At 43.3% G+C, this 51,417-nt stretch carries 53 protein-coding genes; 6 read left to right on the forward strand and 47 right to left on the reverse strand.

Annotated features, from left to right (window positions below; genetic code table 11):
* The coding region (locus GJU40_RS20840) for a hypothetical protein (protein WP_212029838.1) at window positions 1–183 on the forward strand (183 nt) is incomplete at its 5' end.
* A gap of 116 nt (window positions 184–299) precedes the next feature.
* On the opposite strand, the gene GJU40_RS13480 is transcribed toward GJU40_RS20840, so the two are convergent.
* The 5 genes from GJU40_RS13480 to mce all read right to left on the reverse strand — a co-directional run bounded on the left by GJU40_RS13480 (window position 300) and on the right by mce (window position 5,749).
* Window positions 300–758, reverse strand: a complete 459-nt coding sequence (locus GJU40_RS13480) for a chemotaxis protein CheW (protein ID WP_154308489.1) — start codon at window positions 756–758, stop codon at window positions 300–302.
* A gap of 196 nt (window positions 759–954) precedes the next feature.
* Complete coding sequence (nhaC, locus tag GJU40_RS13485; RefSeq protein WP_154308491.1) at window positions 955–2,400, reverse strand: Na+/H+ antiporter NhaC; 1,446 nt, start codon at window positions 2,398–2,400, stop codon at window positions 955–957.
* A 238-nt stretch (window positions 2,401–2,638) separates the two neighbouring features.
* On the reverse strand, window positions 2,639–3,757 hold the full coding sequence (locus GJU40_RS13490) for a tripeptidase T (protein ID WP_154308574.1): 1,119 nt from the start codon (window positions 3,755–3,757) through the stop codon (window positions 2,639–2,641).
* 20 nt (window positions 3,758–3,777) lie between these two features.
* Window positions 3,778–5,325, reverse strand: a complete 1,548-nt coding sequence (locus tag GJU40_RS13495; RefSeq protein ID WP_343031556.1) for an acyl-CoA carboxylase subunit beta — start codon at window positions 5,323–5,325, stop codon at window positions 3,778–3,780.
* Window positions 5,321–5,749, reverse strand: coding sequence for a methylmalonyl-CoA epimerase (mce, locus tag GJU40_RS13500; RefSeq protein WP_154308495.1), 429 nt, complete (start codon window positions 5,747–5,749; stop codon window positions 5,321–5,323). Before mce ends, GJU40_RS13495 begins: the two co-directional genes overlap by 5 nt.
* A 166-nt stretch (window positions 5,750–5,915) precedes the next feature.
* On the opposite strand from mce, the gene prli42 reads away from it, so the two are divergent.
* Window positions 5,916–6,008 (forward strand): stressosome-associated protein Prli42, encoded by a 93-nt coding sequence (prli42, locus tag GJU40_RS13505; protein WP_154308497.1) that lies wholly within the window; start codon window positions 5,916–5,918, stop codon window positions 6,006–6,008.
* 110 nt (window positions 6,009–6,118) lie between these two features.
* Here the strand turns inward: prli42 and GJU40_RS13510 are convergent, their stop codons facing one another.
* The 9 genes from GJU40_RS13510 to GJU40_RS13550 all read right to left on the reverse strand — a co-directional run bounded on the left by GJU40_RS13510 (window position 6,119) and on the right by GJU40_RS13550 (window position 16,016).
* Window positions 6,119–6,640, reverse strand: a complete 522-nt coding sequence (locus tag GJU40_RS13510; protein WP_154308499.1) for a L,D-transpeptidase — start codon at window positions 6,638–6,640, stop codon at window positions 6,119–6,121.
* A 7-nt stretch (window positions 6,641–6,647) separates the two neighbouring features.
* Window positions 6,648–7,643: an aromatic acid exporter family protein gene (locus tag GJU40_RS13515; RefSeq protein WP_154308501.1), complete on the reverse strand. Its 996-nt coding sequence runs from the start codon at window positions 7,641–7,643 to the stop codon at window positions 6,648–6,650.
* A gap of 80 nt (window positions 7,644–7,723) precedes the next feature.
* Window positions 7,724–8,446 (reverse strand): amino acid ABC transporter ATP-binding protein, encoded by a 723-nt coding sequence (locus tag GJU40_RS13520; RefSeq protein WP_343031550.1) that lies wholly within the window; start codon window positions 8,444–8,446, stop codon window positions 7,724–7,726.
* Complete coding sequence (locus tag GJU40_RS13525) at window positions 8,439–9,098, reverse strand: amino acid ABC transporter permease (RefSeq protein WP_154308503.1); 660 nt, start codon at window positions 9,096–9,098, stop codon at window positions 8,439–8,441. The genes GJU40_RS13520 and GJU40_RS13525 overlap by 8 nt, the downstream gene beginning before the upstream one ends.
* A 93-nt stretch (window positions 9,099–9,191) precedes the next feature.
* Window positions 9,192–9,971: a transporter substrate-binding domain-containing protein gene (locus GJU40_RS13530; RefSeq protein ID WP_154308505.1), complete on the reverse strand. Its 780-nt coding sequence runs from the start codon at window positions 9,969–9,971 to the stop codon at window positions 9,192–9,194.
* A gap of 506 nt (window positions 9,972–10,477) precedes the next feature.
* Window positions 10,478–10,915: a BrxA/BrxB family bacilliredoxin gene (locus GJU40_RS13535; RefSeq protein WP_154308507.1), complete on the reverse strand. Its 438-nt coding sequence runs from the start codon at window positions 10,913–10,915 to the stop codon at window positions 10,478–10,480.
* 62 nt (window positions 10,916–10,977) lie between these two features.
* On the reverse strand, window positions 10,978–12,003 hold the full coding sequence (meaB, locus tag GJU40_RS13540; protein WP_154308509.1) for a methylmalonyl Co-A mutase-associated GTPase MeaB: 1,026 nt from the start codon (window positions 12,001–12,003) through the stop codon (window positions 10,978–10,980).
* Window positions 12,000–14,150, reverse strand: coding sequence for a methylmalonyl-CoA mutase (gene scpA, locus GJU40_RS13545; RefSeq protein ID WP_154308511.1), 2,151 nt, complete (start codon window positions 14,148–14,150; stop codon window positions 12,000–12,002). Before scpA ends, meaB begins: the two co-directional genes overlap by 4 nt.
* Window positions 14,151–16,016 carry a methylmalonyl-CoA mutase family protein gene (locus GJU40_RS13550; protein WP_154308513.1) on the reverse strand — a complete coding sequence of 622 codons (1,866 nt, stop codon included), beginning with the start codon at window positions 16,014–16,016 and terminating at the stop codon, window positions 14,151–14,153. It lies immediately after the preceding gene.
* Between the two features lie 249 nt (window positions 16,017–16,265).
* Between GJU40_RS13550 and GJU40_RS13555 the strand changes: the two genes are divergently transcribed.
* Window positions 16,266–17,171 carry a diacylglycerol/lipid kinase family protein gene (locus GJU40_RS13555; RefSeq protein WP_154308514.1) on the forward strand — a complete coding sequence of 302 codons (906 nt, stop codon included), beginning with the start codon at window positions 16,266–16,268 and terminating at the stop codon, window positions 17,169–17,171.
* Between the two features lie 138 nt (window positions 17,172–17,309).
* On the opposite strand, the gene GJU40_RS13560 is transcribed toward GJU40_RS13555, so the two are convergent.
* The 8 genes from GJU40_RS13560 to GJU40_RS13595 all read right to left on the reverse strand — a co-directional run bounded on the left by GJU40_RS13560 (window position 17,310) and on the right by GJU40_RS13595 (window position 27,541).
* Entirely contained in the window at window positions 17,310–18,620 is a 1,311-nt protein-coding gene (locus GJU40_RS13560; RefSeq protein ID WP_154308516.1) for a dihydrolipoamide acetyltransferase family protein, read from the reverse strand.
* A 33-nt stretch (window positions 18,621–18,653) separates the two neighbouring features.
* Window positions 18,654–19,637 carry an alpha-ketoacid dehydrogenase subunit beta gene (locus GJU40_RS13565; protein WP_154308518.1) on the reverse strand — a complete coding sequence of 328 codons (984 nt, stop codon included), beginning with the start codon at window positions 19,635–19,637 and terminating at the stop codon, window positions 18,654–18,656.
* Window positions 19,638–19,649: 12 nt separating this feature from the next.
* On the reverse strand, window positions 19,650–20,642 hold the full coding sequence (locus tag GJU40_RS13570; protein WP_154308520.1) for a thiamine pyrophosphate-dependent dehydrogenase E1 component subunit alpha: 993 nt from the start codon (window positions 20,640–20,642) through the stop codon (window positions 19,650–19,652).
* A 42-nt stretch (window positions 20,643–20,684) separates the two neighbouring features.
* Window positions 20,685–22,106: a dihydrolipoyl dehydrogenase gene (gene lpdA, locus GJU40_RS13575; protein WP_154308522.1), complete on the reverse strand. Its 1,422-nt coding sequence runs from the start codon at window positions 22,104–22,106 to the stop codon at window positions 20,685–20,687.
* Window positions 22,107–22,121: 15 nt separating this feature from the next.
* Window positions 22,122–23,231 carry a butyrate kinase gene (gene buk, locus GJU40_RS13580; RefSeq protein ID WP_154308524.1) on the reverse strand — a complete coding sequence of 370 codons (1,110 nt, stop codon included), beginning with the start codon at window positions 23,229–23,231 and terminating at the stop codon, window positions 22,122–22,124.
* Between the two features lie 71 nt (window positions 23,232–23,302).
* Window positions 23,303–24,400, reverse strand: coding sequence for a branched-chain amino acid dehydrogenase (gene bcd, locus GJU40_RS13585; RefSeq protein WP_154308526.1), 1,098 nt, complete (start codon window positions 24,398–24,400; stop codon window positions 23,303–23,305).
* 32 nt (window positions 24,401–24,432) lie between these two features.
* Window positions 24,433–25,329, reverse strand: a complete 897-nt coding sequence (gene yqiS / locus GJU40_RS13590; RefSeq protein ID WP_154308528.1) for a phosphate butyryltransferase — start codon at window positions 25,327–25,329, stop codon at window positions 24,433–24,435.
* Between the two features lie 151 nt (window positions 25,330–25,480).
* Window positions 25,481–27,541: a sigma 54-interacting transcriptional regulator gene (locus GJU40_RS13595; protein ID WP_154308578.1), complete on the reverse strand. Its 2,061-nt coding sequence runs from the start codon at window positions 27,539–27,541 to the stop codon at window positions 25,481–25,483.
* 148 nt (window positions 27,542–27,689) lie between these two features.
* Between GJU40_RS13595 and GJU40_RS13600 the strand changes: the two genes are divergently transcribed.
* Window positions 27,690–27,944 (forward strand): DUF2627 domain-containing protein, encoded by a 255-nt coding sequence (locus tag GJU40_RS13600; RefSeq protein ID WP_154308530.1) that lies wholly within the window; start codon window positions 27,690–27,692, stop codon window positions 27,942–27,944.
* On the opposite strand, the gene GJU40_RS13605 is transcribed toward GJU40_RS13600, so the two are convergent.
* Window positions 27,937–28,665 (reverse strand): glycerophosphodiester phosphodiesterase, encoded by a 729-nt coding sequence (locus GJU40_RS13605; RefSeq protein ID WP_154308532.1) that lies wholly within the window; start codon window positions 28,663–28,665, stop codon window positions 27,937–27,939. The two genes, GJU40_RS13600 and GJU40_RS13605, sit on opposite strands and share 8 nt — an antisense overlap.
* 33 nt (window positions 28,666–28,698) lie before the next feature.
* Between GJU40_RS13605 and GJU40_RS13610 the strand changes: the two genes are divergently transcribed.
* Complete coding sequence (locus GJU40_RS13610) at window positions 28,699–28,848, forward strand: YycC family protein (protein ID WP_154308535.1); 150 nt, start codon at window positions 28,699–28,701, stop codon at window positions 28,846–28,848.
* A 70-nt stretch (window positions 28,849–28,918) separates the two neighbouring features.
* Here the strand turns inward: GJU40_RS13610 and spo0A are convergent, their stop codons facing one another.
* The 24 genes from spo0A to GJU40_RS13735 form a co-directional block, all read right to left on the reverse strand.
* Window positions 28,919–29,710 carry a sporulation transcription factor Spo0A gene (gene spo0A / locus GJU40_RS13615; RefSeq protein ID WP_343031551.1) on the reverse strand — a complete coding sequence of 264 codons (792 nt, stop codon included), beginning with the start codon at window positions 29,708–29,710 and terminating at the stop codon, window positions 28,919–28,921.
* 293 nt (window positions 29,711–30,003) lie between these two features.
* Window positions 30,004–31,293: a SpoIVB peptidase gene (gene spoIVB, locus GJU40_RS13620; RefSeq protein ID WP_343031552.1), complete on the reverse strand. Its 1,290-nt coding sequence runs from the start codon at window positions 31,291–31,293 to the stop codon at window positions 30,004–30,006.
* A gap of 137 nt (window positions 31,294–31,430) precedes the next feature.
* Window positions 31,431–33,140, reverse strand: a complete 1,710-nt coding sequence (recN, locus tag GJU40_RS13625; RefSeq protein WP_154308537.1) for a DNA repair protein RecN — start codon at window positions 33,138–33,140, stop codon at window positions 31,431–31,433.
* A gap of 25 nt (window positions 33,141–33,165) precedes the next feature.
* Window positions 33,166–33,615 (reverse strand): transcriptional regulator AhrC/ArgR, encoded by a 450-nt coding sequence (gene ahrC, locus GJU40_RS13630; RefSeq protein ID WP_154308538.1) that lies wholly within the window; start codon window positions 33,613–33,615, stop codon window positions 33,166–33,168.
* A 220-nt stretch (window positions 33,616–33,835) separates the two neighbouring features.
* Window positions 33,836–34,684, reverse strand: coding sequence for a TlyA family RNA methyltransferase (locus GJU40_RS13635; protein WP_154308540.1), 849 nt, complete (start codon window positions 34,682–34,684; stop codon window positions 33,836–33,838).
* A 5-nt stretch (window positions 34,685–34,689) separates the two neighbouring features.
* Window positions 34,690–36,582, reverse strand: coding sequence for a 1-deoxy-D-xylulose-5-phosphate synthase (gene dxs, locus GJU40_RS13640; protein WP_154308582.1), 1,893 nt, complete (start codon window positions 36,580–36,582; stop codon window positions 34,690–34,692).
* A 9-nt stretch (window positions 36,583–36,591) separates the two neighbouring features.
* Window positions 36,592–37,197 (reverse strand): hypothetical protein, encoded by a 606-nt coding sequence (locus tag GJU40_RS13645; RefSeq protein ID WP_154308542.1) that lies wholly within the window; start codon window positions 37,195–37,197, stop codon window positions 36,592–36,594.
* A gap of 806 nt (window positions 37,198–38,003) precedes the next feature.
* Window positions 38,004–38,888, reverse strand: a complete 885-nt coding sequence (locus tag GJU40_RS13650; RefSeq protein ID WP_343031553.1) for a polyprenyl synthetase family protein — start codon at window positions 38,886–38,888, stop codon at window positions 38,004–38,006.
* On the reverse strand, window positions 38,889–39,131 hold the full coding sequence (locus GJU40_RS13655; RefSeq protein ID WP_154308544.1) for an exodeoxyribonuclease VII small subunit: 243 nt from the start codon (window positions 39,129–39,131) through the stop codon (window positions 38,889–38,891).
* Window positions 39,124–40,476, reverse strand: a complete 1,353-nt coding sequence (gene xseA / locus GJU40_RS13660; protein ID WP_343031554.1) for an exodeoxyribonuclease VII large subunit — start codon at window positions 40,474–40,476, stop codon at window positions 39,124–39,126. Before xseA ends, GJU40_RS13655 begins: the two co-directional genes overlap by 8 nt.
* Before the next feature lie 19 nt (window positions 40,477–40,495).
* Entirely contained in the window at window positions 40,496–41,362 is an 867-nt protein-coding gene (folD, locus tag GJU40_RS13665) for a bifunctional methylenetetrahydrofolate dehydrogenase/methenyltetrahydrofolate cyclohydrolase FolD (RefSeq protein ID WP_154308546.1), read from the reverse strand.
* A 16-nt stretch (window positions 41,363–41,378) separates the two neighbouring features.
* Window positions 41,379–41,765, reverse strand: a complete 387-nt coding sequence (nusB, locus tag GJU40_RS13670) for a transcription antitermination factor NusB (RefSeq protein ID WP_154308548.1) — start codon at window positions 41,763–41,765, stop codon at window positions 41,379–41,381.
* A gap of 907 nt (window positions 41,766–42,672) precedes the next feature.
* Window positions 42,673–43,059, reverse strand: coding sequence for an Asp23/Gls24 family envelope stress response protein (locus GJU40_RS13680; RefSeq protein WP_154308588.1), 387 nt, complete (start codon window positions 43,057–43,059; stop codon window positions 42,673–42,675).
* A gap of 46 nt (window positions 43,060–43,105) precedes the next feature.
* The gene (accC, locus tag GJU40_RS13685; RefSeq protein ID WP_154308553.1) at window positions 43,106–44,458 is read right to left on the reverse strand and encodes an acetyl-CoA carboxylase biotin carboxylase subunit; all 1,353 of its coding nucleotides are present in this window, start codon (window positions 44,456–44,458) and stop codon (window positions 43,106–43,108) included.
* A gap of 11 nt (window positions 44,459–44,469) precedes the next feature.
* Window positions 44,470–44,979, reverse strand: coding sequence for an acetyl-CoA carboxylase biotin carboxyl carrier protein (gene accB / locus GJU40_RS13690; protein ID WP_154308555.1), 510 nt, complete (start codon window positions 44,977–44,979; stop codon window positions 44,470–44,472).
* Window positions 44,980–45,387: 408 nt separating this feature from the next.
* Window positions 45,388–46,137 carry a SpoIIIAH-like family protein gene (locus GJU40_RS13695; RefSeq protein WP_154308557.1) on the reverse strand — a complete coding sequence of 250 codons (750 nt, stop codon included), beginning with the start codon at window positions 46,135–46,137 and terminating at the stop codon, window positions 45,388–45,390.
* Window positions 46,138–46,150: 13 nt separating this feature from the next.
* Window positions 46,151–46,789, reverse strand: a complete 639-nt coding sequence (gene spoIIIAG / locus GJU40_RS13700) for a stage III sporulation protein AG (RefSeq protein ID WP_154308559.1) — start codon at window positions 46,787–46,789, stop codon at window positions 46,151–46,153.
* Complete coding sequence (gene spoIIIAF / locus GJU40_RS13705; protein ID WP_154308561.1) at window positions 46,786–47,418, reverse strand: stage III sporulation protein AF; 633 nt, start codon at window positions 47,416–47,418, stop codon at window positions 46,786–46,788. The genes spoIIIAG and spoIIIAF overlap by 4 nt, the downstream gene beginning before the upstream one ends.
* A gap of 11 nt (window positions 47,419–47,429) precedes the next feature.
* Window positions 47,430–48,605: a stage III sporulation protein AE gene (spoIIIAE, locus tag GJU40_RS13710; RefSeq protein WP_154308563.1), complete on the reverse strand. Its 1,176-nt coding sequence runs from the start codon at window positions 48,603–48,605 to the stop codon at window positions 47,430–47,432.
* Between the two features lie 19 nt (window positions 48,606–48,624).
* Window positions 48,625–49,014, reverse strand: coding sequence for a stage III sporulation protein AD (gene spoIIIAD, locus GJU40_RS13715; protein ID WP_343031557.1), 390 nt, complete (start codon window positions 49,012–49,014; stop codon window positions 48,625–48,627).
* A gap of 12 nt (window positions 49,015–49,026) precedes the next feature.
* Window positions 49,027–49,233, reverse strand: coding sequence for a stage III sporulation protein AC (gene spoIIIAC / locus GJU40_RS13720; protein ID WP_154308567.1), 207 nt, complete (start codon window positions 49,231–49,233; stop codon window positions 49,027–49,029).
* Between the two features lie 22 nt (window positions 49,234–49,255).
* Complete coding sequence (spoIIIAB, locus tag GJU40_RS13725; RefSeq protein WP_154308569.1) at window positions 49,256–49,771, reverse strand: stage III sporulation protein SpoIIIAB; 516 nt, start codon at window positions 49,769–49,771, stop codon at window positions 49,256–49,258.
* Window positions 49,768–50,688 (reverse strand): stage III sporulation protein AA, encoded by a 921-nt coding sequence (gene spoIIIAA, locus GJU40_RS13730; RefSeq protein ID WP_343031558.1) that lies wholly within the window; start codon window positions 50,686–50,688, stop codon window positions 49,768–49,770. Before spoIIIAA ends, spoIIIAB begins: the two co-directional genes overlap by 4 nt.
* A 68-nt stretch (window positions 50,689–50,756) precedes the next feature.
* Complete coding sequence (locus GJU40_RS13735) at window positions 50,757–51,038, reverse strand: YqhV family protein (RefSeq protein WP_154308572.1); 282 nt, start codon at window positions 51,036–51,038, stop codon at window positions 50,757–50,759.
* Between the two features lie 307 nt (window positions 51,039–51,345).
* Between GJU40_RS13735 and GJU40_RS13740 the strand changes: the two genes are divergently transcribed.
* Window positions 51,346–51,417: helix-turn-helix domain-containing protein (locus GJU40_RS13740; protein ID WP_154306416.1), on the forward strand; the 72-nt coding region annotated here is incomplete at its 3' end.

A 51,417-nucleotide genomic window follows, 5' to 3' on the forward strand; every position in this document is an offset into this window, starting at 1 on the left:
GACGGAAGGTCGTTCTTTGACCTTTTGGCCAAGACAGCTTATGACCTCGAGGGCCTAGCCGGTGGAGCTGGACAAACAGAAAAGCGGAACCGGCTTGCCAGGCCTGACAAGCATAAGATGGCTTGGACGGAAGGTCGTTCTTTGACCTTTTGGCCAAGACAGCTTATGACCTCGAGGGCCTAGCCGGTGGAGCTGGACAAACCGAAAAGCGGAACCGGCTTGCCAGGCCCGACAAGCTTATGACCTCGAGTGCTGGCGCCTGGAGCCAAGACAAATAAAAAGCTGACAATCAAAGATTGTCAGCTTGGCAGTTTGCCGTTCAGCATCTCGAGACCTCCAAGTGAAACGACAAGTTTTTCCGGATCTATGAGCGTGATTAGTCGAGGCGGCAGGGAGGCGACACCAGAAAAGTACGAACTTGTCTGGAATGTACCAATGGAAATAGTCTTTACCGACTCCTCAGGAATATCCAGTATTTCCTTTGCTTCATCCACAATACAGCCTGCCGGCCCCTCTGAGGTTTGGACAACAATCATTTTTTGCGATGCGTCAAGGCTGGACTCCTTATCATATAATACAAGTCCCATATCAAGTGCAGGCAAAAGCTCTCCTCTTACCTCAACAATTCCTCTGACAAACGCAGGCATGCCCGGCATGATAGAAGGCTCCTTTGTCTTTTCAATAGACAACACGGAATGTACCGGCAAACCGTATTCTTCATTTCCTGTTTGAAAAATTACATATTGATTCACTAACATGCGGTTCCCTGCTTTCCATATAATCTGCTGGTTAAATAGTTCAATTATCCCATATTTTACTACAAAATTGAGTATCCTTAAAGAAGATATTTTACTATGATTTCAAAATAGTTGTAATGAGCCTGGCTATAGCAGCGAAAAAAAGAAAGCCCTCAATCAATTTCAATGGAGGGCTTTGCAATTAGGCCACCTTTTTTCAACCTTCTTTAACTGTCTCAGACTGAGTTTTCCTCAAATGATTTCCGCTGCTTTGGGTACTCTTTGAAGAACTGACTATACCGATCCCAAGCTGTGCAAAAATAATCGCAAGCAGTGGAACTGTATAGTTAAAAATGGCATATGGCGCATATTCGAGCGGATTTACATTCAATGTAGCCAGAATGAAAACCGCACACGTATTCCATGGGACAAAGACGGAAGTGATGGTACCCCCATCTTCCACAGCCCTGGAAAGATTGCGAGCATCCAAGTTTTGCTCCCTGTAGGCATTCGCGTACATTCTGCCAGGAAGTATAACTGACATGTACTGCTCTGCTGCAGCAACGTTAGTGAAAAATGATGACCCTACAGTCGTTGTCACAAGGCTTCTTGGCGTTTTAGCAAACTTTAAGATTTGATCCACAATCGATTTCAGCATGCCGGTCTGTTCTACAACACCGCCAAATGCCATAGCAACCAATACAAGAGAAACTGTATACATCATAGATTCAATGCCCCCGCGGGTGAAAAGATCATCTACCAGTTCATTTCCGGAAGAAAGAGAATATCCTCCAAATAAAGTATTAACAGCACCGCTCATAGAACCGCCTTGAACAAACACATGTGCAAGAAAACCGAGCAGTACTCCCACAGTGAGAGCCGGCAGTGCAGGCACTTTTTTAGCTACCAGCAGAATAACTGCTGCGGGAACAACCAGCAGCCATGGAGTGACAACAAATTCCTGATTAAGGATAGCCAGCATCTCGCTTATGTTCTGGCTGTTTACGTCTCCTTGTCCATAACTTCTTCCAAGAAAGAAGAATACAATCAAAGCGATCACATACCCAGGCACAGTGGTGATCAGCATATGTTTAATATGATCGAACAGTTCAGTACCGGCGATGCCCGCGGCCAGGTTCGTCGTATCAGAGAGAGGAGACAGTTTGTCCCCAAAGTATGCACCTGAAATGATGGCTCCGGCAATAAGCGGCGCCGGAATACCCATACTCATTCCAATTCCCATGCCTGCGACGCCGAGTGTTCCCATTGTTGACCATGAGCTGCCGATAGCTAAAGTAATAACTCCGCAGATAAGTGCAATGGAAACCAGGAAATAGGAAGGTGATAAAATTTGCAAGCCGTAGTAAACCATAGTGGCAACGACTCCCCCTCCAATCCAGGAGCCGATGATGAGGCCAATCATCAGGATAATTAGAATAGCTGGGAGCGCCAGCTTTATTCCCTGATAGACTGCCTCCTCAATTTCTTTCCACTTAATTCCCTTTCTCCAAGCAATAAAGCTGGCTGCAATCGTACCGACAATTAAAGGTACATGAGGATCCGCCTGAAGCTGGACAACAGTAAAAATCATTGCCCCGATCATAATGATAAATGGAATAATAGCTGTTAAAAATGGAAATTTTATTTTTCTGGTCTTCTTCATGTTATTTCCCCCTTCAGAAAACAAAGCTGCGTCATCTTGATATAAAAGATGTAATTGGTAACTACCCTGCTTGCTAACTTCCTTAAACCTTTCCTGAGGGGGAAGAAGAATAGAATCACTGAATCAGTACCGCTGCAATAAACTTTCTTATAGCATCAAATTTGGTACCCCCATATGAATCATCATACTGCCGGGCATGAAAAAAAACCGGCTGCTTCAGCCGGTTTTCTGTTCTGGATTATTTAGAAGCTTCTTCAATAACAGCAATGAGCATCTCAGCTGTTTTCACCAGTTCTTTTATAGGCATTCTTTCGTTAGTGGTGTGAATTTCTTCATATCCTACAGCAAGGTTTACAGTAGGCACACCATTTCCTGCAATGACATTGGCGTCACTTCCGCCTCCGCTTGTAAGCAGCCTGCTTTCTCTTCCAATCTTAGCCGCTGCACGTTTCGCTACTTCCACTACGTGATCGCCGTCAGCGAATTTAAAGCCTGGATACATCACATCGATTTCTACTTCTGCACGTCCACCAAACTGCTGGGCAGCCTGTTCAAAAGCCTGCTTCATTTTGGCAACCTGTGCCTCCATTTTTTCTGGAACAAGTGAACGGGCTTCAGCCAGGATTTCAACATGATCACAAACGATATTTGTTTGAGTTCCGCCTTCAAATCTGCCAATGTTTGCAGTTGTTTCCTCATCAATTCTTCCCAAAGGCATGTTTGAGATAGCTTTTGCCGCAATCGTAATTGCTGAAACCCCTTTTTCCGGTGCAACACCTGCATGAGCCGTTTTTCCGAGGATCGTGGCTTTTACTTTAGCCTGAGTTGGAGCAGCTACAATAATGTCTCCAACCTTTCCATCGCTGTCCAAAGCATACCCGTAGGAAGCTGTCATGAAGGAAGGGTTGAGAGCTTTCGCACCTACAAGGCCTGATTCCTCACCCGCTGTAATCACAAATTCAATTTTTCCGTGTGACATGTTTTGCTCTTTAAGAATCCGGATTGCTTCAAGCATCGCAGCGATTCCGGTCTTGTCGTCCGCTCCCAGTATTGTTGTACCATCTGTAACGACATAGCCGTCTTTTACAGAAGGCTTGACGCCGCGGGCAGGCACCACCGTGTCCATATGTGAAGTAAAGTAAATGGTATCGGCTCCTTCTTTGTTCCCTTCAAGCGTACAAATAAGGTTTCCGGCACCGTGTCCTGTAACGGAAGCAGAATCATCCTCTATCACTGCTAATCCCAGTGCTTCAAACTTCTGCTTCAGCACTTTCGCTATTTCCTCTTCGTAGCGCGTTTCAGAGTCGATTTTCACCAGCTCTAAAAATTCGTTCAGTATTCTTTCCTGATTCACCATGTAAGCTACCTCCAAATGCATCATAATGGAATATTACCGTGTTTTTTCTTCGGCCTGTCTTCCTTTTTGTTTCTCAGCATATCCAAGGCCTGTATCAGCTTTATCCGCGTTTCTCTCGGATCAATTACATCATCCACCATACCCTGGCTCGCTGCCACGTACGGGTTCGCAAATTTTTCCCGGTATTCTTCTATCTTCCTGGCTCTTGTTGCTTCCGGATCTTCACTGGCTGCAATTTCTTTTGCAAAAATAATATTAGCTGCACCCTGCGGACCCATGACGGCAATCTCAGCATTAGGCCATGCAAAAACAAGGTCCGCCCCAATCGATTTGCTGTTCAGTGCCACATATGCACCGCCATATGCTTTCCGGAGAATCACTGTTATTTTTGGCACAGTTGCCTCCGAATAAGCATAAAGAATTTTAGCTCCATGGCGGATAATTCCCCCGTGCTCCTGTTTTACGCCGGGAAAAAAACCTGATACATCTTCAAACGTAATAAGCGGAATCTGAAACGAATCACAAAATCTGATAAATCTTGCTGCTTTGTCAGAAGAATTAATATCAAGCCCTCCAGCCATATATTTTGGCTGATTGCACACCAGGCCTGCCACTTCGCCCTTTATTCTTGCAAAACCTATAACTATGTTTTTGGCAAAGTCCTTTTGCACTTCAAAAAAAGAACCTTCATCTGCTATTTCCTTTACAACAGTTCTGATATCATAAGGCCTGATGGGATCAAAAGGTATGATATCCGTTAGATCCGGCCTGAAATCATCCTGTGCCTCGACAGAAAGTGCAGGTGGCTTTTCCTCATTATTCTGAGGAAGATAGCTGAGCAGCTTTCTTACATCTGCTAGTACCTCTTCCTCTGTTTCTCCGGAAAAGTGTGCATTTCCACTGATCGAATTATGTACGTTCGCACCGCCCAAATCCTCAGAACTGATTTTTTCGCCAGTCACCGTTTCAATCACCTTTGGACCTGTAATAAACATCTGGCTTGTTTTTTCAACCATAAACACAAAATCAGTTATTGCAGGAGAATAAACGGCTCCACCTGCACAAGGCCCTAAAATAACAGATATTTGCGGAATGACGCCCGAGAAGATTGCATTACGGTAAAAGATATGGCCATACCCGTCTAATGATACCACACCCTCTTGAATTCTAGCACCACCCGAGTCATTCAAACCTATAAAAGGGGTGCCGTTCTTAGCAGCTAAATCCATTACGGCAGCAATTTTTCTCGCATGCATTTCTCCCAGCGCCCCTCCAAATACGGTAAAATCCTGAGAAAACAGATAAACAGGATTTCCATTCACTTTGCCGTATCCGGTGACCACTCCATCTCCTGGGCCTTTCTTCCCATCCAGGCCAAAATCATTGCATCTGTGTTCAATAAACGGATTCAATTCTACAAAAGTGCCAGCATCCAGAAGAAGCTCAATTCTCTCCCGTGCGGTCAGCTTTCCTTTTTCATGCTGCTTATCAATTTTATGATCTCCGCCTCCAAGCTCTACATCACGGCGTTTATCGTATAATTCATTTATTTTTTCATATATATCAATTCCCTGCATGAAACGCGCCCCCCTTTTTTTCACAGAGCTCCAGAAGTACGCCGGAAGCTGATTTAGGATGCAGAAAAGCTATAGAAGCTCCTCCTGCTCCCGCTCTAGGTGTTTCATCAATCAGCTGTATTCCCTTTTCCTTCAATTCAGCAAGCCTGGCCTCAATACTTTCAACGCCCAGGGCAAGATGGTGAATTCCTTCCCCTCGCTTTTTTATAAACATACTGACAGGACTTTTCTCGGAAAGCGGCTCCAGTAATTCGATCTTCGTTTCTCCTGCTGCCAGAAAGGCTACTTTCACACCTTGTTCTTCGACAGTTTCCACCCCAATACAGCGCAGCCCCAGAACCTCTTCATAAAAAGGCAGCGCTTTCACTATAGATTTTACAGCTATGCCAATATGATCCACCTTATTAATCTTCAATATTCTTCCCCCTTTGCTGCTTATCGCTGGATGTTTCAACAGAACTATTTCTGCCTTTCCAACATAAATTCCTGCTAATTCTCACTTTTTCGTCAAATTTATTAGCTTGTCCCGGGGCGGAAATCACGGTAAAATGGAGAAAGAAGCTTTATAGGAGTTGATATTCTTGCCTCGTAAAACACAAAAGTTAGTTGTATATTTAATGATTGGCGTTATGCTGCTCACCACACTGCTGGCAGGTATTTCCGTCTGGTTCTGATCAGCAGGCCGGCGGACATTTGCTCATTTTTATATAAAAACAAACAAGGAAAAGATCATGGACATGTCCAATGGTCTTTTCCTTGTTTCTGTGTATCATGCAGTCGGCAGTCATGGTTTATTGACCTTTTTTAAAATGCCCTTTTCCTGTCCCAGCTCTTCAAAAGTCTTTTCCGAAGATAATATCCATATTTTCGCTCCTACCGGCACTTCACTGAAGAGCTCTTCCACTTCCCGGTTATGCAGCCTGATGCAGCCGGCAGTGATATACTTTCCAATCGATGTTTCGTCATTTGTCCCGTGAACGCCGTAGGTTCTTCCGTCTGTCTCCAGAGCATCAAAGCCAATCCATCTGGTTCCCAGCGGATTGGCTGGATCTCCTCCCTCAATGTTCTTTTTTCGGTAATAGGGATTGGCTGCCTTCACAGTAATTGAAAATTCTCCTTCAGGTGTGAGCGTTTCTTCTTTGCCTGTCGAAACGTCATATATTTTCTGAACAGCACCATTCTCTATATACCCAAGCTGATTGCTTTGTTTGTTTACAATTAAATAAGGGTCTCCCAGAGAAGGATTTTCCCCCAATGGCCACAACGGTGAAATCAACATGCATAAACTAATGATAAAGCTGATCATTATAAAATCACCCTTTTTCGTTAGTATGTGCTTGTTGATGAACGCCATTCTTTGTTTTAAAACCCTTAAAGTAACTTTTCAGAACCAAATACTGTTCCATCTCCCTCATAAAATGGAGAAGAGCAGCCCTCGCTTCAAACTCTTCCCTTGTCTCAGGCAAAGCCATATCTTCAAATTCACTTTTCATTTCGGCAAGCCTTCTTAAATAAGTATGAGCTGTGTTGCCAGGGTGGATATGCTGGCGAAGATCCTTGATAAATTCCGCAATCATTGTACCCTGTTCAACGTTGACCGAAATTGAAGTAACAATTGGCAGAACCCGTTCTATGATTTCGAATTGTTTTTCTCTCATTTTAAAATAGTGATAATAGAGATTCTCGTGGCGCAGAAAATGATTCTCAACATCGCGGAACGCCAGGGTTTTTGCTTCATTGATCAGCTGTGCAGTTTCCGTGATTTCTTTACCATCCCAATGGCTTTCATTTGTGAGCAGAAAATGTTCGATTTCCTTAAAGATTGCTGAGAAGTTGTCTTCTATTTTAGTTTGGTATTCCTTCAGTTTTGAATCAACACTCGGCATATACAGGTTTACGAGGAGAGCAACACCAATTCCAACTGTGATCAGCATCAATTCATTTCCTACAAGGCTCCATGTGATGTTTTGAGAAGTGTATAAGTGAAGAATAATAACAGAGCTGGTTACAATACCCTCTGATGCTCTTGCTGCAACAACTGTGGGAATGAAAAATAACAGCATGATACCGATTACAACAGGATGAAAGGCTATATATTCGAAGAAAAGATAAGAAAATGCAATTGCAACCGAGCAGGCAAGAAATCTAGCCCAGGAACTCTGCAGCGATTTTTTCTTCGTAACCTGTATGCACAGAATCGTCAGAATGCCTGCTGATGCAAAATTCTCCAGCTGCAGAAGCTGTGCAATAATAATGGCAATTGTCGTGCCAACTGCTGTCTTAATGGTACGGTATCCTATTTTAAACATAGAAGAATCTCTCCAGACTGTGATGAGTGCATAATAGAAAAAAGATGATCATCATGATCATCTTGCTTCTTCTTTCTATATTATAACATTTTCTCCAAAAAATCTTGCGCACGCTTTGTCTCTGGATTGGCGAAAAACTCTGACGGAGGAGAGTCTTCTACAAGCTGACCATCATCAAGAAACAAAACTCTGTCAGCCACTTCTCTCGCAAATCCCATCTCATGCGTTACAATTGCCATAGTCATACCAGTCTGAGTCAGACTTTTCATTACCTCAAGCACTTCTTTCACCATTTCAGGATCAAGAGCTGAAGTGGGCTCATCGAACAACATGACTTTCGGGTTCATTGCCAGAGCACGGGCAATCGCAACACGCTGCTTTTGGCCTCCGGAAAGCCGGTTGGGATAATCTTTGGCCTTCTCCTTTAAGCCCACTTTTGCAAGAAGGTCATAACCAGCCTGCTCTGCTTCACTTTTCGTTTTTCCCAGCACTGTCATTGGAGCATACGTCAGATTTTCCAGCACAGATAGATGGGGAAACAGATGAAAATGCTGAAATACCATCCCAACATGCTGGCGGACTTTGACAATGTCCGTTTTTGGATTGGTGAGCTCCTGTCCATCAATCCAGACGGATCCGCTTGAAGGAGTTTCAAGCATATTCAAACACCTGAGAAAAGTTGATTTACCTGAGCCTGAAGGTCCGATAACGGCAACCACTTCGCTTTCTTTTATACCTGTTGAGATCCCCTTCAGAACTTCAAGCTTTCCAAATGATTTATAAATGTTTTCAGCTTTAATCACTACGTCTCATTCTCCCTTCTACCCATTTGCCAAGGAGCGTTAGTATCATAACCAGTGAGTAATAAATCAAGCCTGCAAAGAGCAGCGGTTCAAAATAACGATAATAATCTGCGCCAACCTGATAGGAGCGGCGCATAACATCTCCGACTCCAATCACTGTCACGATAGCTGATTCTTTAGTAAGGGTAATAAATTCATTCATCAATGCAGGAAGAATATTTTTAAAAGCCTGCGGAAGAATGATATCCTTCATCATCTTGCTGTACGGTACCCCCAGGGCAATGGCCGCTTCCCGCTGTCCTTTATCAATAGCATTAATTCCTGCCCTGATTACTTCTGATATGTAGGCACCTGAATTTAGTGAGAATGCTGCTACAGCTGCAACATAAGGTGAAATATTTGTACCCAGAATTTGAGGAAGTCCGAAATAGATAATCAATAATTGCAGAACAAGCGGAGTCCCCCGGAATACAGAAGTATAGGCATCCCCAATCCAGTTAAGGGGTTTGATTCTGCTGATTTTAAAAAGAGCCAGCACGATTCCCCAGGCAAAACCCAGCAAAGCTGACAGGCCGACAATCTGAAGGGTCACGAAAATCCCCTTCAAAATATACGGCATTGAAGGAACAATAACAGAAAAATCGAGGTTCATAGTTTCACTCCCTAATCTTTTTCACAATTCAACTGAATCCCTTGAAAAGAAAAAACGTTCAACATTCAGATGTTGAACGTATCCAAAGGCTTTTTACTCACCGCCAAACCATTTCACAATAAGTGCTTCCAGCTCTCCGTTTTCTTTCATTTCATTAAGAGCTTTATTGAATTGCTCTGTATACTCGCTGCCTTTAGGAAAGGCAATAGCAGATCCTGCTTCACCTTCTTCGCCATCTGCAAGAGTGAAGCCCGTAAGATCTTTGTCTTTTTCAAAGTAGCCTTTTGCCACTGTGTCTTCAATGATTGCTGCATCAAAGCGGTTTGCTTTCATTTCCTGCACCAAATCAGGAATACGATTTCTGTTCTCAATTTTTACATCAACGTTCTCGGCGATTTTTTCAGCTTCTTCTTCTTGAATAGAACCAAGCTGTACACCGAGTGTTTTTCCTTCCAAATCTTCAATCTTAGAGATGCTGCTTCCTTCCAGCGATACAATCATATGTTTTGCAGTATAGTAAATATCTGTAAAGTCCACACTCTTTTTTCGGTCTTCTGTTGGAGTCATACCTGCCAGAACCAGATCAACCTGGTTCGATTGAAGAGCCGGAATCAGACTGTTAAAGTCAATATCCTGAACTTCAATTGTATAGCCAGCCTTTTCTGCAAGCGCTTTTGCAAGATCTACATCAAATCCGATGATCTCATCGCTGCCATTAGCAGTATCAATAAATTCAAATGGAGGATAATCTGCAGATGTAGCCATTTTTAATACTTTTTTCTCTGATGTACCCGTTCCAGTTGTAGAACCGCCGCAAGCTGCCAGGACTATAGACAAAACTAGCAGCAGGGACAAAAACAAGCCTTTTTTCATAGTAATTTCCCCCTGATTCCAAAGTTTGATAATTCTAAATTTAATAACATTATCGCCTAAGTATGAATATTATTCAAGAAGCTTTTGTAGAATATTTATTCAACAAGATGTATCTTAACACAAAATAACCATTCTGCAATCATTTTTTTCTTTTTTATTCTAAGTTTATAAGGGAATTACCCTGCTTTTTTATGCTGATCGAATATTGAAAACTTTATATTAGATACATAGATAATATTTTCCAAATGGGTGCTTGGTCAGCATGATGCATTGATAAACAAGCTGAAAACGATAGGGGGTGGAGGTAGTCTGCTTTGGTAAGAACGAGACCTTTTCAGTGTCATCCTAAATAAAAATACAGTTCCTGTGAATTATTATTTTGTTTTTACGAGAGAGATTAGTACTAACTTTCATAGAGTAAGCAATCGGAAACTGCTTACAAAAAAACCCGCCAAACGGCGGGTAATTTCTAAGTTTCCTGATTTCAGAAAGTCATGAAAGAAGGTTTATACTTCTTCACAGTATGCATCAAATTTAGATTGAAGATTTGCAACGACAGACATCGGATCGTGTCCTTCTATCTCATGCCTTTCAACCATTTCCAGAATTTTTCCGTCCTTTAAAAGTGCAAAAGACGGTGAAGATGGCGGGTAGCCTTCGAAGAATTCTCTGGCACGGCTTGTTGCTTCTTTATCTTGTCCTGCAAAAACGGTTACTAAATTGTCGGGACGCTTGTCATAATGAAGAGAGTGTGCTGCTGCCGGCCGGGCAATTCCTCCTGCACAGCCGCATACAGAATTCACCATAATAAGTGTTGTGCCCTTTTTGTTCAGCGCCTCGTCTACTTCTTCCGGTGTTTTTAATTCGGTATATCCTGCGGCTGTGATTTCTTTGCGAGCCTGCTGAACCACATCGTTCATAAATAAATTAAAATCCATGTTCATGCTTGTTATCTCTCCTTTGCTGGCTATAACTGTATCTTACCAATTTCTTTGGATTTCTACAATCAGAGCTGCTTGCGCTTGGAAAAAAACAAATTCATCAGCTCTCTTACACTAAGCGAAACCGATTGATCACCTGACAGCACCTTTTGTTCATAGCGAGGAAGCAGCTTGGAAATATGTTCATCCTTCATAAACATATAGTGCAGCTGCTCTTTAATCATTTCATGCAGCCATTCTTTCTGTTGTGAGGTTCTCCTCTCTTGCAAAATGCCGCTGTTTTCAGTTTCTTCAATAAAATCCTGTACGGATTGCGCTATTTCTTTTATCCCTTTTTCATAGAGGGCGGAAGCAGGAACCGCCGTTGTTTCCCACCCTGCTGTATAGGGTTTCAGGAAATGAAGAATAGATTGATATTCATGTATCGCAGCTTTTGCTCTTTCTAGATTATTTCCATCCGCCTTATTCACTACAACAAGATCTGGCAGCTCCATAATGCCCTTTTTCATCGTTTGAAGCTCATCTCCGGCACCAGTTAAGACAAGAAGCATGAAAAAATCAACCATTTCTCTGACTACAAACTCACCTTGCCCCACCCCAACTGTTTCAACAAGTATCCAGTCAAAGCCAGCAGCTTCGCACAAAATAATCGTTTCCCGTGTTTTCCGGGCCACCCCGCCCAGCGTTCCCGAAGCAGGTGAAGGCCTGATAAAAGCGTGCGGATTTTTAGAGAGGCGCTCCATCCTGGTTTTATCTCCAAGAATACTCCCGCCTGTCACCTTGCTGCTGGGATCAACAGCAAGAACAGCCACCCTCCTGCCCTCATTGCATAAGTAAGTGCCGAAAGAATCTATAAAAGTGCTTTTTCCGGCGCCTGGAACACCAGTAATCCCGATTCTGACAGAAGATCCAGAGTGGGGAAGAAGTTTTGTAAGGATATGCTGGGCAGTCTCAAAATGGTGCTCTGCATTGCTTTCCACCAGAGTAATCGCTTGTGCCAATGCCGCTCTCTCACCAGCGAGAATTTCTTCCACCAGCTTCTCTGCCGATTTTTTAAAGCTGCCGGCAGAACCTTTTCTTTTTCGTTTCATTCAGCATCGTCCTCATAACCCAGGTTCTCAAATACCTTTTCCAACACCTGAAGAGCAGCTGCGGGAATAACTGTTCCAGGGCCGAAAATGGCTGCTGCGCCCTTGCTTTTGAGATATTCATAATCTTGAAACGGTATGACTCCTCCAATAATGACAAGGATGTCATCCCGCCCCTGCTGCTTCAGTTCTTCCACAAGCTTCGGAAGCAGTGTCCGGTGCCCTGCTGCAAGCGAACTGATTCCAACCACATGAACATCATTTTCAATAGCCTGCAGGGCCGTCTCCAGCGGGGTTTGAAAAAGCGGACCCACATCAACATCAAATCCAAGATCCGCGAATGCAGTTGCAATGACTTTCGCTCCCCTGTCATGTCCGTCCTGCCCCATCTTGGCTATTAGAATTCTCGGCCGTCTTCCTTCCAGCTCATAAAAGTGATCTGTCACCTCTCTGACCTGCTGTATTTCTTCTTCTTTTGTATATTCCGCACTGTATACGCCGCTGATTGATCTGATGACAGCCTGATGCCTTTTGGACGCCTTCTCAACTGCATCAGATATTTCTCCGAGCGTCGCCCTGTTCCTCGCAGCTTCAATTGAAAGTGCAAGAAGGTTTCCTTTTCCTGAATGAGCTGCAAGGGTAATGGCAGCAAGGCTTGTTGCAACTGCATGTTCATCTCGGTTACTTCGCAGGGACGCAAGCCTGGAAATTTGCTTCTGCCTTACTTCGGAGTTGTCAATCGCAAGGATGTCCAGCGGCTCTTCCTCCTGCAGGCGGAATTTATTTACGCCAATGATTACTTCTTTTCCAGAGTCAATTCGCGCCTGCCTTCTTGCAGCTGCTTCTTCTATTTTCATTTTAGGCAGGCCGGTTTCAATGGCCTTAGCCATACCGCCCAGCTCCTCAATTTCGTCAATATGCTTCCATGCTTTTTCCATCAGCTGCTGGGTCAGGCTTTCAACGTAATAGGAACCTCCCCAAGGGTCAATTACATCACAAATTCCTGTTTCAGCCTGCAGATAAAGCTGGGTATTGCGTGCAATTCTTGCCGAAAAATCAGTCGGAAGCGCTATAGCCTCGTCAAGAGCATTCGTATGCAGCGACTGAGTGTGGCCCATTGCAGCTGCATGCGCCTCCATACATGTTCTGACAACATTGTTGAATGGATCCTGCTCAGTCAAGCTCCAGCCGGAAGTTTGCGAATGTGTTCTCAACGCCAGTGATTTGGGGTTTTTCGGTGAAAATCTGCCTACAATCTCTGACCACATCATTCTTGCAGCCCTCATCTTTGCCACTTCCATAAAATAGTTCATACCGATTGCCCAAAAAAACGACAGCCGCGGTGCAAATGCATCGATGTCCATGCCTGCGGCCAGGCCGGTCCTGATATACTCAAGTCCATCCGCCAGTGTATAAGCAAGCTCTATATCAGCCGGTGCACCCGCTTCCTGCATATGATAGCCCGAGATGCTGATACTGTTGAATTTCGGCATATTTGCAGAAGTGTACTCAAAAATATCTCCAATAATTTTCATAGAGGTTTCCGGAGGATAGATATATGTATTGCGCACCATATATTCTTTTAAAATATCATTTTGAATGGTGCCGGAGAGTTTATCCTGCGAAACACCCTGCTCTTCTGCGGTTACAATATAAAAGGCCAGAACGGGCAGCACAGCGCCATTCATCGTCATTGAAACAGACATTTTATCAAGAGGAATACCGTCAAACAGAATTTTCATATCGAGAATGGAATCAATGGCTACTCCAGCTTTGCCAACATCCCCTTCCACCCGCGGATGATCAGAATCATATCCCCTGTGTGTAGCTAAATCAAAGGCTACTGATAATCCTTTTTGCCCCATCTCAAGATTTCTCCTGTAAAACGCATTGCTCTCTTCAGCAGTGGAAAATCCCGCGTACTGCCTGATGGTCCAAGGTCTGTTCACATACATAGTGGAATAAGGTCCCCTGACATACGGAGCAAGCCCGGGAAAGGTGTGCAAATGTTCCGCACCCCTCAAATCACTTTCTGAATAATAGCTCTTCAGTGATATCAATTCATTGGTTTCAAAGCCCTGTAAATCACTTTGGTTTTCCTTTATAGCTAATTTCTTCAGGGAAATACGCGATAAATCTGCTCTTTTCATCTAGTTCAACTCCTTCCAGTCTTGCAGAATGCCATCAAGAAAAGAGAATATATCCATCCCTGCATAAATCTCTCCGGAAATACCCAAGGTTTTTAGCAGCTCATCAGACTGTTTTCCAGCAATCAGAATTTTTTCTGCCCCTTCAGAGTCTCTTAAACGTTTAACAGCATCCACTGAGAGAGATTGATAGGCACTGTCATTTCCACAAATGACGGCAATATTGTGAAGTGATTGATGTTCTTCATGAAAATCAGCTCTTTCCGTCACAATTCCTCCAGCTGCAAACAGTCCTGATAGATAATCAAGTCTCGGCTTATACTCTTTTAAACTGCCGATAGTTAAAACGGATAGTGCTGGAGCAGCACCTTGTTTCTGAGAAATTTGTTCTGCTCTTTGACGAATATCTTCAAATTGCCCGGCAAGCCTTCTTTTTGCAGAATCAGCTTTTCCCTCTTCTCTATTGACAGTAAGTTTTTCGCCCTTTTTCGCCTTATGATATGCTTCAGAAAAATCAAAAGCCGGCGAAAAACCAGGAGCGGCCGTAGCTTCTTTAAAAGCACGGGGCTGCTCTTTCAAATTGCTGTATATGTTTACTCCGATAATTTCTCGCTTTCTCGTGTTCACATCTTTCAGTCTTTCAGCAAAAGAACTTGCCAATTCCTCATGTATGCCGCCCTCATTTAAGACAGCTGTAAAGCCCCCGCTTTCTTCCAGCTGACAGATGGCTTTCCAAGCTTCATCAGCAAGTTCGCGCGTTATTGCTTCCACATACCATGAACCTGCAGCGGGATCAGATACTCTTGCCAGCAGATTTTCTTCCTGCAAAAGATAATGTGTATTTCTGGCAATCCGTTCTCCTCTGGCGCCAGTCTGCAAGATTTCTTTGTCGTAAGGAAGGATTGTGAGGCTGTCTACACCTGCTGCAGCTGCCGAGAATGCCTGAGTTGTCGATCTGAGCATATTCATTTCAAGATCATATTTTGTGAGATAAAAGTCAGATGTATTTGCGTGAAGATATAATGGGCACGTTTCGGGATTTTGCTCAAAAGCTTCACAAATACCAGCCCAAATTTCTTTGGCAGCTCTGAGCTTTGCCAGTTCAATAAAAAAGTGAGTACCTGTTGAATAACTAAAGGCAAACTGGTGGAATGTCCGTTCTGACAACTGATGGTTCTCACGAAGGGTATTCAGTAAGTCCACAGCAGCTCCAAAGGTATAAGCCAATTCTTGAACAGCATTAGCACCCATTTCATGGTAGCTGTCCCCTTTCATAAAAAAGGGACGGATTTTAATATCTTTCTCTGCTAAATGCAGGGAAAAGTCAGTCAGCAGTTTGATATTTTCGGAAAGTGCCTCTATTTCCTCCTGATTGTGAAGCAGGCTTTCAAAAGGATCAAATCCGATAACTCCTCCTGCTTCCATGGTGTGCTGCCCGCTTACATATGCGCTGAAAACAGGCAGGAACTCTTTAAACCTTCCTGCATCAATGGTGAAATGATTTACTGAAAGATCCTTTAGTAAATATGTAATTGCGTCTACACTGTTTAAAAAATTCAAACTGCCGATAGAGAGAGATGTCTGCCCTCTTTCATAAGCTGCTTGAAGCTTGCTGCGCAGATCGGTAAGATTTGCTGCTGTCAGCTTCTGTGCTATGTGCCAGACATTTTCGGGTTTACCAGGCAGCTCCCATTTGTCATTCAGCTGCTTTGAGTTGTTTTGAGTGTACAAAGGCTGTAATGTTATACCCTCATATGTAGAGGTAACCAAAGAGTCAGCACTTTTCCCTTTCAGCGTTTTCTCTACTTCAGTACGCCATGCTTCCTCTGTTGGTGCTTGTCTATTGTGGTTTTTCTCATGTTTATTCATCTCCTGCTCCCTGAAGGAAGCTCACCCCCGTTATAAAAGAATGCGCTTACATATATGAATGAAATTGTCGTAATCTTTCTTTATTTTATAATAATTTTATTTATCGGGCAATGAAGGTTTCAGATGTCACGTGCAGCACTGTTGATAAGTTCCTCTGTCAGGATCGCCGGATGTTAGTTTTATAAGCAGAAGCAGGGGGAATAATGGAAATAACATACCTTCTATTTATCGAATAAAGGGGAGAGGCTGTTGAAAAAATTTAGTAAAGCCTTGTTAATATATAACGGAAATGCCGGGCAAAAGGACTTGAAAAAAACGCTTAGCATCTGCGTCTCGGTTCTTGCTCCCCACCTGCCAGACTTGCGTATCCTTCAAACAGAAGGACCGGGAGATGCGAAAGAATACTGCAGACAATACGGAGAAACTGTCGATGTTCTCTTCATACTGGGAGGAGACGGTACCGTTCATGAATGTATAAATGGTCTTGCTTCTTTGCAAAAACGTCCGGTAATTGGTTTGCTGCCCGGCGGAACATGCAATGATTTTTCCCGAACCTTACACATTCCCCAGGTATTGGCCAATGCAGCGGAGGCAGTCATTCATGGAGAAATAAAAGAAATAGATGCAGCACAGACAGGTGAAGATTACTTTCTGAATTTCTGGGGAATCGGCTTAATTGCTGAAACAGCAGAAAATATTAAGGATCATGAAAAAGCGATGCTGGGAAGGGTCAGCTACTTCCTGAGCGCAATCAGGACAATGAGAGAAATGGATCCATTCAGTTATCATATTAAAACAGAAAATGAAACAATTGAAGGACAAGCAGTGATGGTACTTATTTTAAACGGACGCTTTATCGGAACTCAGGAATGGCTTCCTGCGTCGATACAGGCAGATGACGGGCTTTTGGATATTTTTATCATCAAAAATACAAATCTGGCGATGCTGAGAGAATTTTTCTCATTGAACACTCAGGAAACGATTGATAATGACCTGTTATCTGAGGTACAGCATCATCAGGCACAATCAATTTCCCTGGTAACTGATGAGAAAATGAATGCAGATATGGATGGTGAGGTATATGCTTCTTCACCTGCTGAAATAGCCGTCCTGCCAAATCACTTCCGTTTTCTTGTGCCAGCGGAGACACCCTGATTACCATGGGGATCATTTGTCATTGCAGCAGCAGGCAGACTGACTGCATGTTTACAAAGAAAGGAGCGGCTGAATGTTCAGCCGCTCCTTCTATATGAATTGGTATCGCTGCAGCCACGTTTCTTCGGAGCGAAATTCTTAATAGACGGAAGTGTTTTCTTTAGAGATATTCTCAAGAATTTCTTTCACTCTTGCCAGGAAACGCCCGCACACAAGACCGTCCAGCACTCTGTGGTCAAGGGACAAGCAAAGATTCACCATATCTCTGACTGCAATCATGCCATGATCCATCACGACCGGACGCTTCACGATAGACTCCACCTGAAGAATGGCAGCCTGCGGATAATTGATGATTCCCATAGATTGTACTGACCCAAAAGATCCTGTGTTGTTAACGGTGAATGTACCGCCTTTCATTTCCTCTGCAGTTAATTTCCCCCCGCGGACTTTTCCTGCCAGTTCTGTAATTTCACGGCCGATTCCTTTGATTGTTTTTTCATCAGCCTGCTTGATAACAGGCACAAACAAGGCATCTTCCGTAGCAACAGCGATGGAAATATTAATGTCTTTTTTCTGAACAATCTTATCTCCTGCCCACATAGCGTTCATCTGCGGAAACTCTTTTAATGCCTGTGAAACAGCCTTCACAAAGAACGCAAAATAAGTAAGGTTAAAACCCTCTTTTTGTTTGAATTCATTTTTTAAGGAGTCACGATAGTTCACTAGATTTGTTACATCTACTTCAACCATTGTCCATGCATGCGGTGCTTCGTGCTTGCTGCGCAGCATATTCGCCGCAATGGCCTTGCGCACTCCTGTGACAGGGATTTCAATATCACCAGGCATGACCGGCACTTCAGCAGGTTGAGTAGCTGCAGGCTGAGATACTGGTTCCGGCTTTGCAGCTTGAACGGAACTTTCCTGCGCTGGTGGAGCAGCTTTTTCTTTCGCAGGAGCAGAGGTAGATGTCGGAACATGACCGCTTTCAAGAAGCTTCAATAAATCTTTTCTGGTAATTCTTCCGCCTGCTCCTGTACCGCTTACCTGTTCCAAATCTATGTCATTTTCCTGAGCAATTCTTAAAACAGCAGGAGAGTAACGTTTCTTGTTTTCTCCTTTGCCTCCTGTTTGCTCAGCAGACGGAACATTTTTAACATTTTTAGCGCTTTCTGCAGTTTCAGCCGGAGCTTTTGCAGATGGTCCGCCCTCTTCTGTTTCTACTTTGCAGATGATCTCTCCCACTGCAAGTGTATCTCCCTCAGATGCAGTCAGCTCGGTCATAACCCCTGTAAAAGAGGAAGGTACCTCTGCGTTTACTTTATCTGTCATGACTTCTGCGATTGGATCATATTTATTTACTTTATCACCAACAGAAACCAGCCATTTACTGATTGTACCTTCCGTGACGCTTTCCCCAAGCTGAGGCATGGTCATTTGTTCAATTGCCATTATTGTTCCTCCTTGTTTTCGTCAGAAAGACTTTTAATACTCGGCAAGCTTGCGCATTGCCTCTTCCACTTTATCAGGATTGATCATAAAGTACTTTTCCATTGTAGGAGCATATGGCATAGCCGGAATATCCGGGCCGGCAAGCCTCATGATTGGTGCATCAAGATCAAACAGGCAGTTTTCAGCAATAATCGCCGATACTTCCCCCATGATGCTTCCTTCTTTGTTATCTTCTGTTACAAGAAGAACTTTACCTGTTTTAGACGCAGCCTCCATAATCGCTTCCTTATCAAGAGGATACACTGTACGAAGATCCAGCACATGTGCGGAAATGCCGTCTTTAGCAAGACGGTCTGCGGCCTGAAGGGCAAAATGCACGCTCAGCCCGTATGTAATAACCGTGATGTCTTCCCCTTCGCGTTTTATATCCGCCTTGCCGATTGGAAGCACATAATCGTCGGCAGGAACTTCACCTTTGATTAATCTGTAAGCACGCTTATGTTCAAAGAATAATACAGGATCTTCATCTCTGATTGCCGCCTTTAAAAGTCCTTTTACATCATACGGCGTAGACGGCATAACAATTTTTAAGCCAGGCTGATTTGCAAAAACCGCTTCTACAGACTGCGAGTGATACAAAGCACCATGCACACCGCCTCCATAAGGTGCACGAATCACCATCGGGCAGCTCCAGTCATTATTGGAACGGTATCTAATGCGCGCAGCTTCCGAAATGATCTGATTTACTGCAGGCATGATGAAATCCGCAAACTGCATCTCAGCAATCGGCCTCATGCCATGCATGGCTGCACCGATTCCTACCCCTGCGATAGCTGATTCTGCCAAGGGAGCATCAATAACTCTTTCCTCTCCAAATTGATCATACAGTCCTGCAGTCGCTTTAAAAACGCCGCCTTTTTTTCCAACATCCTCACCCAAAATAAACACGCTTGAATCTCGTTCCATTTCTTCGCGGATGGCCATTGTTACAGCATCAATATAAGAAATTACCGGCATGTTGCTTCCCCCTTACTCTGCGTACACATATTTTAACGCTGTTTCAGCTTCCGCGTATGGAGCGTTCTCAGCATATTCTGTTGCTTCATTCACTTCATTCATGATTTCTTCCAGTATGCTCTTATCCAGCTCTTCTGAAAGAACACCTGTATCTCTCAAATAAGCGGCAAAGATTGCAATAGGGTCGTTTTTCTTTGCTTCTGCCACTTCCTCAGCTTCACGGTAGCTTCTGTCATCATCATCACTGGAGTGAGGAGTCAAACGATAGGAAATGGCTTCAATTAAAGTTGGACCTTCTCCTCTTCGACCGCGTTCTGCAGCTTCTTTGACAACCTTGTACACTTCCAGCGGATCATTTCCATCTACTGTATAGCCAGGCATTCCGTAACCGATTGCCCTGTCTGATACTTTTTCACAGGCAACCTGCTTCTCATAAGGTACTGAAATAGCATATTTATTATTTTCACACATAAAAATAACCGGAAGCTTATGAACACCTGCAAAATTAGCACCTTCATGAAAGTCACCCTGATTGGATGATCCTTCTCCAAACGTCACAAATGTTACAAGATCCTCATTTTTCAGCCTTCCTGCTAAAGCAACTCCAACGGCATGGGGAACCTGCGTTGTTACAGGAGAAGAACCTGTTACAATCCGGTTTTTCTTTTGCCCGAAATGACCCGGCATTTGGCGGCCTCCTGAGTTCGGATCTTCTGCCTTCGCAAATCCGGACAGCATCAATTCTCTTGCAGTCATCCCAAAAGTAAGGACAACTCCCATATCACGATAGTAAGGAAGTACAAAATCTATATCCTTATTCAGAGCAAATGCTGCGCCTACCTGGGCAGCCTCTTGTCCCTGGCATGAAATAACGAAAGGAATTTTCCCAGAGCGATTCAGCAGCCACATACGCTCATCAATTTTTCGCGCCATTAACATTGTTTTATACATGTCCAAAACGTCCTGGTCTTTCAGTCCAAGCGCCTGGTGACGATTTTCTGCCATTTTCCAGCCTCCTGTCGGCTGCAGTGCAGCCATTTCTTAAGTTTAAGAGTGTATTGCTTTACCATCTACAGCAAGTGCGGCTTCTCCAATTGCTTCAGAGAGTGTAGGATGCGGGTGAATAGTATGGGCAATTTCCCATGGTGAGGCATCAAGCACCCTCGCAAGACCCGCTTCGGAAATCATATCTGTTACATGAGGCCCGATCATATGGACTCCTAATAAGTCTTCATTTTCTTCATTCACAACCAGCTTGACAAAACCTTCAGATTCTCCAAATACAAGAGCTTTTCCGACTGCTTTGAAAGAGAATTTTCCCGTTTTAACGGAATAGCCTTTTTCCTTAGCTTCCTTTTCCGTATAGCCGACGCTGGCAACTTCAGGTGTGGAATAGACACATTTAGAAACCATTGAATAATCAATCGGCAAAGGATTTTCACCGGCAATATGCTCCACTGCCACAATTCCTTCATGAGACGCAACATGTGCAAGCTGCAGGCCGCCGATAACATCGCCAATTGCATAAATATGCGATTCTTTTGTTTGGTAATATTCGTTCACTTCGACAAAGCCTTTTTGAATTACCATGTCTGTGTTTTCTATTCCAATACCCTCTACATTCGCCTGCCGTCCTACAGATATCAGCAGCTTTTCTGCAGAAAAGCTTTCGCTGCTCCCTGACAGCTCTGCACTGATCTCAACTCCGTCTCCAGTTTGAAGTGTTTCTGGAAGAACTTTGGCACCTGTTACGACATTCACGCCTTTCTTCTTAAGCAGGCGCTGCATTTCTTTTGAAATCTCTTCGTCTTCTGTTGGAAGTACGACATTGCTGTACTCAAGAATGGTTACGCTGACCCCAAAGTCTGAGAGCATGGAAGCCCACTCAACGCCGATAACACCGCCTCCGACAATGATCATTGACTCTGGCAGTTTCTCCAGCTTTAAAGCATCGTTGGAAGACAAAACGTATTTTCCATCTATCGCAAGACCAGGCAGGGACTTAGGTCTCGAACCTGTGGCAACAATAACATTTTTCGGAATAAGCATTTCGTTTTCATCACCATTGTTCATTTCAACAGAAATTGTTCCAGGCATAGGAGAAAAAATAGATGGACCGAGAATTCTGCCTGTTCCTTCGAACACATCAATTTTCCCCTGCTTCATCAAATGCTGAACTCCTTTGTAAAGCTGATTCACTATTCCCTGTTTACGCTCTTGAACTTTGGTAAAGTTTAACTCAACATTTGCTGTTATCACACCGAACTCTTCAGAGCGCTTTGTCTGGGCATATACTTCAGCACTTCTCAACAGCGCTTTGCTGGGTATACAACCATTGTGAAGACACGTTCCGCCAAGCTTGCCCTTTTCTACTACTGCAACTTTTAAGCCAAGCTGAGACGCGCGGATTGCTGCAACATATCCGCCCGTTCCTCCGCCTAAAATGACCAAATCATATTCTGTAGCCAATTGCTTCTCCTCCTTTTAACTGAATACTTTTTGAATCACCCGGTCGCCGGGGTATTGTTTCGCTGATTCTTCTCCGGAAAGTACCCGGAGCGCTCCCTCCGCAAGTGCCTGAAGCTCATTCTCTCCAGGATACACAATCACATCTGCAATCCAGTCAATGTAGGAGGATATATCTTTCACAAAATCCTTGCCGTAAGAGAGTCCGCCAGTAAGAACGATTGCATCTACTTTGCCTTTTAACACAGTGCTTGCTGAACCGATTTCCTTAGCGATTTGATAGGCCATTGCACTGAAAACAAGCTTTGCTTTTTCATCTCCTGCTTTAATCATCTGTTCCACTTTTACAGCATCATTCGTTCCCAGATAGCCTACGAGTCCACCCTGTCCAACAAGCTGTTTCATGATTTCTTCGCGGTAATATTCTCCTGAGTAGGACAGAGCCACAAGGTCTCCTGCCGGAACTGTTCCCGCACGCTCAGGACTAAAAGGTCCGTCGCCGTGAAGGCCGTTGTTCACATCTATCACTCGGCCCTGCTTATGCACGCCTACCGTAATTCCGCCCCCCATATGGGTGATAATCAAATTCAACTCACTATATTTTTTCTGAAAGCCGGCAGCTACTCTTCTTGCAACAGCCTTTTGGTTCAGCGCATGAAAAATACTCTTTCTTTCAATGGAAGGAACACCAGAAAGTTTTGCAATCGGCTCCATTTCATCCACGACAACCGGATCTACAATAAAGGAAGGAATGTTAAGGCCTGAAGCAATTTCATATGCTAGAATGCCGCCAAGATTGGAAGCATGCTGCCCTGCATAGCCGTTTCTTAAATCTTGAAGCATTGTTGAATTCACTTCATATGTACCGCCTTCAATCGGCCTGAGCAATCCTCCCCGCCCGCATACTGCGTCAAGCTTAGAGATATTCATCCCTTCCTGATCAAGGGTTTCTAAGATGGTTTGTTTCCTGAATTCATATTGGTCTATGATGCTGTCATAGGAATTTATTTTTTCTGCATCATGGCGAAGCGTCTTTTCAAAAATGGACCTTTCATTATCATAGACACCGATTTTAGTTGAAGTTGATCCAGGGTTAATGACAAGGATTCGATATTCTTTTGCTTGCAACGTAATAAACCTCCGATTTAAGTGTGGCCGGAGCAGAGAACGCTCCGGCGTATGTTTTCAGCAATCTTTCATTAAGAGCGGTGGCGAAGAATATGCTGGCTGTTCAGCAAAAACTGGCTGCGTGAATTTCTCATTCTCTCAATACGTTCTTCTGCAAGACGATCAGCAGCGGCGTATGTTGGAATAGAGTCACGTTTAGAAATCTCGATAACCCGCTCGATATTGCTGTAGATTCCTTCAACGCGTTTTAATGCGCGGTCTCGGTTGTAGCCGTAAAGTTCGTCCGCGACATTGATTACGCCGCCTGCATTGATCACATAATCCGGCGCATACACAATGCCCATTTCATGAATTTGATCGCCATGGCGTGTTTCACGAAGCTGGTTGTTCGCAGCGCCGGCAATTACTTTTGCTTTCAATAGAGGAATTGTTGAATCATTAATAGTTGCGCCAAGAGCACATGGGGCATAAATATCACATTCAACACTGTAAATATCCTCAGGATCAACAGCTTTTGCCCCGAACTCATCCACTGCACGCTGAACAGCTTCTTTATTAATATCTGTCACAATCAGCTGAGCACCCTCTTCGTGCAGATAGCGGCATAAATTGTACGCTACGTTTCCGACACCCTGTACGGCAATCACTTTACCTTCCAGTGAATCTGTCCCAAAAGCTTCTTTGGCTGCCGCCTTCATACCGCGGTACACTCCGTAAGCAGTCACTGGTGAAGGATTTCCTGAAGAACCGAATGCAGGAGAAATTCCTGTAACAAAATTTGTTTCTTCATGAATAAGATCCATGTCAGCAACAGTTGTTCCAACATCCTCTGCTGTGATATACCTTCCATTCAGCCCCTGAATGTAGCGGCCGAATGCACGGAACATTTCTTCATTCTTGTCTTTGCGGGGATCTCCGATAATGACTGTTTTTCCGCCGCCAAGATTCAGGCCTGCTGCTGCATTTTTATAAGTCATTCCCTTTGCAAGGCGCAGGGCATCTTCAATTGCTGCCTCTTCTGATTCATATGTCCACATCCGCGTCCCGCCCAAAGCAGGTCCCAAAGTCGTATCATGGATGGCGATAATTGCTTTTAAACCTGATTGTTTATCCTGGCAAAAAACAAGCTGTTCGTAATCATACGTTTCCATATATTTAAAAATTTCCATTTTGTCTTCCTCCTCAGAATCGTTAGCAATATTTATTTTTCTGTTGAACATATGGCGAGCGCCAAAGAAAATAATTTACTTTCGGCTGTATCCGCCCTGCTTGTAAGAACGATCGGCGCTTTTGCCCCGGAAATAACAGCTCCAACTTTAGCTTGAGCAAAATAAATGAGAGATTTATAAAGTGCGTTACCTGTTTCAATATTTGGAACCAGCAGGATATCGGCTTGTCCTGCCACCCTTCCGTCAATTCCTTTATGCTTAGCGGCTGCAGGGGAAATCGCGTTATCAAGTGCCAGCGGACCGTCAACGATGCAGTGCTGAATTTGCCCGCGCGCATTCATTTGTGACAGCGCTGCTGCATCAAGAGTCGCCTGCATGCTGGGATTAACAACCTCAACCGCCGCCAAAGGCGCCACCTTTGGCGTAGTAATACCGATTGAAACTGCAACTTCCACAGCATTTTGAATAATCTGCACCTTTTGCTGCAAATCAGGTTCTATATTCATCGCAGCATCGGTTATCGTGATGAGCCGTTCGTAGCCGGGAATTTCAAATACAGCTGTATGGGAAAGGACTCTGCCTGTTCTTAATCCAAACTCCTTATTCAAGACAGCTTTTAAGATAACAGCAGTAGCAACATTCCCTTTCATCAAAACTTCCGCTTCTTTTTGGGCAACTGCTTTTACCGCAAGCTCTGCAGCCGCCGCAGGGTGATCAGCGTGTACCACTGATACCTTCTCAGCCGGCACGCCCTCTTTTTTCATCAAGTTTGCTATGGCAGTTTGATTCCCGAACAATATAAAATGCGCAAGTTCCTTTTCAATTCCCTGCGCAACCGCAGACATCACTTCTTCATCTTCAGCTGCTGCTACAGCTATTGTCCGTTTAGGAAGCGCTGCTGCTTTGATTAATAAATCTGTCAATGTCAATCCATTCAGTCCTTCCCTGCCGTTTTCCCCACACTATTTCTATATGCAAGAACTGTGCCAACTTTAGTTTTTGAAGAAAACGCTTTATCATCTGCTTTTAAAAAATAACAACCATGCAATATATTGCGTATTGTGCAAATTTTTGCGTGCATTATTTTGCGATATTATATTTTTCCATTTTATAATACAGGCTTCTTAGGGAAATTCCTAACGCCTTAGCTGTGTTAGTTCTGTTGTAACCGTTGTTTTCCAAGGCTGCCCTGATGATTTTGGCTTCCTGCTCTTCCATCAGGTCTGCCAGAGCAGCTCCCTCTGGCCAAATATCTGCTTCAGCTTGTGCTTTATGCAGTTTGCTTCTGCTTTCCGTTAACGGCGGCAGATGTTCAGCCCCTATGAAAGTTTCACTAAGATTCATGAAGATAATGGCCCTTCCCAGAACATTCTCCAGTTCGCGCACATTTCCCGGCCATTCATATTTCATGAATGTTTCCATCGCCTTTTGCTCCACACCCGAAATATTCCTGCCGTAATCCTGGTTCAGCTTCCGAATGAGGTGAGAGCACAGAGAGGGAATATCACCTTTTCTATTTCTAAGGGGAGGAATGGAAATTGGATAGCGGTTCAGCCTGTAATACAAATCTTCCCGAAAGGAACCGAGGGCCATCGCCTTTTCAATATTCACGTTGGTTGCCGCAATCACCCTGACATTAATGGGCAGAGGTTTGGTTCCTCCAACTCTGACAATTTCTTTTTCCTGAAGCACCCTTAACAGTTTTGCCTGCATGCTTGCTGAGAGTTCGCCAATCTCATCCAGGAAAATGCTTCCATTGTTTGCTTCTTCAAAGAAGCCTCTTTTCCCGCCTCTTTTCGCTCCTGAAAATGCACCTTCTTCATAGCCAAACAACTCGCTTTCCAGGAGGTTTTCAGAAATAGCCGCACAGTTGACTCTTATAAATTTGTTATATTTTCGGTCGCTGCCATTGTGTATAGCATGTGCAAATAATTCTTTTCCCGTTCCTGACTCTCCCCTTAAAAGGACGGTCGCAGGAGTTTTCGCACCAAGCTTGGCCTGTTCCACAGCAACCTGCATCTCTTCACTGCCTCCGATAATATCAGCAAATGAATATTTCGCTTCCAGCGTCCGGATGATTTGCCGCGCTCTGTTTAACTCCGCAGTCAAGGTCTGAATTTCAGAAACATCATGAATGACACCTACACTGCCCTTCAGGATGCTGTCAACAATTATTGGAGCGACATTCACGAGTACCTCTCTTTTATGAGGCCCAACCTTCATTCTCGCTCCCCTGACAGGCCTTCTTGTTTGAAGGACTCTAACATGCATGCTGTCCCCTTCAGAAATGTCAATATCAGCAGGCTTTCCGATTACCTGATCTTCCGTCAGCCCTGTCATCCTTGTATACGCTGGATTGATCAGCAGACCCCTGCCCTCTTCATCCACTACAGAAATGGCCTCATCTGAAGATTGGATAATCGCCTGCAGCATTGTTTGTATTTCTTTAAGGTTGGTAATTTCCTCCGCCAGCTGAACAACCTCTGTGATGTCTTTAAAGAGAGAAAGAGCACCGAGCAGATGGCCGGTATCATCAATAATCGGCATTCTTGTGGAGATAATTTTCAATCCATTTTCAAGTATCTGCTCCTGATTGTATTCAGCCTCCCGCGTCTCAAGGATGGAGGGGAGTTTGCTTGAAGGAACAATTTCCTGAATTTTGCGGCCCAAGACCTCATTTTTGCTTTTACCGGTAATTTGTTCTGCAGTTTTATTAAATAAAAGTATTGTTTCTTCTGTATCTATAAATATCATGCCGTCGTTCGTACTGTTAAAGATCGTATCGTGCTTATAAGTTTCTTCTCTCAGCCGGGTGATGAGCGACTGTTTTTCCTCTATCAAGTCTGTAATAATATGAGCTACTGCACCCGGAATAATGACAGTTTTGCTGCTTCTTAATGTTAACAGAGACTGCAGGACATCCTCGCTGCCAGTTGCCTCAATCACGATGTCTATCTGATCTGACATTAACGGCTTCCAATCTTTACTGGTTAAAATCCCCAGATTTCTTGCATATGTAATACCGGGAGCGTTTTCATTAATGTCTACAACCGCAATCACTTCCATCTTCTGCGTTTCATAGATCATTCGAAGCAAAGCAGTTCCCCCGATTCCTGCTCCCACTAACATAACCCGCTGCATCATCAAAACCCCTTTATTGAATACAATTGCACAGGTAAATAATGTATATGCAATTTATTGCACATAACTATCATATCATGTTTTCATACCTTGACAAATCCTTTTTTGGAGAAGAAAATAATTTATATCAAGAATAAGGGGCTATGAAATGTCTAGAATCACAGCATTACTGATCATGGTTATACCAGGGGTACTGGCAGCTTACGGGATTAAATTAATGAGAGATATGCTTTTCGGCATATTGCAGCCGCCTATTCCCTTTTTGTGGCTCCAATTTTTAATTGGTCTAATATTGTTCGCGGGCGGACTTAGTTTTGTAGCAGGCTTTGTTTTTTACAGGGATAAAAAAAGAAATAAAGTTCAGGCCAAATTTCAGAAAAAAAAATCCCTGCCATCTAAGTAGCAGGGATGAGTACTCTCGCTTTTTCCGGATAATCTGTAAAAAAGCCGGAACAATTTTGCTCGTAAAGTTCCTTCATAATTGCTTCATTGTTAACAGTAAAGGGCCTGACAGAAATCCCTCTTGCCTGAGCACTAACAATAATATCCCTGTTAACAGCATAAACATGCGGGTGCAGAGCCCCGGCTTTGAGCTTAGCTGCATATTCCCACGGCTTATACAGTCCTTCAGAATACAGCACGCCCAGCTCAATCTCTTCTGACAATTCTCTGCATTTTGCAAGACTGTAATGATTGAATGAAGAAAGTATTGCTGCTTTCTCCATTTGAAAATTACGGATGATCTTAATCACTTTTTCTTCAATACCCTCATAATCAATAATTCCGTTCTTCAGCTCTATGTTGACAAGAAAATGAGGGATCGAGGCAGCCCATTGCAGTACTTCTTCCAGCAGAGGGATAGGCGCATGACCTGCATAATCAGCAAACTTGTAGCTGGCATCAGCCTTACTGAGTTCCCTGTATGAAAAGTCTTTTACAAAACCCTTAAGGTTTGTTGTTCTGTCCAGCTTCTCATCATGAATAACGACAATTTGGCCGTCACTCGACATTTGTACATCCAGCTCAATGCCATCTGCACCCGCTTCAAAAGCAGCTTTAAAAGAAACCATTGTATTTTCAGGGCACGTACCTGCAGCCCCTCTATGTCCAAAAATCTGAGTCAATTTCAACACCGCCTTATAGATAGGAGATAAATAATGAGACCTTTACAAATTTCAGCTGAGACAGCTGAATTGCTTTCAAAAAAACTGGGTATACCACTTCATGAGCTCATGCATATGCCTCAGCATATTTTGCTTGCAAAGCTGGCAGAGGCAGAAAAGGAACAAGATCAGAAAAACAGTTGAAAAGAAATGATAAAAAATTCAAAGGCCGGAAAATGCTTCCGGCCTCTTTCGTTTACTCATTCTAACCCTTTCAAGAAGCTTTATGCTCCAGGCGAAGCTTATCGGCCACCATGGCGATAAACTCGGAGTTAGTAGGTTTTGCTTTTGACATGCTGACGGTATAGCCGAACAGCGATGAAATGGATTCAATATTTCCGCGGCTCCAGGCAACTTCAATCGCATGACGAATTGCCCTTTCTACACGGCTGGCTGTTGTATTATATTTTTTCGCGATATCAGGATACAATACCTTTGTGATAGACCCGAGAAGTTCAATATCATTATATACCATCGAGATAGCTTCTCTTAGATAAAGATAGCCTTTAATATGAGCAGGAACACCAATTTCATGGATAATGCTTGTAATGCTCGCATCCAGGTTAAGCCCCTTTTTCTCACTTTGAGACCTGAGGACAGAGCTTGTAGAACGTTTTAGGATTGGCTGGCTGTTTCCACTAATCTGGCGGACATGACTTGCAAGGTTTTCCATGTCAAATGGCTTTAGGATGAAATATGAAGCACCAAGGTCCACAGCTTTTTTCGTGACATCCTCTTGACCAAATGCAGTCAGCATAATGACATTGGGCTGTTTCTCTTTATCCTGCATACGCATCTTTTCAAGAACGCCCAGTCCGTCTAAATGAGGCATGATGATATCAAGAATCAATACATCAGGGCTTTTATCATTCAGCAAGTTCAGGCAGTCCTGGCCGTTATAAGCCACTCCAAGAACTTCCATATCCTCCTGACTTGAAATATACTCATCAAGAAGAGATACCAATTCCCTATTATCATCTACTATACAAACTTTAATTTTTTCCACGCAAATGTCCTCCTCAGTGTCATGCTATCTCAACATGCTTTGTTCTTTATGAAATTTTCGACAATTCGGTTCAAATACCTTTTAAAATTAGAAAAAAACTCTAAAAATATAATTATCTTTGTTTTTCTTCAAATTACTCCGTTTTTCGACTTCTTTGTCAATTTTTCCAAATGAGACCAGTTTTGTCGAATCACATCTTTATGACCTATTCTACATGAGATATCCACTGAAATAAAGGAAAAATTAGACCGTATTTACCAGCAAAAGAAAAACTGCAGAATCTTCTTCTGCAGTCAGCTTGCTTCTTTTTTAGGAGCTTTTTCATATATATCAATACCCGCTTCACTCAGCATCCATTCAATATGGACACCATATCCGCTTGCAGGGTCATTGACAAAAACATGTGTCACGGCACCTACAAGTTTTCCATCCTGTATGATGGGGCTTCCGCTCATGCCCTGTACAATACCGCCAGTTTTTCCGATGAGTTCTTTATCCGTTATTTTAATGACCATTCCTTTGGTGGCAGGAAACTTTTGAGGAACAGCACTGATAATTTCTACATCAAATTCCTCTACTTTGTCATCGTTCACGACCGTCAGTATTTTCGCAGGCCCTTCTTTTACTTCATGCGACAAGGCAATTGGAAGAGCTTTATCCATAATTCCATTCTCAATGCCCTCATCCAGCTTGCCGAATATACCAAACGGACTGTTTTTCGTAATATTTCCGATTATTTTTCTATCTTCTGAGAAGCGGGCCAGCTTTTCACCCGGATTTCCATTGCTTCCTTTTTCAATAGAGGTTACTGTTGAGCGGACAATTTGTCCGTCCTGGACAACAATAGGCTTTTTTGTATCCATATCGGATATGACATGTCCCAGAGCTCCATATTTCTTTGATTGAGGATCTATGAATGTCATCGTTCCAATACCTGCAGCTGAGTCTCTGATATACAAGCCGATTCTGAAGGCATCATCATTCACATCTTTAAGGGGGACCAGTTTCGCTTGAATTTCTTTATTGTCTCTTGAAATAACTAAATTCAAGGGTTCACCTGTTTTTCCTGCTTCCTGAATAAAAGGAGTGACATCATTCATTTTTTCAATTTTGGTTCCATTGATGTTGGTGATAATATCCCCAACCTGTACCCCGGCAATCTCGCCTGGAGATTGTTTGCCTTTAGCCGTTGTTACCTCATGATGTCCGACAACGAGCACTCCGAGAGAATTCAGCTTGACACCTATTGACTGTCCGCCCGGAATTACTTTAAAGTCCGAGAGAACTTTTACCTGAGTCTTTTTAACGGGTATGCCTGCTATATCAAAAACAAGTTGTGCTTCTCCGCTGTTTTTTCCTGCCAGTACGAGCTGATCTCCTGACTGCTGCAGTGAGAAGGCTTGGCTGGCGTCTGGTGAAGCTGCAACTGCCGAAGCATTTACCATGGTACTTTCCTGGTTTTCAAATACCGTTACATTTTTCGGTATTGCCAGGTATTCTTTAAAAGGATGAACAAAACCTAAGCTTGTTAGAAATACAAGGAGAATTACACCTGTTATTTTTCTAATATTTTCTACATTCACTTTTTCACTCTCCTCGCTCCTAACCCACACACCATTCCTTCTTCGATGGCTACATCCTTTAATTTTGCCTACAGCTGCAGGTTTTATAACTGGAAACTAAGAAGACAGTAAAAAAACTGCCCTTAGGCAGCTTATAATCAGTTTTTGGCAGCAGAAGCCAGCAGCAAAAGTTCCTTTGCGTGCTTTCGGGTTAAATCCGTTACTTCTACTCCTGCGATCATCCGGCCGATTTCCCGGATTTGCTGATCTTTTTTTAGTGCTTTTACGCTGGTGGTTGTCCGGCCGTTATGTTCCTCTTTTGAGATATACAGATGTGTATCCGCCATAGCTGCAACTTGAGGGAGATGGGTGATGCACAATACTTGTGATCCAACGGCAACCCTGTAAATTTTTTCGGCAATTGACTGTGCAACTCTTCCGCTCACACCGGTGTCCACCTCATCGAATATAATGGATGTCACACCTTGATGTTCAGAAAAAATACTCTTCATCGCAAGCATGATTCTGGAAAGCTCACCGCCTGAAGCAGTTTTTGACAAAGGCTTCAGCGGCTCTCCCGGATTTGTAGACAAGTAAAACTCTGGTGAATCCATTCCGTCCTGTTTAAAAAAGGAGGCTTTTACCTCACCGCTCTGTTTACTTTTATCTTCAAAGTGAACTTCAAATTTCGTTTTTTCCATGTACAATTCCTTTAATTCCCGTTCTATTTCATTCTTCAGTGAAGCTGCAGCCTTTTTCCTCACAGATGTCAGATGCTGTCCTTCTACTAACAAATCCGCTTCAACCGAGTCCAGCTCTTTTTTTAAGTTGGCAATATGGCTGTCCCTGTTTTGAATACTGTCAATTTCCTCTTCAATGGCTGCTGCGTATTCCAGAATGGCTTCGACATTGTGGCCGTATTTTCTTTTCAGCTGTGAGATTTCATTCAGCCTGCTTTCAATAATATCCAGGCGGTTAGGATCAAACTCAAGGGAATCAAGCTCGTTTCGAAGGCTGTATGACAATTCTTCAAGCATATAGTAATGGTTGGACATCGTTTCTGACATTTCTTTCAGTTTTTCATTTATGCCTGCAACATCTTCAAGGGAGCTCATTCCAAGCCCAATCCAGTCGAGCGCTTTTTGTTCACCATGCAGTGCATTATAAGCATTTTGAAGGGAGTCATATATCTTTTCGAAATTGGCTATCTGCCGTCTTTCTTCTTCGAGCTCTGTATCCTCGCGCAGCTGTAATTCTGCTTTTTCTATTTCCTGCAGCTGAAAGGAAATTAGATCAAGCCGGTGAGCCATCTCCTGTTCATTTTCAGAAATTTGCTTTAGTTTTTTATTCAATTGAGTATATTGCTTATAAATTTCCTGATAATTTTGAAGTGCAGAAAATACCTCGGCCGCTCCATACTGATCAAGAAGCTCCAGATGATTTTCTTCATTCATCAGCTCCTGGTTATCATGCTGGCCGTGTATGTCAACAAGAAGCCGGCCGATCTCCCTAAGTATAGCCAGAGTTACCAATTTGCCATTTACCCGGCAGATGCTTTTACCCGAACTGGATATATCCCTTCTTAATACGACCATTCCATCCCCGGCTTCAATCCCCAGTTCTTCACATTTCTTAAAACACGGGTGGCCGTCTTCTTCGAGGAGGAACAAACCTTCCAGTTCAGCGCGTTTTTCTCCATATCTGACAAACTCGGAGGAGCCTCTTCCTCCTGCAAGCAGGTGTATGGCGTCTATCATAATGGATTTACCTGCTCCTGTCTCACCGGTCAGCACGGTCATTCCTTTTTCTAATGAAACAGACAGGGACTCGATGATTGCAAAGTTTTTAATGGAAAGTTCCGCTAACAATCAGAATCACACCTCTACTACTTTTTTAAAGCATTTCCAGAAATTTCACAGAAACTTTCGCCGTTTCCTCTGGCGTCCGGCAAATGATAAGGATGGTATCATCTCCGCAGATAGTGCCCAGTATTTCATCCCAGTCAAGGTTATCAATCAATGCTCCTATCGCGTTTGCATTGCCGGGAAGTGTTTTCATCACAAGCATATGGCCTGCTGAATCAATTTTCACAAACGCGTCCATCAGGGATCGCTTCAGCTTGGCCAGCGGATTAAATCGCTGATCGGCAGGCAGACTGTATTTGTACCTTCCATCCATCATTGGAACCTTTACAAGATGAAGTTCTTTTATATCTCGAGATACTGTTGCCTGAGTAACATTAAAGCCGTCGCTTTTCAGAATATCTACCAGCTCGTCTTGAGTCTCAATTTCATTGCTGGTAATAATTTCTCTAATCTTTATATGTCTCTGCCCTTTATTCATGCAGCACCCCTTGTAATTTGCAAAAAAACTCTATTGCATGTTTATACCCTTTATGTTATATGATTCATCCAAAAAAGTACATGTTTTGTTTAAGCTGTTTTTGTGATCATAAGAAAAACAGTTGTTATCATGTTCTTCTCCAAATTTTCTTATACCTTATTGTTTACCCGTTCATTTCAACATGATTCATACATAAAAAAAGGAAAGAAAGCTGCTGCTTTCATTCCCCTGTTTCTTCTTTATTTTTTTCTTTCAGTTCTGCATGTGCTGCATCCACTACTTCAGGAATCGATGCGGGCAAATGCACTCCGCCGGTTGTTCCTTCACTCTTTGACAACAGGTGAAGAAGAAATTCAATATTTCCGTCTCCTCCTGTTATTGGTGAAAAGGATAGGTCTACACAGTCATATCCTGCTTCAGAAGCAAAAGAAACAATGTTTTGCAGAACTGAAATATGAACAGATTTTTCCCTTACAATCCCTTTTTTCCCAACCTGATTTTTTCCGGCTTCAAACTGCGGTTTTACAAGGGCGATAACATCCCCCCCGGGAATCAGGATATTTTTGAGCGCCGGCAGGATAAGCTTTAAGGAAATAAAAGAAACATCAATTGTTGCAAACTCCGGCATTCCTTGCTGAAAGTCAGCAGGAGAAGCGTATCTGAAATTTGTTCTCTCCATGACTGTTACCCGCTCATCCTGCCTAAGCTTCCATGCAAGCTGATTATAACCTACGTCTACAGCATAAGATCTTTTGGCACCATTTTGCAGGGCGCAATCTGTGAAACCGCCTGTGGAGGAACCAATGTCCAAAAGAATTTTGTCCTGAATATCAACTTTAAACTCCTTGAGAGCTTTTTCAAGCTTCAGCCCTCCCCGGCTTACATAAGGAAGGACTTTGCCTTTAACATTCAGGTTGATATCTCGTGCAACCTTTTCACCTGGTTTATCCAGCCTGTCTTCTTCCGAGTAAACAATACCAGCCATAATCGCCCTTTTTGCTTTTTCCCTCGTTTCAAACAGGCCGCGCTCAACCAGCAGTACATCTATTCTTTCTTTATTAGAGGCCATATTAGTTAAATCCTTTTTTCTGTGATGGGTGTCATGCTGATAATTCTTTGAACAGCAGAATCCGCGGTTAAATGAATCTCCTCAAGCAGTTTCGCTACGCTTCCATGCTCTATAAATTCATCCGGTATGCCCATTCGGTCAATCACTGCGCCATAATATTTGTGCTCCTGGGCAAATTCCAGTACAGCACTGCCAAAACCGCCCTGCAAAACCGCTTCCTCTATCGTTAGAATCGGAAGTTTTTCGGATAATATACTATGCATCATTTCATTGTCAAGCGGCTTGATGAACCTTGCATTCACAACCCGGACGAATATTTCCTGCTCAGCAAGTTTTTCGGCAGCTTCCATAGCCATCCCGATTGTCGTGCCAAAAGTAAGAATGACTGCATCGCTTCCTTCTCTTAACACTTCCCAGGATCCTATTGGAATTGCTTTTAAATTCTTATCCATTTCAACCCCGAGGCCGTTTCCTCTGGCAAACCTCATAGCAATTGGCCCCAAGTCATAATCAATGGCTGTTTTCACCATATGCTGCCCTTCATTTTCATCCTTAGGCATCATCAATACCATGTTTGGTATATGCCTTAAAAACGCAATGTCAAAGACACCCTGATGCGTTTCTCCATCTGCTCCAACCAGGCCGGCTCTGTCAACACCGATAAACACATTTAAATTCTGCCTGCAGATATCATGAACAACCTGATCATAAGCTCTTTGAAGGAAAGTCGAGTAAATCGCCAAAAACGGCTTCATATTTTGAGTTGCGAGCCCTGCTGCCATAGTAGCCGCATGCTGTTCGGCAATACCAACATCATACATCCGGTCAGGAAATTCCGATGCAAACCCTTCCAGTTTTGATCCTACAGGCATTGCCGGTGTGATCGCAACAATTCGTTCATCCGTTTTCGCGAGCTTTCTGACAGTTTCACTGACCAGGCCGCTCCAAGAAGGGCCTTTGGTTGAAGACTTCACAAAATCGCCGGTTTCCATTTTATAAGGGCCTGTCCCATGCCATGTTCCGACAGTATCAGTTTCTGCAGGCTGATAGCCTTTGCCCTTTTTCGTAATGACATGGAGAAGCACAGGTCCTTTTGTTTTCTTGGCATAGCGGAGATTTTCCTGAAGATCTTCAAAATTATGTCCGTCTACCGGACCCAGATATGTAAAGCCTAGTTCTTCAAAGAAAACACCTGTAACCAAAAGATATTTTAAGCTGTCTTTTACGCGCTCAGCAGTACTCGCGAGCGCACCGCCTACAGCAGGAATCTTTTTAAGCAGAAGTTCAAGCTCATCTTTTACCCAGTGATATTTACCTGCCGTTCTCAGACGGCCAAGGACGTTGTGCAAAGCGCCTACATTCGGTGCGATGGACATTTCATTGTCGTTTAAGATGACAATCATATCTTTTTTTTCGTGGCCTATATGATTTAGTGCCTCCAGAGCCATTCCGCCTGTTAACGCACCATCTCCAATAATAGGTATAACAAAGTCTTTAGTCTTTTTCAGGTCTCTTGCAATTGCCATTCCCATGCCTGCAGAGAGAGATGTTGAGCTGTGCCCTGTTTCCCATACATCGTGTTCGCTTTCATTTCTTTTTGGAAACCCGCATAACCCTTTATGCTGACGCAAAGTATCAAATTCACAAGCACGCCCGGTAAGGATTTTGTGGACATACGATTGATGCCCGACATCCCATATAAACTTATCATCAGGGCTGTTGAAAATCTTATGAAGAGAGATGGTCAGTTCCACCACTCCTAAATTGGGACCGATATGGCCGCCAGTGACTGACAGCTTTTCGATTAAAAATTGCCGAATCTCAGCACTAAGCTTTTCTAGCTCATTATTCGACATTTTTTTTAAGAATTCCGGATTTTTAATCGATAAAAGATCCAATCGGATCACTCACTTTCGACTGTTATTTCGTTTCTTTTTCTTTTTATCATTTAATAAGCTTATGTTAAACCGCTTTTCGAGCAAATAAAACAGCTTACCGACCTGATATATTATATCAGTTGAAAATCTGATTGCAATTGACTTGCCAAAGGCCTTGCCGCCCACTGTCATAGCTGCAATCACACTTGTGAATATCACAGATATAACGAGCTGCTGATAGGAAGCTTCCCCAAATTGAAAGCTGAATGACAACTGAACAACTACAATAGCTGAGGCTGTCCCGCTGATAATCCCTGATATATCTCCAATAACGTCATTACAGAAACTCGCAAATCTGTCGGCATTTCTAATAATGACGATAGCCTGTTTCGCTCCATCCACTTTTTTGGATGCCATAGCATGAAACGGCACTTCATCTGCTGCTGTTGCTGCTATACCAAGCATATCAAAGAAGACACCAATTAGTACAATAATAAATACAATTCCCATGCCGATCGCCCAGCCAACGCCGCCCAGCGTTGCAGTAGCTACAACTGAAAAAATAGCCGCTAACACAAATGTGATAACGGCAATTCCCAAACTCCAATTTATAGAATCTCTGAATAAATCTTTCATAAGGTTATATTCGCACCTAACTTAACAAATTATGTATGCGGAGTGGTCATGGATAAAGTAAAAATTACGGCTTAGGTCCAGTAGGTTTTCCCAAGCAGGTACCGAGCGTTGCCACTCTGGCGGTTTCCCTTTAAACCTCCCTTAGCATTGTCACCAGATGCTAGACTGGATTACCACTTAGTCCGTACTATAATCCCTTATCATGCCACATTGAACAGTCTAGGAGATTTCCTCAACAGCCCTTAACCCATTCCTATCCTCTTTTGCAGAGCTGATTTCATCCGGTATATAAAGCCGCCGCCATTGGCCATATGGCTGTTGCTGTATGGAACCGAAATCCCCTCAAACTCCACTCAAGGCAGGCTACGCTGCACTAATCCATTTTCCTTTAGTAAGAAAAATAAATTCGATAGCAGGTTTTATACCCTTATTTTATATCAAATAAATCAAATAAAATAAGGGCCTCCGCGGAAAGAGGGTCTACGCCCACATGCCATTGTGGATCGCCCTCAAACCTTAACTCCCGGCATCAGCCCAAGGCTGGGCGCCTCAAGCCGACACAAGGAACTTCATCGATGTGCCCTTTAGCGGATTTTTAGGCCCGCCCTCGGAACAGGTAGGCTGACTAGAATACTGCACCACTCCTGAAAATGTAACTTAATTATAGCATATTTATGTGGTAATCTCAAAGTGCAGAACTTATTAGTATGCCCTTTTACAGGGAAGCGTATACAAAAAATCAACTTTTCAGCTGCAGATATATGTGCAAGCGCAAAAAAAGAGCATATGTTATGCCCTTGTAATGGTTAATGATCTCTTTCTGCAACCAGTCGGCATAAACCCTTTAATAAGAAAGAGTCTATGTTCAGGGACTTCAGAAGATTTAAAGCTTTTTCAATGTGTTCATTGAGCTTTTCTCTTGCACCGTCCGCTGCCAGCAGAGATGGATATGTTGTTTTTTCGTTCACGCTGTCTGAGCCGACAGGTTTCCCAATTTTCTCTTCAATTCCTTCAATATCCAGCAGGTCGTCCTTAATTTGAAAGGCTATACCAATGTGAAAAGCAAATTCCCTGAGTTTTTTTATATCAGCTTCCGGCGCATCCGAGAGTATTCCCCCGGCAACTGCACTGAACTGAAGCAGGCGGGCTGTTTTATGTTCATGGATGTATTGAAGCTGTTCCAGGGTTAACGCCGCTGATTCACCTTCCATATCTGCCACCTGTCCACCGGCCATTCCTTCAGCTCCTGAAGCTTTGACAAGTTCGCTGATCAGCCTGACCTTTATTTCAGCAGGGATTCTGTTCCCAGACTCTGCAAGGAGTGCAAAGCTCTGCGTTAAAAGGCCGTCGCCTGCCAATACGGCAAGTGCCTCTCCGTACACCTTATGGTTGGTAGGCTTTCCTCTCCTTAAATCATCATCATCCATGCAGGGAAGATCATCATGGATGAGAGAATAAGTATGAATCATCTCTACCGCACATGCCGCGTCTACACCAATGCTTTCATCCTTGCCGTACGCATTCAGGACAGCAAGAAGCAGTACTGGGCGAAGTCTCTTGCCTCCTGCCTGCAAGGAATAATTCATAGAAGACTTCAGCGAAGAAGGAGCTTTCAATTCCTCGATATAAGATGGAAGCTTATCCTCAATGAGCTGTTTTCTCGTTTCTAGAAATGTTAAAAAGTCAGGCACTTATTCTTCCTCTCCCATCATAAAGGGTTCTGTTTCACCGTCTTCCTTCAGAATGGATTCCATCCTATGTTCAACTTTTCTCAGCTTGTCGTGGCAGAGCTTGGACAAGGCCATTCCCTTTTGAAAATAGTCGATTGCTTTTTCCAGAGGCACATCCCCTTCTTCAAGCTTTCCAACGATTACATCAAGCTGGCTCATAGCCTCTTCAAAAGACAATTCTTCCTGTTTATCTTTTTCACCCATTTTTCTCACGCTCCTCTATTTCCTTCACTTCACAGTGGAGAATTCCATCCTGCAGCCGGACTTTGATATGATCGCCGGGAGTGACATTCTCTTTTGTTTTTAAGAGTTGTTCTTTCTTATAAACAAGGCTGAATCCCCGTTCCATCACCTTTAGAGGGCTCAAAGCCTCCAGCTTGGAGACGCCTGCTTCAAACTCCGACTGTTTTCCCTTGAGCTTCAGCACCATTTCTCTTTGCAATTTCTTATTCAGCGCTTGATGAAGTTCAGCTGCACGCTGAATCTGCATGTGAGGATGTACAGTTTTCAGCCTGCTGCTGCTTTCCTTGAAGGCATTCTGTTTTTTCTCCAGCGCACGGAGGCTTCCCCTCTGAAGTCTCTCCAACATGGCATCGAGCTGCTGCTCTTTTTGTTCATACAGCTGCCTTGGAAAACGGAAGGCGTAAGACTTTTGAAGGCGGTCAAGCCTTTCCCTCTCTGCAGACATTTTTTCATTCATTCTCCGTGTTAACATGGTTGTCCTGTTTGATATACGCTCTGCCAGCTCGCTGAAGTGGGGAACTGCAAGCTCAGCAGCGCCCGTAGGAGTAGGAGCTCTCAAATCAGCCACAAAATCCGCGATTGTAAAATCCGTTTCATGTCCGACAGCAGAAATGACAGGGATTTTCGACTTAAAGATTTCTCTGGCTACTGCTTCTTCATTAAAGCCCCAAAGTTCCTCAATAGATCCTCCGCCCCGCCCTACAATCAGCACATCGAGATCCTTAACAGCATTCGCTTTAGCAATCGCATCCGCTACCGATTTCCCGGCATTAACACCCTGTACCAGGGCCGGGATGATTAATACCCTGGCAATTGGATATCTTCTTTTGATAGTTGTTATAATATCACGGACAGCCGCCCCTGTTGGAGAGGTAATAACGCCAATTTGGGAAGGATAACGGGGAATGGGCTTTTTATGCACAGGATCAAACAGCCCCTCCTTCTCAAGCTTCTTTTTCAGCTCTTCATATGCAAGATATAAACTTCCAATTCCATCAGGCTGCAATTCTTTTGCATAAATCTGATATCCTCCGCTGGATTCATATACGGCAATTTCTCCGCGAAGCAGTACCTTCATTCCGTTTTCCGGCCGGAATTTCAGGGAACGGTTTTGGCCTGCAAACATCACACCCTGAATTCTGGCATTTTCATCCTTGAGGGTAAAATACATATGTCCCCTGCTGTGCATTTTCAGATTGGACAATTCCCCTTTTACCCAAATATCCTGCAAATGCGGATCCACATCAAATTTGCGCTTTATATATTTCGTCAGGGCTGTAACCGTTACATGCTTAATATCGCTCACTAAAATGCCTCCCGTGCCTTTACCTTGAGGTTTTCTCTGATAAAAATTGTTTGGCTGCTTTTACAGTATTGTAGGCCAGCATTGCAATTGTCATCGGCCCGACACCGCCCGGAACAGGCGTAATATAGCCGGCAACCTGCTTTGCTTCTTCAAAGTCAACATCGCCTGTGAGTTTGCCGTTGTCCATTCGGTTGACTCCAACATCAATGACAACCGCTCCCGGCTTTATATCTATCCCTTTTATCAAGTGTGCTTTACCGGCTGCAGCAATAAGAATATCAGCCTGCCTTGTATATTCTGATAAATTTTTTGTTCGTGAATGGCAGTAAGTGACGGTTGCATGCTGATCCAAAAGCAGCTGGCCGACCGGTTTCCCAACAATATTGCTTCTCCCGACAACGACCGCATGCTTTCCTTCGGGAGAGATGCCTTGAGATGACAACAATTTCATAATGCCTGCAGGTGTGCAGGATAAGTAAGTATCCTCACCCGCCAGCATTTTTCCTGTATTTAACGGATGAAATCCATCAACGTCCTTTAAAGGAGAAATCCTTTCAATTACAGCTTTTTCTTCAATATGCTTAGGAAGAGGTAGCTGAACCAGGATGCCATGAAAGGACTCATGCTCGTTATAATAGTCGATTTTCTCTAATAATTCCTGCTGCGTTGCGGATTCCGAAAGATGGTTCAGTGTAAAGTGTATGCCGGTTTCTTCAGATGCCTTTTGTTTACCTTTTATGTATGATAGAGAAGCAGGATCATTTCCAACCAATATCACAGCCAGTCCCGGCACGACATTCTCTTGTTTAAGTTTTTCTACTTCTTCGCTCAGTTCAGCGCGCACCTTTTGTGCCACTTCTTTACCATTGATAATAGATGCCAACATACAATCTCCTCCGCTTTTATAAAGAATTTTTCACGTTAGAGAGCACGCCATTGACAAATCGGCTTGAAGAGTCGTCACCGAACGTTTTTGAAAGTTCAATCGCTTCATCAATTGACACTGACACAGGAATTTCTTCCATGAATCTCATTTCAAAGACAGACATTCTAAGTACGGCACGGTCAACATTAGCTAGACGTTCAAGAGTCCACTTTACCAGATGGGGTTTGATAAGAGCATCAATTTCTTCCTGATGCTTCAGTGTCCCATTTACAAGCGTTTCTAAAAATGGATCGTTTTCCTTTCCGTCCAATGCATGCTGGATGGCCTCTGATGGCTCAATCCCGCTTACATCAATTTGAAATAATGCCTGCAAGGCTACTTCTCTAGCTGTTCTGCGTTTCATTGTTTTAACTCCTTCAATTGTGGTTCGAATGTCTTAAACAGATAATAACATATAACAAAGTGGAAAAAAACCGTAAATATACTGTTTTCCTCTTGAATTCCGAATGTTATTACCCTGCGTTTATTAATCATTCGCTTTTTATTGTTTAATGGTTTTTTACTTAGTACTTGCTGAGGAAACTGGTTAAGCACCATTTTTCAGTTAATAGACGTCACATATCCATTTAATTTGATATGGCGGTAAAAAAAGCCGGGAATAGCCGGAGACATTCCGTCTCTTAGCGTTTACTATCGTACAAACGGGGTTTCATCAGCATAGCCGTAAAGTTTCTGCTTATTTTTCTTAAAAAAGTGATTCTCTGGACGTATGAGAAAAAGCTCCTCTTATTACTCTTTCGTCGGTGAATCAATTGATGCTGATACACTTGAATATTCCTTGGAGCTTGTTTAGATCGACAACAAGAAACCTTCCATCAAGCATAATTATATAGCACAGCCTTCTTGAAAAGGCGGGATAACCATCTGAAGCCGGATCCTGCCCTCTTAAGTGATTTCAATATTATATAGTATTGCCTGCGGATTGAATAGTAAAATTGCAACTTCAAATAAAATTGCCGAGAGTATCTTTTGTGTACGCTGTTTTCCTGCACCATTAGTGGATCGCACTCGGCTGTACAGGCAGCTCAGCCGACAGAGCAGCTGCGCACTTGTCTGGTATTTGTAGCTTGAATCGCACTGCTTCATCTTCTTATAACTATATCACAAGTTTACTATCTCTTTTGAGGCTTTTTGCCTGACGAGAGTACTGTCAGCTTCCTGCTGAGTTCATCTTGGAGGGAATATATGCTTTCCTAACACAGAAAAAGCAAAAAGCCCCTTTAACAAAAGAGGCTTTTTTGCTCATAATATTACATTTCTTGATCAATCTCAGTTTCTTGCGTTTTTACTGATTCAAACTGCACACCTACAACATGAACATTTACTTCATTAATATTTAGTGCGGTCATATTCAGAAGAGCCTGCCTGATATTGTCTTGAATTCTTTGTGCCACTGCCGGGATCGAAACGCCAAAGATCATCACACAGTAGATATCTACAATAATGCCTTCTTCAGATAGCTCAACTTTCACACCTTTGCCGTGGTTCTTTTTGCCGAGGCGTTCAACTACACCAGCTGCAAAATTCCCGCGCATTTGGGCTACTCCATCAATTTCGGAAGCAGCTATTCCAGCAATCACTTCAATGACTTCCGGAGCGATCTCTACTTTACCCAGCCCGTTTTCTTCCTGGCCCATTTCAAGTATTTTATTTTCTTTCACTTAAGGCACCTCCAATATTGAATTAAGCGTCCATTAATGGATGTAATTCCAAAAATTTGGTATTGAATTCTCCGCCTGTAAATACATCATGCGAAAGAAGTTTCAGATGGAAAGGGATTGTTGTGGAAACTCCCTCTATAACAAATTCATTAAGAGCACGTTTCATTCTTGCGATCGCTTCATCCCTGGTTGCTCCATATGTAATTAATTTTGCAATCATTGAATCGTAATAAGGCGGAATCATATAACCGGGATATACCGCTGAATCTACTCTAACACCCAGGCCGCCGGGGGGCAAGTACATTTCAATTCTCCCTGCAGAAGGCATAAAGTTTTTATAAGGATTTTCAGCATTTATTCTGCATTCAATTGCCCAGCCGCTGAAAGTCACTTCTTCCTGAGACACTGAAAGCTGCTTTCCGGATGCTGCGTATATTTGTTCTTTGATAAGATCAATGCCGGTTACCATCTCGGTTACAGGATGCTCTACTTGAATCCTTGTATTCATTTCCATGAAATAGAATTTTTGTTCCCTATAATCAAAAATGAACTCAATTGTTCCTGCACCTGTGTAATTTACAGCCTGTGCTGCTTTAACGGCCGCTGAGCCCATCTGTTCCCTGACCTCTTCCGAAAGCGCCGGAGAAGGTGTTTCTTCCACAAGCTTCTGAAGTCTTCGCTGAATTGTGCAGTCTCTCTCACCCAAGTGAATCACATTTCCATGAGAATCAGCCAGCACCTGTATCTCCACATGGCGGAAATCTTCAATATATTTCTCAATATACACACCGGGATTTCCAAAAGCAGTAGCAGCTTCCTGCTGGGTGATTTGCAGCCCCTTAATCAGCTCCTGCTCATTTTTCGCTACACGAATTCCTTTTCCGCCGCCGCCCGCAGTTGCTTTCAAAATGACGGGATAGCCAATTTCTTCTGCTAAAGAAACTGCATCTTTTTCATCTTTGATGATTCCTTTGGATCCTGGCACTATCGGAACATTGGCTGCCCTCATCGTTTCTCTGGCAACATCCTTTGTTCCCATTTTATTAATTGCATCAGAGCTTGGCCCGACAAAAATGATGTTGCACTCTTTGCAAAGCTCGGCAAAATCAGCATTCTCGGCTAAAAATCCATATCCGGGATGAATGGCGTCACAAGCTGTCAGCTTTGCTACGCTCAATATATTAGTGATATTTAAATAACTGTCTTTAGAAGCAGTCGGACCGATACAATAGGCTTCATCAGCAAGCTGAACATGGAGCGCTTCCCGGTCAGCTTCCGAAAAGACAGCAACAGTTTCTATCTCCAGTTCTCTGCATGCCCTGATAATCCGTACTGCAATTTCTCCTCTATTGGCAATTAACAATTTCTTTATCATATTACCGCTCCTTATTCAGGCTTTACTAGGAATAAAGGCTGTCCATATTCTACAAGCTGCCCGTTTTCAACTAGTATTTCCACCACTTCTCCGTTAACCTCAGCTTCAATTTCATTAAACAGCTTCATCGCTTCCACTATGCATACGACAGAGTCTTTGGAAACTTTAGAGCCATTTTTGACAAAAGCTTCGGCATCAGGGGAAGAAGCAGAATAAAAAGTTCCCACCATTGGAGATGTAATTTTAACGAAGCTGCCGGCACCGGCTGATTGAGAGTCTTTTGTTTCTTTCTGTTCGGCCTTAGGAGCCTCAACAGCTTCCGGCGCTGCAGCTGCAGGAGCTGGCTGCTGAGCAGGCTGAACAGCCGGCGCAGAAGGAACAGACTGAATAACCTCTTGTCCTTCAAGGACAGCGTTTTTCTTCATTTTAATTTTAGAACCTTCATGTTCGTAGGTAAACTCATCAATAGATGATGTATCAATCAATTTAATAAGTTCACGGATTTCTTGGATTTTCAGCATGAATAGTGCACCCCTTAAAGAATGTTTACAGAATTATTGTAAGATACTAATATTTTATAATCTAGTACTAAAATCAAGTGATATAATTACATCTTACGATAGACAGAGGCAAACATTCAACAGTTTCTCAAAAATTGGTATGGCCACCTTCTCTTTTTAGGGAATACTGCCTGATTATTTTTGCTTCCTATCAGCTATTATAATGCAAAAACACATTGGCTTAAACGATTGGGTATTCTGCCGTTTCCTCATTCACATGCAAAAGGCCCGCAATTTTAAAATATAGATAGCATACCAATATGGTTAGACTTCCACCATTCCTAAACAAAAAAATGACAAAAGGCAGTGAGAAGGACTTCCCACTACCTTTTGCCGACAATCTGCAGCCTGCTCCAGCAGGCTTTATTCCTAATTATTAGAAGGTTCAAAGGTGACAGCAACATCTTCCATCTTGTCTATTTCACCTTTTACCAGCATGATGATTTCGTTGGCTTTTGCTGCTGTTGCTTCCTTGCTCTTGACTGTGATTTTCACTTTGTTTCCATCAGCGCGCACTAGCGCATCATCATACCCCCGGGATTTTAAAAGAGTTTCAAGGATAGATTCTTTTGCCGCGATATCCTGTAATTCTCTCAGCTCGTCATACGCCCTGCTTTTTTCCACTGCTGATACATCCTTGTTTGCCACAGTATCCTGAAGCTCTTGTTTACGCTCGCTTCTCGCATCCTCAAGTTCCATTCTCATTGTGGTAAACAGTTCATCGCTCTCAACGCTTGAGATAACAGTTCCATCTTCAAGCTCTTCTGTTACTGCATCTTCTTCAGTTTGCTGCTTGCCATCCTTGGATGTGCCCGGCTGCTCGCCATCTTTTCCAGGCTGTTCTGCCCCTTCTTTATCAGCAGCCCCGTCATCTTTAGGCTGTTCGCCGTCTTTAGGCTTTTCTTCTCCTGCAGGCTGTTTTTCTTCTGCAGGTTTTTGTTCACCCTTTTCGCTTTCTTCTGTCATTTGATCAATGGACTGCCCTTCAGACTTTTCGCCATTACCTGTCATCACGACATTATTTGTATCGTTTTCAGGTGATGTAATATAATACACAGAAAGTACTACGACCAGGCTAAGCATGGTCAGCAACCATACAGTTTGTTTCTTCAGCATCATTTATAATTCCTCCTCAACCTTTTTTAGCTGCAACTGCAACCTGATGGCTCGGCACACCGAGCACTCTGGTAACTGCATCAATGATATTTTTCTTTATTTGAACGTTGTCTGCCCCTTTGGCCACAACGAGTACACCGCGAATGTCAGGTTTTTTGGTTTGAAGGACGAGAGGTGTCTCTTGTTCTCCGTTTTTGTACATCACTACCTGCTCATCTATCTGCTGATCTGTTACTTTTCGTGTTCCGCCTTCGCGATCACTTTCATCAGTGGTCTGGCTTTGTGATACACGATTTTTTTCAATGACCTTCATGGAAGTGGCGTCTACGTTAACAAGTACTGTGACATCCTCCACGCCTATCATTGTTTCCAGCGCTTCCTTGAGCTGCGTCTCGTACTGATTTTCATAATCTTTAATAGATCCTTTTTCTGCTTCATTCGATGATTTAAAGACTTCAGCATCATCCTGTACAGCTTCCTCAGAAGCCGGGATGGACGGTCCTGCATGTTGTTCTGTAGTAAGGAGATTACTGATCAGCATAAAGGAAATTCCTGCTGCCAGGAGAAGAAGAAAATAGTGGGATTTGCTCAGCTTGCCATCCCCGCTTCCCTTCCCCTGCAAAAGAATTTTTAGTTTATTTAACAGGTCATTCATCTTGCTTCCTCCCCTCCTTCTGTATGGGAGATCGTAATTACACCGGGATCAAGCTGCCAGCACCGTCCAAGCAGGGTAACAATCTTGCTGTTGTTTTTTTGGCTGTCGTTTAGTTTCTCTGCATCCTTTTTCTCTGTATCTATACTTACCAGCTTGACTGCTTCCACAGATTCTTCCTCTGCAGAAGACTGCAGCACCACATAGACGCCTTCTATATCCTGTTGAGAAGATAATTCTGTCAGCTGCTTTGATGTTTCCAATTTAATATCTGCAATTTCTAGCCCATATGAATTCACCAGCTCCTCCTCAGCCATACTTTTTAGTTGGACAGCCATTTGTTCTAAAATATATGCTGTATGAGAAGCTTGTATTTCTCTTTTTTTCAAATCTATGGATTTTTTTATATAATCATTACCAGTCCCGTTCGCTTCCTGCCATTCCCCGAGAGATTCTCCAATGTCTTTCGAGAAAAATGAAAAGACGGGCTGAAGAATCATTACAATCAGCAGCAGGCCCAAAACTACTTTGACATATTTTTTCATAGCCGAGCTTGGCAGAAGCAGTTCTATAATGATAGAAAGAAAGATAAATAGAATGATATTGGAGACCCACCCGGATATAAAAGCCATTATAATCCCCCCTACCTCACCATCATTGTCAGATTGCCCGCGGCAATAATCACTGTCAGAGACAAAAAGAACATGAGTGACACAATTGCTAGAGCTGCAAAAATATAAATCACACTTTTGCTGATAATGTCCAGGCAGGAAATGACCGGACCCCCTCCAACTGGCTGAAGAATGGCAGCTGCAAACTTATAGATAAAAGCGAGCGAGAGTACCTTTATGGCTGGAAAGGCCGCTATGGAGAGCAAAACTGCAACTCCAAATATGCCCACTGTATTTTTAAGAAGCAAAGAAGCGCCAATCACTGTATCAGTTGCATCTGTAAACATCCGCCCGAGAACAGGGATAAAGTTGCCTGTAATAAATTTTGCTGTTCGGATCGTAATTCCATCTGAGATGGCTGCTGAAGCACCCTGCACAGACATCACACCAAGAAAAATAGTCAGAAAGGTTCCCAGCAGCCCAATGCTGATGTTTCTCAGGAGCTGTGCAAGCTGTGTCACCTTGTACTGATCTGTAAGAGTACTGACAATGCTCAGGAGCGCCGACAAAAAAAGCAGAGGCAGAACGACATTCTGAATGAGCAGGCCGCTTGTATTCATGAGGAAAATTATCACAGGGTGAAAGAAGGCAGCAGAGATCAAACCTCCTGAAGATGCCATCAAAGCAAGAAGCAGGGGAATGAGGGCGAGGATAAAGCCGGTCATAGTATGAATGGCCTCATTCGTATACTGTATGGCGACATAAAAACTGTTGAGGGCAATGATAATCAGGACCATGTAAACAATTGCATAAGCTACTTTGCTGACTGTGCTTTGTTCAAAAGCATTTTGCAAAAGCTGAAGCAGCATGCTGAATACGGTCAGCAGAATAAGTGTTCCAAGCAATTTACCGTTTGCAATACACTCATGAAAGGCAAAATGCAAAAAAGCTTTCCCCCATATTTGAAATGAAAACTCCTTCTCTCCTTTGAGAAACTCAAGCAGCGTGCCTTTTTGACTCTCAGGAAGATATCCCCCGTACTCATCCATGACATCCTCCCAATACTGCATCACCTCATCTGCTCCAAGCTTTTCAACCTGCTGATCGATAAACTCCTGTTGAAGAGAGGTTTCCTGGACAGAGGCTTCTGCACCATTCGGAGAGAGAAGGAACAGCAGGCATAAAAATGGCAGCATCCAATTTTTCATAAACGCTTGTCCCCTTTTCTCAGGTTGGAATAAGATCAATTATGGTTTCAATGATGACCGTTAGTATTGGTATAGCCATTGCCAGGATTAAGACTTTTCCACCCAGCTCAATTTTGGACGCAATCGCGCCCTGACCGGCATCCTTCGTAATTTGAGCACCAAATTCCGCAATATAGGCGATACCGATGATTTTTAAAATGGTCTCAACATAAATCAGGTTTATGTTTGCATTCACTGCAATCTTTTCAATCATTCTGATAATGATATACACCTGATCGACAAGAAACAGAAAAATGGCACAGCCTGTGAATACGACGAGCAAGAAGGCATATGTTGGTTTTTGCTCTTTTACAATCAATGCCAGAAAAGTAGCAATTAAACCCAGTCCGACAATTTGCAGAATTTCAATTGTTAAGCCCTCCTATCCTTGAAAAAGAAAGACTGCTTTAATTTTTTTGAACAGTTCATCCACAATGGAAGCAACCATAAACAAAATGTAGATAAAGCCCAGCAGTGTAACCCATTGGGCATATTCCTTCTTTCCCATCTGATCCAATATGGTATGAAGAAATGCGACCACAATTCCGATACCGGCAATTTGAAAAATGATATTAATATCCACTCCCATTGCAAACGCCCCCTGCTTGATCTCACATAAATAAAATAATAAGCAGCATTCCGGCTAGAAACCCGAGGCTTTTCAGCATTTTTTCATATCGGGTCTGCCTATCCACTGCTTCCGCTTCTTCTTTTTCCAGATGAGCCAGGGCCAGCTGTATATGCTTCTGCTGAGAGTAAAGATCATGCTGACCCAGTGTTTCTCCAAAGTGCGATAGCACCTCATGCTCTCCCTGTTTTAAGGCAGTCAGCTTCCAGGTCTCGTTCAACGCTGTTTCCCAGGCGGCCTTCACACTTGTTCTGCCCTGTCCAAGCACTTCTGAAAAACGCAGAAACAGCTTTGACAAAGGACCGGGAATTTGCTTTGCGATTCCCTCTGCTGCCTCTTTCAAAGGGGTGTGGCCGAACATCATTTCCGCTTCCAGGGATTTTAAGGCAACTTTCAGCTGACGCAGCTGTTTTGTACGGTCACTAAAAGACTTTGCCGCTTCGAAGCCGCTCCAGGTTGTCGAGATGAGCACAAGGCATGCTCCCAAAATTTTAATCATGTCACTGCCCTTCTTTCCGCCTGCACTGCCTCACCTTTGGAATTCAGAACCCTTACGACAGTCCCCGGCCCCTTTGTTCTTGAAAGTTCGATATACCTTTGAAACACACCGCTTCCTATCAGCTTTTTCATTGAGGGCCTTTTCGCAACATCAGCGAGCGCAAATCCATGAACCGTGACAAATAGTTTGACACCCGCATGAATGGCTTCCATAATGGCTTCCGTATCTTCTTCTCTGCCAATTTCATCTGCTATTAGGACCTCCGGGCTCATCGACCTGATCATCATCATCATTCCTTCTGCTTTTGGACAGGCATCCAGAATGTCCACTCTTTCTCCAAGCTCGTGCTGAGGAACTCCTTTAACAGAACCTCCAATTTCAGAACGCTCATCGACAATCCCAACCTTTTTTGAAGGGATAAACATATGGCCTGTACTAATCACTCTCGCAAAATCTCTTAACAACGTAGTTTTTCCTGTTTGCGGCGGCCCAATAATCAGGGTGTTCAGCCAAGAATGGGTAAAGACATATGGAATCAGCTGCTCTGCAGCTCCAAGTTTTTGTCTGGCAATCCGAATATTGAACGAGCTGATATTTCTAATCCCTTTGACAGATCCATTTTCAGTTACGACTCTTCCAGACAGTCCGACCCTGTGGCCTCCTTCAACTGTAATATATCCCCGCTTGAGTTCCTCCTCCAGCGCATATATGGAATACTGGCTGATCTCATTCAGCAGAACGTTGCCATCTTCAGCCGTAGCTTGATAGGGCAAATATATAGGGTCTCCCTCACAAATTATTTCAATTTTCCGAGTCAGCCTGATTCTGATTTCCTCGATTTTTTCTGCCTGAGATGCAGGGAGACGGAGAAGTTCTTCTGCTATTGTTCCGGGAAGAATTTTAAGAATCTTTTCCACCATTTCTGCCCCCGTTTTTAATAGATTTCTTTACAATTTATGCGGGCTTGGCCACTTTAGACCGGCAATTATTTATAAATGCCGAACAAAATGAAGAACACGCCTAGCCCGATAAATATAAACTTGGTATAAGAGAGCTGATCAGCGATCTGATAGATTCCAATTGTCATGGTAATGATAAATATAAGCGGACCTACGATTGCTAAAAGAGAATTTACGGTGACTGCTTTTTTCACATCATTTAAAACCAGCATCAGGATGGCTGCAGAAAGCTCAATTGATGCTGATAGAAACCTGAGGCCTGCCATTGTCATAACTGTTGAATCAATTCCGGCTAAAAAACGTCTCATAAAACCTCCACAGTTTTTTTGTACAATCTATGCCTGTATCCCTGCTTTTAGTCATGTTATTGCGATTAACCAAAAACACAAACAGCCCCTTCACTTTCATGAAGGGGAAAACATAATCTGGTATACACATAGCAGGCGGCCAAGAGTATTTACTTTTTATCTTTATCCGACAGAAGACTCCCTCTTCAAGTGCGTGATGAGCTTTAGCTCAGCGATAAGGGGCAGATGAATGGAGGTTGGCGATAGCCAAAACACTCACTGTCATGGCAAAATCAGAACGTGCGTTCCTGTAAAGCGAGGTAAAATCATGTTAGTTAAAAAGGCGTTTAAGTTTCGTATCTTCCCTAATCAAAAACAAATGGAGTTAATCAATAAGACG

Origin of the sequence: Metabacillus lacus, assembly GCF_009674805.1 — a bacterium.
Classification (GTDB): Bacteria; Bacillota; Bacilli; order Bacillales; family Bacillaceae; genus Metabacillus_C; species Metabacillus_C lacus.

Coding starts and splice junctions, on each gene's coding strand:
- GJU40_RS13480 (WP_154308489.1), bottom strand. CDS start 758: ATGTTAGTGAATCAATATGTAATTTTTCAAACAGGAAATGAAGAATAC.
- nhaC (WP_154308491.1), bottom strand. CDS start 2,400: ATGAAGAAGACCAGAAAAATAAAATTTCCATTTTTAACAGCTATTATT.
- GJU40_RS13490 (WP_154308574.1), bottom strand. CDS start 3,757: ATGGTGAATCAGGAAAGAATACTGAACGAATTTTTAGAGCTGGTGAAA.
- GJU40_RS13510 (WP_154308499.1), bottom strand. CDS start 6,640: ATGATCAGCTTTATCATTAGTTTATGCATGTTGATTTCACCGTTGTGG.
- GJU40_RS13515 (WP_154308501.1), bottom strand. CDS start 7,643: ATGTTTAAAATAGGATACCGTACCATTAAGACAGCAGTTGGCACGACA.
- GJU40_RS13525 (WP_154308503.1), bottom strand. CDS start 9,098: ATGAACCTCGATTTTTCTGTTATTGTTCCTTCAATGCCGTATATTTTG.
- GJU40_RS13530 (WP_154308505.1), bottom strand. CDS start 9,971: ATGAAAAAAGGCTTGTTTTTGTCCCTGCTGCTAGTTTTGTCTATAGTC.
- GJU40_RS13535 (WP_154308507.1), bottom strand. CDS start 10,915: ATGAACATGGATTTTAATTTATTTATGAACGATGTGGTTCAGCAGGCT.
- meaB (WP_154308509.1), bottom strand. CDS start 12,003: ATGAAACGAAAAAGAAAAGGTTCTGCCGGCAGCTTTAAAAAATCGGCA.
- scpA (WP_154308511.1), bottom strand. CDS start 14,150: ATGAAAAGAGCAGATTTATCGCGTATTTCCCTGAAGAAATTAGCTATA.
- GJU40_RS13550 (WP_154308513.1), bottom strand. CDS start 16,016: ATGAATAAACATGAGAAAAACCACAATAGACAAGCACCAACAGAGGAA.
- GJU40_RS13560 (WP_154308516.1), bottom strand. CDS start 18,620: ATGGCAATTGAACAAATGACCATGCCTCAGCTTGGGGAAAGCGTCACG.
- GJU40_RS13565 (WP_154308518.1), bottom strand. CDS start 19,637: ATGCCGGTAATTTCTTATATTGATGCTGTAACAATGGCCATCCGCGAA.
- GJU40_RS13570 (WP_154308520.1), bottom strand. CDS start 20,642: ATGGCAGAAAATCGTCACCAGGCGCTTGGACTGAAAGACCAGGACGTT.
- bcd (WP_154308526.1), bottom strand. CDS start 24,400: ATGGAAATTTTTAAATATATGGAAACGTATGATTACGAACAGCTTGTT.
- GJU40_RS13595 (WP_154308578.1), bottom strand. CDS start 27,541: ATGCAGCGGGTTATGTTAGTGGGAGCAGGAATCGGGGGAACTGCTTTG.
- GJU40_RS13600 (WP_154308530.1), top strand. CDS start 27,690: ATGTCTAGAATCACAGCATTACTGATCATGGTTATACCAGGGGTACTG.
- GJU40_RS13610 (WP_154308535.1), top strand. CDS start 28,699: ATGAGACCTTTACAAATTTCAGCTGAGACAGCTGAATTGCTTTCAAAA.
- ahrC (WP_154308538.1), bottom strand. CDS start 33,615: ATGAATAAAGGGCAGAGACATATAAAGATTAGAGAAATTATTACCAGC.
- GJU40_RS13635 (WP_154308540.1), bottom strand. CDS start 34,684: ATGGCCTCTAATAAAGAAAGAATAGATGTACTGCTGGTTGAGCGCGGC.
- GJU40_RS13645 (WP_154308542.1), bottom strand. CDS start 37,197: ATGAAAGATTTATTCAGAGATTCTATAAATTGGAGTTTGGGAATTGCC.
- GJU40_RS13655 (WP_154308544.1), bottom strand. CDS start 39,131: ATGGGTGAAAAAGATAAACAGGAAGAATTGTCTTTTGAAGAGGCTATG.
- folD (WP_154308546.1), bottom strand. CDS start 41,362: ATGTTGGCATCTATTATCAATGGTAAAGAAGTGGCACAAAAGGTGCGC.
- nusB (WP_154308548.1), bottom strand. CDS start 41,765: ATGAAACGCAGAACAGCTAGAGAAGTAGCCTTGCAGGCATTATTTCAA.
- GJU40_RS13680 (WP_154308588.1), bottom strand. CDS start 43,059: ATGGGCCAGGAAGAAAACGGGCTGGGTAAAGTAGAGATCGCTCCGGAA.
- accC (WP_154308553.1), bottom strand. CDS start 44,458: ATGATAAAGAAATTGTTAATTGCCAATAGAGGAGAAATTGCAGTACGG.
- accB (WP_154308555.1), bottom strand. CDS start 44,979: ATGCTGAAAATCCAAGAAATCCGTGAACTTATTAAATTGATTGATACA.
- GJU40_RS13695 (WP_154308557.1), bottom strand. CDS start 46,137: ATGATGCTGAAGAAACAAACTGTATGGTTGCTGACCATGCTTAGCCTG.
- spoIIIAG (WP_154308559.1), bottom strand. CDS start 46,789: ATGAATGACCTGTTAAATAAACTAAAAATTCTTTTGCAGGGGAAGGGA.
- spoIIIAF (WP_154308561.1), bottom strand. CDS start 47,418: ATGGCTTTTATATCCGGGTGGGTCTCCAATATCATTCTATTTATCTTT.
- spoIIIAE (WP_154308563.1), bottom strand. CDS start 48,605: ATGAAAAATTGGATGCTGCCATTTTTATGCCTGCTGTTCCTTCTCTCT.
- spoIIIAC (WP_154308567.1), bottom strand. CDS start 49,233: ATGGGAGTGGATATTAATATCATTTTTCAAATTGCCGGTATCGGAATT.
- spoIIIAB (WP_154308569.1), bottom strand. CDS start 49,771: ATGATTAAAATTTTGGGAGCATGCCTTGTGCTCATCTCGACAACCTGG.
- GJU40_RS13735 (WP_154308572.1), bottom strand. CDS start 51,038: ATGAGACGTTTTTTAGCCGGAATTGATTCAACAGTTATGACAATGGCA.